A 56,262-nucleotide genomic window follows, 5' to 3' on the forward strand; every position below is an offset into this window, starting at 1 on the left:
CGACCAGGGGGTGGTCGACGACGTGGAGACGCATGTCCACCAGGGTATCCGGGCCCGTCCAGGGCGCCCGTCGCCCGTCGCCACCTGGGTCGAGAACACTTCGCCGATGCCACCGCGCAAACCTCCGCTGGCATCAAACCGCCCGTCGGGGGGAAAGTGGGAGTGACCGACTGGGGGTGTTGCCGATGCCGGACCCGGAGCGACAGAACCGGGAAGACCTGGAGAGCGACGCCCAGCGCCGCAGGCGCAGGGCCCAGTTCCTGCGGGAACTCACGGAGGCTCGCGAGCTGCGCGACAGGGTGCAGCCGCGCCGCGCGAAAACGGCCCGCCTGCGCCACGCCATGCGCATGCGCACGTTCCGCTGGTAGCGCCACCCCGACGCACCCGCGCCCGCGCCCGAAAACCACGGGCCGAGCGCCCCGCCACCGGGCAGCCTCGGCCGGCCACCGGCACGGCCCACCGGGGTGAGCCGGATGCCCCACCGCAGGGCAGCCGCCGGCCAGTAGCCACGCCACTCGGTCGGCGACCGCGGGCCGGAAGCCCAACCGCCGAACGCCGGCCGAGGGGGCTGCTGCCAAGCGCAAGCCCCTAGCCGCTAGCCGCTAGCCGCTAGCCGCAGGCAGATTGCGGAGGTCGCACCACAGGCCGCCCGGGCTGGACGGATGCCCCACTGCCGGGCAGCCGCAAGGTAGGCGGCAGGACGGCTCGCAGCCGTGGTCGCAGGCAGGAATCCGGAGCCGCGCCACACGCAGGGCAGATGGTCCGGTGTCGGGGGAAGCGGGTTCGTCCGCGCGGTGAAGTGCGTCCGGGCAGCCCCGGGGGCCGTCCGTCGGCACGCCCGTAGGGGCATCGTGGTGCGACCCGCCGGGCAGCGGTCGGGCAGGCGCGTACGAAGGCGGGGTCCGGCGGCGTACGATCCCGCTGTCGGTGGGCGCCGGGCGCCCAGGTGAGGCCATGCGGCGGTGTGACGCACGCGCCACGCGACCGGGCGTGGGAACGCGACCGGGACACAGCGAGCCGAAGACCTCTCCTGAACGCTCTGTTTCTGCCACGATTCCGAGTGGGCGGGGCTCGGAGCACGTATCCCCCGCCCACAACCTCCGCCGGGGGGACCCCCAACCGGCACGCCTAGGACCAGTGGGAGAGTCACGGTGTACTTCGCCGCACTGCTCGCGCGCACCGAAGACGGGTGGGAAGCGAGCGACACAGAGCTCGACGATGTGGAGACCCTGTCGGATCTAGCCGACCTGGCCCGCGAAGCCTCGGTCGACGACGACACGGTGCTCGTCTTCATCGAGCAGGAGGACGCGTGGTTCGGAGTCGTCCGCGTGGACGGCGAGGAGGACCCTCGCATCTACGTCTCGGACGGCGCGGCCGCGGCCCGCAGTTCGTACGGCGAGATCCTGCTCACGGACGAACTGCTCGGACGGGAGCCCGGCGACGACGACGTCGCCGACCTGGACTCCCTCGACCTCGACGGCACGGAGGACGGTGAACCCGAGGACGAGACCGACGACGAGGAGGACGACGTCGGCACCACCTCCAAGGGTGAGACCGTGCCGTCCGGACCCATCGGAGACCGCGAGGTCCTCACCGATCTCGGTGTGAGCGAGAAGGAGTTGCTGGCCCTGGACAGCACCGACGCGCTCGGCGAGATCGCCGAGGTCCTCGGGGCGGCAGAGGTCCTGGAGACCGTCCGCTGACTCCGCCGAACACACAGGAGGAACAGGACCCCGCCGAAGGTCCCGTACCCGTTCCCGTTCCCGTACAAGATCCTGTACGTGACCGCTGGCGGCCCGCGATGCGGCTCGCCCTGGAGCAGGCCGAACTCGCGGGCCGCGGCAAGGACGTACCCGTCGGCGCCGTGGTGCTGGCCCCGGACGGCACGACGGTGCTCGCCACCGGGCACAACGAGCGTGAGGCGGCCGGTGACCCGACCGCCCACGCCGAGGTGCTGGCGCTCCGCCGGGCCGCCGCGAGGACCGGGGAGTGGCGGCTCACCGGCTGCACGCTCGTCGTCACCCTCGAACCCTGCACGATGTGCGCCGGCGCGCTCGTCCAGTCCCGTGTGGACCGGGTCGTCTACGGCGCCCGGGACGAGAAGGCGGGCGCGGCCGGCTCCCTCTGGGACGTCGTACGCGACCGCCGGCTCAACCACCGGCCCGAAGTGATCGCCGGGGTGCTCGACGACGAGTGCGCCCGGCTGCTCACCGAGTTCTTCAGGGGCCGCTGAACCGATTTCCGAGCACGGCCCATCGTGGGCTAGGATCTCTCTCGGTAGCGTGTCCGAGCGGCCGAAGGAGCTCGCCTCGAAAGCGAGTGTGGCGCAAGTCACCGAGGGTTCAAATCCCTCCGCTACCGCAGATAGATGAAGGGCCCGGTCCACTGGACCGGGCCCTTCATGCTGCCCCGCCCCGCCTCATTGAAAGATCGTCAGATCAACTGCCCGGGGTTACACTCGCCGCCGACAACAGGGGTCCCCATGGGCACAGCAGTCACAGGGGCACAAGCGGGCACAGAAGCAGGCACACGGGGAGGCCGCGATGGCGGTGAATTCGAAGAAGATCGCCGTCTACGTAGTCGTGGTCTTCGTGCTGTACGTGATCATCACCGACCCCGAAGGAGCGGCGGACTACGTCCAGATAGGCTTCGAGGGCATCTCGAACGCCGCCCAGTCCGTCGGTGACTTCATGACCTGGATCGCCGACGGGGCCAAGGACTAAGGACTGGCGAGCGGCCGCACCATCGCCGTCCCCTCCGTCCCCACCCCGTATCCCCGTATCCCCCGTTTCCCCGTTCGTCCTGGGAGTGCACGTGATCCGCCACCTGGTCCTCTTCAAGCTCAACGAAGGTGTCGAGCGGGACGAGCCCCGTGTCGTCGAGGGCGTCGCCGCCTTCCGTGCGCTCGGCGACTCGATTCCCGAACTGCAGTTCTGGGAGTGCGAGTGGAACATCACCGACCGCCCCATCGCGTACGACTTCGCGATCAACTCGGCGGTCGAGGACACGGACGCGCTCAAGCGGTACATCGAGCACCCCGCCCACCAGGCGGGCGTCGCCCTGTGGCGCGAGTTCGCCACGTGGGTGATCGCCGACTACGAGTTCTGAGCCGCGGCACAGCACACCCCGCGCGGAACACCGGCCCCTCGCCCGAACGGCGGGGGGTTCTTTCATGCGCTTTCACGTCCCGGACCCCGAGCGGACCTCAACACGGAGTGATGAGGTGCTTGCACACAGTGCACATGTCTTGTGATGCTATGACCGCTTTTGACCGATGAGTTGACGCATGTGTCTGACGGACGTCGTTCGGACTTGTGTTTTCACGGGTTGACGGACCCAGAGGTGGAGTTGACCGTGCCGGCCAGTACCGCGCCTCAAGCACCCGCACCTCCCCAGCAGAAGCCGCAGGCCCTCGAACGGCTCGACGAGCCGGGCGATTCCCCGGACCAGAGCCCGCAGCGGCGGCGCGGGGCCGACACCCGGGCCCTCACCCAGGTCCTCTTCGGCGAGCTCAAGAACCTGGAGCCCGGCACCCCCGAGCACGGCCGGGTGCGGGCCGCGCTGATCGAGGCGAACCTCCCGCTCGTGCGGTACGCCGCCGCCCGCTTCCGGTCCCGCAACGAGCCCATGGAGGACGTCGTCCAGGTCGGGACCATCGGGCTGATCAACGCCATCGACCGCTTCGACCCCGACCGGGGCGTGCAGTTCCCGACCTTCGCGATGCCCACCGTCATCGGCGAGATCAAGCGGTACTTCCGCGACAACGTCCGCACGGTCCACGTACCGCGCCGGCTGCACGAGCTGTGGGTGCAGGTGAACAGCGCCACCGAGGACCTCACGACGGCCTTCGGGCGCACGCCCACGACCGCCGAGATCGCCGAACGGCTGCGCATCACCGAGGACGAGGTGCTGGCCTGCATCGAGGCCGGACGCTCGTACCACGCGACCTCCCTGGAGGCCGCCCAGGAGGGCGACGGGCTGCCGGGGCTCCTCGACCGGCTCGGTTTCGAGGACCCCGCGCTGGACGGCGTGGAGCACCGGGACCTCGTACGGCACCTGCTCGTCCAGCTTCCCGAGCGCGAGCAGCGCATCCTTCTGCTGCGTTACTACAGCAATCTGACGCAGTCACAGATCAGCGCTGAGCTGGGCGTCTCGCAGATGCATGTGTCAAGGCTCCTCGCCCGTAGCTTCGCTCGGCTTCGATCCGCAAACAGGATCGAGGCGTAGCTCCGGGGAGCGAATCGCTTCCAAGGGCTTTTCCTGACATCTCTGCGGTGAAAAACCGTCAGACCCCCCTTTTCCAGGGCCTATTCACCCCTGTTGTGTCGACATATCACTACAGCGTGTTGCCGACATGTGACATTCTTCCGGTGACGCGTTTGCCGCAGCCCCGCCTCCGGTATTCAGGTGGAGGCTGCGTTCCTTCGACGGGAGCGTTCCGCCGCGACCGTCCGCGACCCAAAGGGGGTGGCATGTCCGCAGACCAGGGCAGCTCGAAGGTGCTCACGCTCACGAAGAGCGAATCCGCACCAGACGTGCTTCACAGTGTCGTTGTCGAGGTTCCGGCCATCCCGGCCGCGGAAGCCCCGGCCTTCCCCCCGACCCCGGAAGTGATCGACACCCGCACCCTGTCCCGCTCCCTGTTCCTGCGGCTCGCCGCACTCGACGAGAACAGCCCCGAGCGCGGCTACGTGCGGGACACCCTCATCGAGCTCAACCTCCCGCTGGTGCGGTACGCGGCGGCCCGGTTCCGGTCGCGCAACGAACCGATGGAGGACATCGTCCAGGTCGGCACGATCGGCCTGATCAAGGCGATCGACCGCTTCGACTGCGAACGGGGCGTGGAGTTCCCGACGTTCGCGATGCCGACGGTCGTGGGTGAGATCAAGCGCTTCTTCCGGGACACCTCGTGGTCGGTGCGCGTGCCGCGCCGGCTCCAGGAGCTGCGGCTCGCGCTGACCAAGGCCAGCGACGAGCTCTCCCAGAAGCTGGACCGCTCGCCGACCGTCGCCGAACTCGCCGTCGTCCTGGGCGTGTCCGAGGAGGACGTGGTCGACGGCCTGGCGGTGGGCAACGCCTACACGGCGTCGTCCCTCGACTCCCCGGCTCCGGAGGACGACGGCGGCGAGGGCTCGCTCGCGGACCGCCTCGGCTACGAGGACACGGCCCTTGAGGGCGTCGAGTACCGCGAGTCCCTGAAGCCGCTGCTGGCCAAACTCCCGCCCCGCGAGCGGCGGATCATCATGCTCCGCTTCTTCGCCAACATGACGCAGTCGCAGATCGGCGAGGAGGTCGGCATCTCGCAGATGCACGTCTCCCGGCTGCTCACGCGGACGCTGTCCCAGCTGCGGGAAGGTCTCATCTCCGACTGAGCCACCGCCCGGGGCCCCACGAGGGGTTCATAATTGACGGGTCGTCAGCCACACTGGCGCGATGCGTCGACGGGTGGGACAGCGGTCGATACGTGGTCGCCGAGGGGCCCTTGGGGGTGCCTCGGCGGCCGTGGTCTGTCTGGGAGCGGTGACGCTGGTCGCCTGCGGCAGCGGTATGGGCGTCGGTGGCGGCGGAGGCGACGGTGACGGGTACGTCGCCGTCCAGCGCCCCTCGTCGTCGGCCGGGGCGGTCGCGCCCACGGGCGACGTGGAGTTGGTGCCGCTGGAGAGCGGGTCCGCGGCCAAGGGGGCCGCGGGGCGGCCGGGTTCGGGATCGGGCGGCGGCGACCGGGGTCGGTCAAGCGCGGACACGGACGCGGACACGGACGCGAACACGGACGCGGGCGCAGGTGCGGACAGCGGCTCGGGTGGGAGCGGCGCGGGCTCGTCCCCGGCCGGCGGCACGTCCGGCGCGCACGACAGCGGTCGTACGAGCCCGTCCTCGGGCGGCGGGGATGCGCCGGACGATACGGGTGGTACGGGCAACACCGATGGTGGTGAGGGGAGTTCGGGGGCCGGAGGCACTTCGGGTACGGGCACGCCCGCCGGTCCCGCCGTGCTGGTCGTCGGCGAGCCCGAACGGGAGCCGGCCGACAAGCGGTGGTGCGAGAAGGTCACCGTCGGGTTCCACAACACCGGGGGCACCGCGGTGCGTTCGGGCACGGTGACCTTCGGGACGCACGTCATCGGCGCACTCGGGATCGACTGGGCGACCGTCGAGTCGTCCGAACGGCTGCCCGTGCCGATCGCTCCGGGCAGCCGGACGGAGAAGACCTGGACGGTGTGCGTCGACGCCTGGCGCGTACCTCTCGGTATGCATGTCGAGACGCGGGACGTGTCCGTCCGGTGGGAGTAGGGCGCCCGGCGGCGCCCCCGACCGCTTGAGCAACCGCCTGAGCGGCTGCTCGCAGCGGCTACTTGAGTGCGAGCCAGGCGACCACGGCGACGATCGCGACGGCCACGATCACACCGACGATCAGGCCGACCCGGGGACCCCGGGTGGTGGCCGCCTGCTGCTGCTGGCGGCTCTGCGGGTCGTCGACGAACGCTCGGAACATCTGGGTGCTACCCGCGGGGTCGTAGTTGCCCTCGGGGCCCTGGGTGTTTGCCATGCGCGTGACCCTATCGGGTGCGTTCGGTGGCCCCAAGTTTTGGGGCCCTCTTCTCTTGGTGGGCACCGCCCCAGGGGCTCCGCCCCCGGACCCCCGTATCGGCCTTGCGGCCTCGTCCTCAAACGCCGGACAGGCTGAGTGAGGGCGCCCGCCCTCGACATCGAGCGGGCCAGGCAGGGGCGGCCCGCCTCAAGCATCGCGCAGGCCGAGTGGGGACCGCCGCCCCGGAGACGGAACGAGCCAGGCGGGGGCCTACGCCTCAGGCATCGCGCAGGCCAGGCAGGGACCGCTGCCCCAGACACCGAGCAGGCCGAGCCACCGCCCGATACGCGCGGAAAACCGCCTGAACTGCGGGTTTACGTTCGCCAATACTTGCCTTTGCCAAGGTTTTAGGCCCTGGGGTCCCATTTCGTTTGCCTGCAGCAACCAACAGTATTTATGGTTGCCTGAAGCAACAAAAGAACATGAGGGAGGTGCGATGGCCGCTCGACGGCAGTACGAGGAGCTGGCCCAGCAGCTGAGCGCCATCGGTGCCGTGAAGCGGGGGCTGGGGCGGATCCTCCCGCACGAGTGCCCGGCGGGCTCCGCCGCGGTGCTCACGCTGCTCGACCGGCACGGGGAGATGCGCATGAGCCGTCTCGCCGAGCTGATGGCCATCGACATGTCGGTGACCAGCCGGCATGTGGCGCACGTCGCCGAGCACGGCTGGATCGACCGGTCCCCGGACCCCGCCGACAAGCGCTCCCGCATCCTGCGGCTCACCCCCGCCGGACGCGACATGCTCGCCGACCTCTCCGAGCGCTATATGAACGCGCTCGCCCACTACCTGGCGGACTGGTCCGACGACGAGGTCGACCAGCTCAACACCCTGCTCGGCCGACTGCGCGCCAGCTTCGGCGACTGCCGGGCCCTGACGCCCGTACCGGCCCCCTCGGCCGTACCGGCCGGGCCCGACGCGGCGCCCGCCGAGCGGACCACCCGTACACCTGTATGACGCGACACAAGAAAAGGAAGCCCATGGCAACGACCACACCAGCCGGTGTGCGGGGCTCACACGCCAAGCACGGAGGTGCCCCCGACGGCGCTCCGATGACGCACCGGCAGATCATGGAAGCCCTGTCCGGGCTGCTGCTCGGCATGTTCGTCGCGATCCTGTCGTCGACGATCGTCTCCAACGCACTGCCCGAGATCATCGGTGACCTGGGCGGCGGCCAGTCCGCGTACACCTGGGTCGTCACCGCCGCCCTGCTGTCGATGACCGCGACCACGCCCCTGTGGGGCAAGCTCGCGGACCTCTACAGCAAGAAGGCGCTCGTCCAGATAGCCCTCGTCGTCTACGTCCTGGGATCGGCCGCCGCCGGCCTGTCGCAGAACGCGGGCATGCTGATCGCCTGCCGCGTGGTCCAGGGCATCGGCGTGGGCGGTCTGTCCGCCCTCGCGCAGATCGTCATGGCCGCGATGATCTCCCCGCGTGAGCGCGGCCGGTACTCCGGCTACCTCGGCGCCACGTTCGCCGTCGCGACCGTCGGCGGCCCGCTGCTCGGCGGTGTCATCACCGACACCAGCTGGCTCGGCTGGCGCTGGTGCTTCTACGTCGGTGTCCCCTTCGCGATCATCGCGCTGATCGTCCTCCAGAAGACCCTGCACCTGCCCGTCGTGAAGCGGGACGTGAAGGTCGACTGGGCCGGCGCGTTCTTCATCTCCGCCGCGGTCTCGCTGCTGCTCCTGTGGGTCACCTTCGCAGGCGACAAGTACGACTGGGTGTCGTGGCAGACGTACGCGATGGTCGGCGGTTCGATCGCGCTCGGACTGCTCTTCGTGTTCATCGAGTCGAAGGCCAAGGAGCCGATCATCCCGCTGCGGCTCTTCCGCAACCGGACCATCGCGCTCTCCTCCCTCGCCTCGCTCTTCGTCGGTGTCGCGATGTTCTCCGGCACCGTCTTCTTCAGCCAGTACTTCCAGCTGGCCCGGGACGAGTCGCCCACCATGTCCGGTGTGCTGACGATCCCGATGATCGGCGGTCTGTTCGTCTCCTCCACGGTCTCCGGCCAGATCATCACCAAGACCGGCAAGTGGAAGGCGTGGCTGGTCGGCGGCGGCGTGCTCATCACGGCGGGCCTCGGCCTGCTGGGCACCATCCGCTACGACACGGACTACTGGAAGACCGCGATCTTCATGGCGCTGCTGGGTCTCGGCATCGGCATGATGATGCAGAACCTGGTGCTCTCCACGCAGAACCAGGTGGCGCCCCAGGACCTCGGCGCGGCCAGCTCCACGGTGACCTTCTTCCGTTCCCTCGGTGGCGCGATGGGCGTCTCGGCGCTCGGCGCGGTGATGGCCAACCGCATCACCGACTACGTCAAGGACGGCCTCACCGGCATCGACCCCAAGTACGCCGCCGCGGCCAGTCATTCGACCGGCAGCATCCCGGACATGGACTCGCTGCCCGCGCCGCTGCGCACGGTCATGGAGAGCGCGTACGGGCACGGCATCGCGGACGTCTTCCTGATCGCCGCCGCCATGGCCCTGCTCGCCTTCCTCATCACGCTGTTCATCAAGGAGGTCCCGCTGCGTACCTCGGGCGGGCTGGCGCAGGCAGCCGAGGCCCAGGCGGAGGTCACGGCGGTCGCCGAGGCCGCCCCGGCGGCGGACTCCCCCGCGGCGGGCTCCCCGGCGGCCGGCTCGGCCGGCGTCCTCCCGGACGGGACCGACGAGCGCGTACCGAGCTGGGCCGTCGCCGACACCGGCGCCGGTGAGGGCCCTGAGCAGGGGCCCGCGGGCACCCAGCGACTCGCGGCCGTCGCCACCCTGGCGGCCGGTACCGACCCGGCCGCGGGTGCCGGTTCCGGCGGGGTGCCGGTCCACGGGTTCGTACGCGGCGCCGAGAGCGCGCCCGTGCCCCGGGCCGCCGTCACGCTGATCTCCCTCGCGGGCCGTCAGCTGGGCCGCTCGGTCGCCCAGGCCGACGGCGCCTACGCCGTGGACGCGCCCGGCACGGGTTCGTACGTGCTGATCGCCTCCGCGGACGGGTTCCAGCCGCAGGCCTCGACGGTCGTCGTGAACGGTGAGCCGCTCGCGTACGACATCCTGCTGAGCGGCACGAGCGGGCTCGCCGGTGCGGTGAAGGCCGCCGGGACCGGGCAGCCCGTCGTGGGCGCGATGGTCATCGTGACCGATGTGCGCGGTGACGTGCTGGCCACCGGGACCACCGGTGAGCAGGGCGAGTTCACCTTCGCCGAGCTGGTGCCCGGCGCCGTGACCGTCGCGGTGAACGCCGCCGGACACCGGCCCCGCGCCCTGCCCGTCGAGGTCGGCGGCACCGGGGTCACCCGGGTCGAGGTCGAACTGACCGCCGGAGCGCAGCTCCAGGGCGTGGTGCACGCACCCGCCGGCCCCCTGGGCGACGCCCGGGTCACGCTCGTCGACGCGGCGGGCAACGTGGTCGGCACCGCCACCACCGGGGCGGACGGGGCGTACGCCTTCGCCGACCTGGACAGCGGCGAGTACACCGTCATCGCGACCGGCTACCCGCCGGTGGCCACGGCCCTGACCGTGAGCGGCGGCGGCGTGGACGGCCACGACATCCGGCTCGCCCACCCCGGCGAGTAGTCACCGGACCACCTGAGGAAACAGCAGTCGAAGACCCCGGCCCGTGGGGCGCGTTCCGAGCGGAGGCGTGCTCCGCGGGCCGGTTTTCATGAGATGAGGTTGTGCAATGGGACTGACCGCGCGGATCCGTACGCGGGACGGCTGGGCCGTGTCGCACGCGGTCGTCACCGTGACCGACATGACGGGCGCCCAGGTGGTGCGCGCCGAGGCCGACGACGAGGGCGGTGTGCGGGACGCGGTCGAGCTCGTGCCCGGCCCGTACACGGTGATCGTCACGGCCGTCGGGTACGCGCCCGTCGCGTCGAGCGCCATCGTCACGGCGAGCGGCCGGGCCGAGATCGGCACCGTGACCCTCGCCCGGCAGGGCGGCACCGAGCTGCCGCCGCCCGGCCCCTGGACGGTGGACCCGGCCCACTCCTCCGTGGGCGCCGTCGCCCAGCACCTGGGGATCTCCAGCGTGCACGGCCGGTTCACACAGTTCGCCGGGTCGATCGAGATCGCCCCGGACGAGGTCGCCAAGTCCCGGGTGGAGGCGGTGATCCGGGCCGACTCGATCGACACGGGCAACGCCATGCGCGACGGGCACCTGAAGTCGCCGGACTTCCTGGACGTGGAGCGCCACCCGGAGATCACGTTCGTCTCGACGGGCCTGACCCCGGCCACCGGCAGCGACCGCTGGACGGTCCACGGCGACCTGACCCTGCACGGGGTCGTACGCCCGGTCGACCTCGACCTCGCCTACCTGGGCACCGGCGCCGACCCCTGGGGCGGCACCCGCGCGGCCTTCCGCGCCACCACGGAACTGCGCCGCGAGGACTTCGCGATGAACTACAACCAGGTCGTCCAGGCGGGTATCGCGGCGATCGGTACGACGCTGAAGGTGGAGCTGGACATCCAGGCCGTGCAGGGGGAGACGCTCCCGCAGGTGTAGCCAGCGGGTACAGCCCCAGGGACGGACAAAGACCTGTGCGTAGGCACGGCAGGGTCAGCCTGGGTGGGCGGTTGTACATCTAGGCTGCCCCCATGGCACCGAACATCGCTACGAACACCTCCGTATCGTCGGCCGAGCTGCTCGACTTCGTACGTCCCCGTCATCGCGCCATCCTGCTGACCCGCAGGGCCGACGGGAGCCCGCAGGGGTCGCCCCTGACCTGCGGGGTCGACGACTCGGGCCGCATCGTCGTCTCGACCTACCCGGAGCGCGCCAAGACCCGCAACGCCAAGCGCGACGAGCGGGTCAGCCTGATCGTCCTGAGCGACGACTGGAACGGCCCCTGGGTCCAGATCGACGGCACGGCCGAGGTGATCGACTCCCCCGACTCGGTGGAACCCCTGGTCGAGTACTTCCGCAACATCTCGGGCGAGCACCCGGACTGGGCGGAGTACCGGGAGGCCATGCTCAAGCAGGGCAAGTCGATCATCCGCATCACCCCACAGAAATGGGGCCCGGTGGCCACGGGCGGCTTCCCCGCAAGACTGGCCTAACCCGACCATTCCAGGGGCGCGGGGAACGGCGCAATCTTTGGCCTCCACCCCCCAGGGGCGCGGGGAACGGCGCAGTCTTTTGCCTTTAGGGGCGCGGGGAACGGCGCAATCTTTTCGTCTTGAGGGGGTCGCGGGCCACAAACCCGCACCCCTACCCCTCACCCCCGCGGAGCACCACCGTCTCGATCCCCGCGATCACCAGATCCAGCGCGAACCCGAAGTCCCGCTCGTACATCTCCTCCACCGTGCTCCCCCCACGCGCCCGCATGATCTCCGTGCTCTCCTCCAGCACGTCATCGAGCTCGGGCGCCCCCTTCAACGTGCTCAGCGCCTGCTGGAAGTACGCGTCAGGACTCATCCCCGCCTCCGCCGACCGCGCGGTGAAGTGCCCCTCGATCGTGCCGAACCCGTACACGAACTGGGAGACGGCCGAGATGGCCCCCGCCAGCCGGTGCGTGGGCAGCCCGGTCCTGCGCATCACCCGCTGCACGGTCCGCGAGAAGGCGACCGACCTGGGCCCGATGTTGAGGAACGTCCCGGCGAGCGGCGAGGCCCAGGGATGCCGTACGAGCAGCGCCCGGTAGCCGGAGGCGACGGCGCGGAGCTGGTCCCGCCAGTCCTCGTCCGCCGCCGGATCGGGCAGTTCCAGTTCCCCGTAGATCGCGTCGAGCGCGAGCTCAAGAAGGTCGTCCTTCGTGTCCACGTACCAGTAGACGGACATCGCGGTCACATTCAGCTCGGCGGCCAGCCGTCGCATGGAGAACTTGGCCAGCCCGTCCGCGTCGAGCAGCCGTACCGTCGCCCCGGTGATCCGGTCCCGGTCGAGCGAGGCCGGCTGGCCGCCCCGGGCGCCACCACCTCGCGGAGCCTTGCCCTCCAGCCAGACGCTGGTCCGTGCCGGGCGCTCGGCCCGGTCGACTGCCCTCACCATGGCGCACCTTCCTCGACACTTCCGCACCGGGACGCCTCGGACCGTCGAGGTCCGCCCCAGCCCTGATTTCTACCGGGCGGCCCTCACATCGGCACCGCCGCCACCGCGGAGTCTGCCCTCTCGGCCCGCCGAAGCAACGCGGCGGCCAGCAGTCCGCCGAGGAGGACGGCCACCGCGCCGACCAGCTGGCTGGTCTCCAGGCCGGACGCGAACCCGTCCGTGATCCGCGCGCGCTCGTCCGCCGAGTCCGCCGCGGCGAGCGTCGCCGGGAGGGAGGCCGCGGCGAACGGGATCAGCGCGGCGAAGCGGGCGTTGAGGACCGCGCCGAGGACGGCGACGCCGAGGCCGTTGCCGAACTCGGCCAGCGTGCCGTTGATCCCCGCGCCCACGCCCGCCTTCTCCGGCGGGATCGCGCTCATGATGGCGTGCGCCATGGCGGGGTTGGCGATCGCGCAGCCCGCGCCAATGAGCAGCAGGCCGAGCAGGGTGCCGGCGTATCCGCTCGACGCGAGGGTCGCGATCGAGACGAGCCCGCCGGACATCAGCACCATGCCGAGGGCGATGGAGACGGGTGTGCCGAGCTTCGCGGTGAACTTCGCCGACAGGCCGGTGAAGTTGAGGGCGACCACGGTCAGGGCGAGCGGCGCCGTGCGCAGCCCCGCCTCCAGGGGCCCGTATCCGAGGACGAACTGGAGGTGCTGGGTCAGCAGGAAGAGCGCGCCGCCCATGCCGAAGGTGATCAGTACGGCGCCGGCGACGGCCCCCGTGAAGCGCCGGTCCCGGAAGAAGTGCAGGTCCAGCATGGGGTACGGGATCCGGCTCTCCCAGTAGGCGAAGAGGGCCAGGACGAGGAGCGCCAGGGCGGCCGTGGCAAGGACGCGGGCGGAGGTCCAGCCGTGTTCCGGGCCGGAGATGATCGCGTACACGAGGGCGGTCATGCCGATGGTGGAGAGCAGGGCGCCCAGGAGGTCGGGGCGGTCGCCGCGCGGGTTCTTGGACTCCGGTACGAGGCTGATCACGGCGGTGAGGGCCAGGGCCACCACCGGCAGGTTGATGAGGAAGATCGCGCCCCACCAGTAGTGGTCGAGCATGAAACCGCCGAGCAGGGGGCCGGTCGCGAAGCCGAGGGCGTTGACGGCGCTCCAGATGCCGATGGCCTTCGGCTGCTCGTCGGGCGCGAAGATCTGCATCGCGACGGCGAGCGTGGTGGTGAGCAGGAGCGCGCCGCCGACGCCCATGCCCGCGCGGGCGGCGATCAACTGGCCGGTGGTGTCGGCGAGTCCGGCGACCAGGGAGCCGATGCCGAACAGGGCGAGGCCCGCGATCAGCATCTTCTTGCGGCCGTAGCGGTCGGCCGCGCTGCCCGCGCTGAGCAGCAGTCCCGACTGGACGAGCGAGTACGCGTTGATCATCCACTGGATGTCGGAGGTGCCGGCGCCCAGTTCCTCGGTGAGGGTGGGGATCGCGACGTTCAGCACGGTGTTGTCGAGCAGCACGGTGAGCTGGGCGAGGCAGATGACACCGAGGATCAGCCACCGCTGGGGGTGGCCTTGGGTACGGCCCGGCGGACGGCCCTGGGAAGTTGGCATGCCATACACCGTAGAACAAGCCTTATACGGCGTACAACGCAGTTACGGGTCGCACGGCACGCACGCCGAAGGGGCGGTGACCGGGGCACTTCCGCCCCGGCCACCGCCCCGGTCCCCCCTCAAGGGCGAACCGTCAGCTGCTCGCGGCCTGCGTCAGGTCGTAGAAGGTGGACGAACCCACCGTCACCTCCTTGAAGTTCTTCTGCACCCACTCGCTGATCTGGGTCCCGGTGCCGGAGCTGTCGCTGCCGCCACCGCCGCCCATGGAGCCGGACGAGATGAAGTAGTGGATCTTCCCGTCGGCCACGTACTTCTTGAACTGGGCCAGCGTCGGCGAGGGGTCGCTGCCGTTGAAGCCGCCGATCGCCATCACCGGGTCGCCGGTGGAGAGCTGGTAGCTCGCCGCGTTCTGCGAGCCGATCGCCGCCGCCACCCAGGTGTAGTCACCGGAGTTCTTCTCCAGGAGCGCCTTGGCCTCGGAGCTGACGGTCGCGCCGTTGAGCAGACCGCCCATACCGCCACCGCCTCCGCCGCCCATGCCGCCACCGTCACCGGTGCCGCCTGCGGTACCGCCGCCCGGCTGGGTCTGGCCGTTCTGGCCCGTCTGACCGTTGCCGTTCTGCTGGCCCTGCTGGCCGTTGCCGCCCGGCATCCCGCCGGTCGGGGGCTGGCCCATGCCGCCGCCCTGCTGGTTCTGGCCGGTGCCGCCCTGCCGGTTGCCGCCCGGCATACCGCCACCGCCGCCACCGGGACCGCCGCCCATGCCACCGCCGGGGCCGCCGCGACCGCCCGAGACCGAGGGCCCCGCCGTGACGATCGAGCCGCTGTGGCCTTCGTCCAGCGTGGTCAGCGTGTACGCCGTCGGGCCCGCGAGCGCCGCGACGAAGCTGAGCCCGACCACCGCGAGGGACAGCCTGCGCCCCAGCCGCGCGATGAAGATCAGGCCGAGGGCCGCGACCAGTCCACCGACCAGGACCAGCCACTTGAGCCAGGGCAGGTAGTCGGAGGAACGGTTCAGGAGGACGTAACCCCAAACCGCGGTGGCCGTGGCCGCGGCCGCCATGGTGAGCGAGATCCACATCCGGCCGCGCTCTTCCCACAGCACGCTCGCGCCCATGCCGACCACGGCGGCCACGTACGGGGCGAGGGCCACGGTGTAGTACTCGTGGAAGATGCCCTGCATGAAGCTGAAGACCACCATGGTGATCAGCAGCGAGCCGCCCCAGGCGAGGAACGCGGCACGGGCCGTGTCGGTCCGCTTCGCCTTCCAGGTCAGGGCGATGCCCGCGGCGAGCACGATCAGCGCGGCCGGGATCAGCCAGGAGATCTGACCGCCGATGGAGGAGCTGAACATCCGGTCCCAGCCGGTCTCGCCCCAGCCGCCGCCTCCGCCGCCGCCCCCGACGCTGCCGGTCTCCTCGCCGTTGATGCGGCCAAGTCCGTTGTAGCCGAAGGTGAGTTCGAGGAACGAGTTGTTCTGCGAGCCGCCGATGTACGGGCGGGAGGACGCGGGCCACAGTTCGACCAGGGCCACCCACCAGCCGCCCGCAACGATCATCGCCAGGCCGGAGAGCAGCACCTGCCCGATGCGCCTGCGCACGGTCGTGGGCGCGAACACCGCGTAGACGATCGCGAGGGGCGGCAGGATCAGGAACGCCTGGAGGGTCTTCACCAGGAAGGCGAGACCGACGGCGACGCCCGCCCACACCAGCCACTTCGTCTCGGCCTTCTCCATGGCGCGCAGCACGCAGTAGACCGTGACGGCCATCAGGAGGGCGAGGGCCGCGTCCGGGTTGTTGAAGCGGAACATCAGCGCGGCGACGGGCGTGAGCGCGAACACCGCCATGGTGAGGAAGCCGGCCGCGGGGGTGAACCTGCGGCGCACGGCCCCGTACAGCACTCCGGCCGTGGCGACGGCCATGAGGACCTGCGGGAACAGGATCGCGAAGGAGTTCAGGCCGAACAGCCGTACCGACAGGGCCATCGGCCATAGGGAGGCCGGGGGCTTGTCGACGGTGATGGCGTTGGCCGAGTCGAGCGAGCCGAAGAAGAAGGCCTTCCAGGACTGGCTGCCGGCCTGGGCCGCCGCCGAGTAGAAGGAGTTGGCGTACCCGGAGGCCGTGAGGTTCCAGGTGTAGAGCGCGCCGATCAGCAGCAGCGCCCCGAGGAACGCGGGGCGCACCCAGCGGTTGTCCTCGGGCCGCCCGCGCCACAGGCGGCGCGCGAAGGGCTGCTTGGGGCTGCCGTCCTCGGGAACGGTCGGCTCCGCGGCCGGCTCCGCCGGAACGACCGGTTCCTGTACAGCTGTGGACGCGGGTGGCCTCCAACCGGGGTCGGCGGCCCCCGTATCCGGCTGTTCGTGCTGGGTCGTCGTCATCGCGGGTCCCTCGGATCATGATCGTTCGGGCGCACCGGCTGCAGCTGCATCGTCGGGTCCCCCCAGGTCTGGTGGTCGTACGAGGAATCGGTCGTGCCGTAGGAAGAGTCGGTCGTGCCGTACGGGGCCCGCGGAGCCGTCGCGTAGACCGGCGAGGCGGGTCCGGTCGGGACGGTCGGCGGCACGTTCGGCACGGCGGGTGTGTGCGAGGCGACGACCGTCGACGGTGACGTGTCGTGCCGGTCCGGGAACACCCAGGCCCGGAAGAGCAGGAACCGCAGCACGGTCGCCGCGAGGTTGGCGACGATCAGCACCGCGAGTTCGGTGGCGTGCGCCGGCTCGTCCGTCGCCGCGTTCAGGGCGGCGAGCGAGCCGCTGGTGAGGGCGAGTCCGATACCGAAGACGACCAGGCCCTGCGCCTGGTGGCGGACCGCGCCGCCCTTGCCGCGTACGCCGAAGGTCAGACGGCGGTTGGCGGCGGTGTTGGCGACCGCCGAGACGAGCAGGGCGAGCGCGTTGGCGATCTGCGAACCCGAGAACGTCCGGAAGCCGCTGTAGAGCACCAGGTAGAACAGCGTGGACAGGGCGCCCACGACACAGAATCCGACGAGCTGGCGGGCCAGGCCCTTCGGTACACCGCTGATCTCGCGGTCGCGCGGGTCGTCCCCGAACGGCCGGGCGAGCCGGTCCAGCGCCAGCGAGCCGGTGGCGAGGGCGCGTCCCACGCGCCACACGCCCTTGAGGTCGTCGGTCGCGGTCTTCACGATGTGCACGGTCGAGTCCGGGTCGTCGACCCAGTCGACCGGCACCTCGTGGATGCGCAGCCCCGCCCGTTCGGCGAGGACCAGCATCTCGGTGTCGAAGAACCAGCCGGTGTCCTCGACGAGCGGCAGCAGCACCTGCGCGACATCGCGCCGGATGGCCTTGAAGCCGCACTGCGCGTCGGAGAACCGGGCCTGCAGCGACCCCCGCAGGATGAGGTTGTACGTACGGGAGATGAACTCCCGCTTGGCGCCCCGCACCACCCGCGAGCTACGGGCGAGCCGCGAGCCGATCGCCAGGTCGGAGTGACCGGAGATCAGCGGCGCGACCAGTGGGAGCAGCGCGTTCAGGTCGGTGGAGAGGTCGACGTCCATGTAGGCGAGGACCGGGGCGTCCGAGGCGGACCAGACGGTCCGCAGCGCCCGGCCGCGGCCCTTCTGCTCCAGCCGGAACGATCTGACCTCGGGGAGCTCCGCCGCCAGCCGCGCCGCCACCAGGGGAGTGGTGTCCGTGGACGCGTTGTCCGCGACGGTGATGCGGAAGGCGTACGGGAAGGTGCGGGAGAGGTGCTCGTGGAGTCTGAGCACACACGGCTGGAGGTCCTTCTCCTCGTTGTAGACGGGGATCACTACGTCCAGGACAGGCGTACCGGCATTTCCGGCCGGGAGGTGCTCCCGCGCCGGCAGGTTGCCGGGAGAAGGTTCGGTTCGCATGACAACGACTGTCGTCAAGCGCCCTGTTGCACCCATGTGGTCGCACTGTGCTGTGCCTGTGAGTACGGTTTTGAATGTGTTTCCGAAATGAACGCCTCATGAGAATGGGGCGCCTGAGGGGCCAGCGCGGGCAGGTGCACCGTGAAGACGGTGTGTCCGGGGACGCTGTCGACGGTCACCGCACCGCCGTGCGCGGCCGCGACGGCCTGCACGATGGCGAGCCCGAGCCCGGTCGAACCGGAGGAGCGCGAGCGCGACGAGTCGCCGCGCGCGAACCGTTCGAAGACGTGCGGCAGGAGGTCCGGCGGGATGCCCTGGCCGTTGTCCTGGACGTCCACGCACACCCAGGCTCCCTGACGGCGCACGCGCGCGGTCACCGTCGTACCGGGAGGCGTGTGGGTGCGCGCGTTCGCGAACAGGTTCACCATGACCTGCTGGACACGAGCGGCGTCGGCCAGCACCAGCGCGGGTTCGTCGGGCAGCTCCAGCCGCCAGTTGTGCTCGCGGCCGGCCGCGCGGGCGTCGCTCACGGCGTCCACGACCAGCGGGGAGAGGTCGGTGTGCTCGTAACTGAGCGGCCGTCCCGCGTCCAGGCGCGCGAGCAGCAGCAGGTCCTCGACGAGGCCCGTCATCCGCCCGGCCTCGGACTCGATCCGGCCCAGCGCGTGCCGCGTGTCGGGCCCGGTCTCCTCTCTGCCGCGTCTGGTCAGCTCGGCGTATCCGCGGATGGACGCGAGGGGGGTACGCAGCTCATGGCTGGCGTCCGCCACGAACTGCCGTACGCGGGTCTCGCTCTCCTGGCGCGCGTGCAGGGCGCCGTGGACGTGATCGAGCATGCGGTTGAGCGCGGCCCCGACCTGCCCGACCTCGGTGTGCGGATCGGTCTCGGACTCGGCGACCCGTTCGTTGAGGGTCACCTCGCCGGTGTGGAGCGGCAGTTCGGAGACCCGGGTGGCGGTGGAGGCGACCTTGCGCAGGGGGCGCAGGGCCACGGTGACGATGGTCGCGCCGGCGATACCGGCGGCGATCAGACCGGCCGCCGTCACGCTCACCTCGACGAGGATGAGGGTGTTGATGGTGCTGGTGACGGACTCGGTGGGCAGGGCGATGTAGAAACTGCCCTTGCCGCCGCTGACGTACATGACGCGGTACTCGCCCATGCCCGGGATGTCGACGGTGTGTTTGCCCGTCTTGGACACGGACCCGAGCGCGGCCTTCGCCGCGTCGCTGAGGTTCTTGGAGCCCATCTGGTCGAAGGCGCCGTCCGAGGACTTCTCCACGGCCACGACAGCCCTGGTGATTCCGCCGTCGCTGCCGACCTCGGCCGCGATGGTGTCCTTCTGCGTCGGCCCCTTGGTGACGAAATCCGCGAGCCTGTCGTCCGTCGAGGAGCCGCCGGAGTATCCCGGGGACGAGCCGCCGCCGTCGGGGTTCCTGGGCAGCTCGCCCGGCGGTGGGCCCCCGGCACGTTCGGCGGCGTCGGTGACCTGGCTGTCCAGCTGCTTGTACAGGTGCTGCTGCAACGCGATGGTCGTCACCGTACCGATCACGGCGCAGACCACCGCGATCAGCGCGACCGCCGAGACGACGAGCCGCGTCCGCAGGGTCCGAGGCTGCCGGCGCCGCAGCGTGCGCGGGGCCCCGGACGGTCGGCGCCGCTGCGTACGCGGCCGTCGTCGCCCGCTCACGACGTCGCGGGCTTGATCAGGTAACCGGCGCCGCGCCGGGTGTGGATCATCGGCTCACGGCCGGCGTCGATCTTGCGGCGCAGATACGAGATGTAGAGCTCGACGACGTTGGCCTGGCCGCCGAAGTCGTACGACCACACGCGGTCGAGTATCTGGGCCTTGCTGAGCACCCGGCGCGGATTGCGCATCAGGAACCGCAGCAGCTCGAACTCGGTCGCGGTGAGGTGGATGCCGTCACCGGCGCGCGACACCTCGTGGCTGTCCTCGTCCAGGGTGAGGTCACCGACGACGAGCACCGAGTCGGAGCGGCGGTCGGCGGCGCCGGAACGGCGGATGAGCCCGCGCAGCCGCGCCACGACCTCCTCCAGACTGAAGGGCTTGGTGACGTAGTCGTCGCCGCCGGCCGTCAGCCCCGCGATCCGGTCCTCGACCGCGTCCTTCGCGGTCAGGAAGAGAACGGGCACGTCGGGCAGCTCCCGGCGCAGCCGGCCGAGGACGGCGAGACCGTCCATGTCGGGCAGCATCATGTCGAGAACGACGGCGTCGGGCCGGAACTCACGGGCGGTCTGCACCGCACCGGTCCCGTCCGCCGCGCTGCGGATCTGCCACCCTTCGTAGCGAAGGGCCATGGACAGCAGCTCGGTGATCGACAGCTCGTCGTCCACGACAAGCACGCGGACGGGGCTCCCGTCCGGCCTCAGCAGTTCGGTGCGCCCCTGGGGCGAGGTCGTGGTCATAGCCAACACATTGGTGGGCGGCCCTGAGAGCACCCTTTCGGGAACCTGTGAATTCCCTGAGAAACACACAGCCGCCTCTCAGGGAACACTGGGGAACCGCTCGCGGCTCGCGGCCCCCTCGCCCTCACAGGCCGAACAGTCGCGCCCCGTTGTCATGGCAGACCGCCCGCAGCCAGTCCTCCCCGAGCCCGAGCCGCTCCAGCGCCCGCAGTTGATGCTCGTACGGGTACGGGATGTTGGGAAAGTCGGTCCCGAGCAGAATCCGGTCACCGAGACCGGCGAGGCGGGGAGGATCGGCGAGACGGGGGGACGGGTCCGGACGGGGACGCCCGGCGAGACGGGTGGACAGGTCCGGACGGGGACGCCCGGCGAGGCGGGGGAGCGCGCGTCGAGGGAACGGCGCGAACTCCTCGCTGAAGTCCGTGAACGCCATCGTCGTGTCCAGCCGCACCTCCCCGAACCGCTCGGCGAGGTCGAGGAAGTCCTCGTACTCCGGCATCCCCGTGTGCGCGATCACCAGCCGCAGCCGCGGATGCCGCGCGAGCACCCGCCCGACCGGCTCGGGCCCGGTGTGCTTTCCGGGCGAGGGACCCGATCCGCAGTGGATCACGACAGGGGTCCCCGCCTCGGCGAGCACCCCCCAGGCCGGATCGAGCAGGGCGTCGGCGGGGTCGTACGCCCCCACCTGGACGTGCGCCTTGAAGACCCGCGCCCCGTCGTCCAGCGCCCTGCGCACGTACTCCGCGACGCCCGGCTCCGGGAACAGCGTCGCCGTGTGGAGGCAGTCGGGGGTCCGGCGGGCGAAGTCGACGGCCCATTGGTTCAGCCACTCGGCCATGCCCGGCTTGTGCGGGTAGAGCATGGCGGTGAAGGCACGCACGCCGAACTCCCGCAGCATCCCGAGCCGTTCGTCCTCCTCGGCCCGGTAGGTGATGGGCCACTCGACACCGCCGGTGAGCGGCCCGAGCCCGTCGAAGTACGCCCAGACCTTCTTCAGCACGGACTCGGGCATGAAGTGGGTGTGGACGTCGACGAGCCCGGGAAGACCGAGCTGTTCCCAGAACCGCCGTACGCCGACGGCCTCGCCCTCCTCCGCGGTCTCGCCCTCCTCAGCATCCATCCTCTCCGCGCCGCTCCTTTCCGTGCCGATCCTCTGCGTGCCGTCAGCCATGCCCGTGCTCGAAACGGTGGTTCCGCTCGAAACTGTGGCTGCGCTCGACCTTGGCGACGTGCAACGTGTAGCGCTGGTACCACTCGGCGCGCCCGCGCTTCTGGGCCGCCAGGTGCTCGGCATTGCTGCGCCACTCCTCGACGGCGTCCGCGTCGCGGAAGTACCCGACGGTGACGGAGAGCCCGCCCGGCGACCCCGCGTGGTCCATCCCGAGGTACCCCGGTATCTCCCTGACCAGCTCCTCCATCCGCTCATTGGTCGCGCCGTACTCCCCGAACTCGCCGTCCTGCGTCTTCACCGAGGTGAAGACGACGGCGTAGTAGGGAGGGTCGTAGGCACCGACGGGCACAGGGGAGAGGGAGGAGGAGGGGGAAGAGGCGGAGGCATCCTGATGGCTCATGTGGCCCACCCTCGATCCGGCCGCCGCACCAAGTCCAGACGGTTTACCAAAGGGGATCTCCAAGGGATCGATCTCTTGACCGTCCGGTCAGACCGGCATGCCCGAACTCTCCCCGGGCCCTGCCCAGCCCCGCAGCCCTTCAGAACAGCCCGTCCTGAACACCTCCGAACTCCCGCACGGGCACGGTGATCTCCCCGCGCTCCCCCGACCCGGTCTCTCCGCCCGCTCCGGTCAGTTCCCACCCGGTCATGAGCCGCGTATCGAGCACGACGACCCCCCGCCCGGTCAGCAGATGCAGATCGGGCCCGGCGGCGGCGACCAGTTCTCCCCGCACGACGCCTCCCGGGACCAGCTCGCCGACGACGGCCACGACCGGCGGCAGCCCGTCGAGCCCGAACGCCTCCGTGTGGTCGACGGCCTCGAACGGCATCTGCTCCAATGCGTCCGGCCACCCGTCCAGCCCCACGGCCAAGGCGTGCAGTCCCCGCACCTCCGCCGCCCGCACCCCCGCCCCGGGCAACGCACTCCGCACGGCCCGCTTGGCGTCGTAGGCGATCCGGTCCGGCACGCCCAACGCCGTACGCAGCAACTCCTCACTGCGCCGGGCGGCCATCAGCGGCCCCCGCCCCAGCCAGGTGAAGACGACGGCGCCCTGCTCCAGCAAGCGAGCCGACCCGCGCTCGACGGCCGTGATCCCCGCCTTGACCATCCCGGGTCCGAACCAGGCCAGATAGACGGAGTAGGGCCGGGGGTCGTCGGCGATGGTGTCCGCCGCGACGGAATGGGCCCGGTCGAGCCGCGCGCACTCCTCGCACCGGGCCCCGACACTGCGCCCGGACACCGCGGCCCCCGCGAAACAGCTGTGCCCGCGCGCCCCCACACACCGCCGCTCACCCCCGCCCACGACGGCGAACGCGACCTGCTTCCCCCACGGCAACACACTGCGACGCCCCCCGTCCCAGACCAGCACAGGCTCCGCCCCGCCCCACCGAAGCCCGCTGCATTTCCACACTTGTGCCATCACGGACGAGCGTAGAGGCCGCCACTGACAGTGGGCCGCCACAACGAAAGAAGCCCCGGACACCTGGTCCGGGGCTTCTCACCTGTGTGCACTCGGCAGGATTCGAACCTGCAACCTTCTGATCCGTAGTCAGATGCTCTATCCGTTAAGCTACGAGTGCTTGTGTGTTCTGTTGTGTTTGCTCTTCCTTCCGGACTTTTCTGCCCGGTTGGCGTTGCGGGAACAACATTACATGACTGGCGGCGTGAGGCGAAATCCGTTTGCCAGACCATGCCTGACCTGCGGAAACGACCTCCTGACGGCCCCCGGACGGCTTCCGGCGCGGCCCCGTGGAGCGTCGGGAACGATCAAGGAACGACGAAGCCCCGGTCGTGGACGACCGGGGCTTCGTGATCTTCTGCGGAGGCGGAGGGATTTGAACCCTCGATGGGATTGAAGTCCCAAACCGCATTAGCAGTGCGGCGCCATAGACCGGACTAGGCGACGCCTCCAGCACAACCATCCTCGCCTGCGCGAAATGGTGCGTGCAGATGATGACACAGTCGAGCGGGCTGTCACCAATCGCCTCCTACGGTACTAGGCACGAAGCCCCGAGGGCAAAGCCCTTCTCCCCCGCGCAACGTCACGGCGCGGACGGCGTTAGAGCAGGCGTCAGAGCTGTCGCCAGGGCAGTCGAACAGAACCGTCGTCAGGGGAGCCACCATGCTGCGCCGCATCGCCCTCACCGTCGCCACCTCAGCCGCCGCCTCCTTCGCCGCGCTGTCCGGGGCGCCGGCGGTCGCGTACGCCGATTCGTTTCCCCTCGTGCCGCCGCCGGTGAGCGGGGCGGACAGGAGCGACCACCTCACCGTGACGGTGAGCGGGGCGGGCGAGGGCCGTGACGGGACGTTCGAGCTCGACTGTCATCCGGTGGGCGGCAGCCATCCCCGGGCACAGGCCGCCTGCGACCAGCTGGACCGGAACACCTCGTGGGGCAAGAGCCCGTTCGCGCCCGCGCAGGAGCGCGGGATGTGCACGATGCAGTACGGGGGTCCGGCCACCGCCCACGTCACGGGCACCTGGGCCGGCCGCCCCGTCGACGCGAGGTACCAGCGCGGTGACGGGTGCGAGATCGCGCGCTGGGACGCCCTCGTACCCGTCCTCCCCGATCTCGGCGCGTAGACGGGGGGAGGGGTAGAGGGAGCGGGAGAGGGGTGGAGGGGCTGGCGTATGGGGCCGGGCGTGTGGATGCGTTCCGGCCAATGCGTGGGAGCGGGTGGTGGCCGGGGCGGGGAAACGCACGGTCACAGGTTCTCCAGGCCTTCTGCGTGCGTTCTGCGTCCCCTCTACGTGCGACCTCCCTCTCATCCGGCGTCGCGAGCGCAACCACTGCCCGTAGACTCCCTCGCGTGACACGTCGCGGCCCCGTTGGCAAGATGGCTACCGCGGTCGGCAAGGTGCGGTAACAGGGAGGAAGCGTCTCGTGAGCAGCAGGCCATCCCGAGGCGCTGCTCGCCTCGCAGCCATACTCGACGCACTTCCCGACGCGTTGGTGCTGGTCAACGCCAACGGAACGGTCGTCAACGCCAACACCATCGCCCTGGAGGCCTTCGAGGCCCCGGGCACCGCGCTCGTGGGGCGCGGACTGCTCGATCTGCTGCCGCAGTTCGACTCCCGGCTCATCCCGGGCACGATGCGGCGGGCCGACACCGCCGACGAGAACGGGCGCACCCGGCCCACCCGGATGATCGCCCGCCGCACCGACGGCAGCGAGTTCCCCGTCGAGGTCACCAGCGCGAACCTGGAGAACGGGCAGCAGGCGTACGACGGTTACGGCTACACCGGCGACGAGCTGCTGATGATCGTCGTACGGGACCTCTCCGGCACCGTCGACACCGAGGCGGAGCTCGCACGCTCGCAGCGGCAGACGGAGATGATCCTGCGTGCCGCCGCCGAGGGCGTGGTGGGCACGGACACCGAGGGACGGGTCGTCCTCGTCAATCCGGCCGCCGCCCAGATCCTCGGCTTCCGGGCCAGCGACCTCGGCGGGCAGGAACTGCACCCGCTGATGCTGCACTCGCGCGCGGACGGCGAGCCCTTCCCGTACGAGGAGTCGCCGCTCGCCGACACCCTGCGCTCCGGGCGCAAGCACCGGGTGCGCGGGCAGGTGCTGTGGTCCAAGAACGGCGACCGGGTGCCGGTCGACCTGACCACCGCGCCGGTACGGGACGGCGACCAGCTCGTCGGGGCCGTGATGACCTTCACGGACCGGCGGCCGTACGACGCGCTCGCCGAGGAGAAGGACGCCGAGGCCGAGCGGCATCGGCAGGAGCTCGCACAGGCCGCCGAGGCGCATGCCGAGGAGCTGGCCGCCCTCCGGGAGGAGCACACCGGGGCGCTGGCCGCGCTGCGCGAGCAGCACACGGAGGAACTGGCCGCGGGGGACGACCGGTACGCGGCCCTCGCCGAGCGCGAGAAGGACCGTTACGAGGCACTGTCCGCGCGGCACGAACAGTTGCTGGCCGTTCTGGGGCGCTCCCTGCGCGGGCCCCTCGACCAGCTGCGCGGCGAACTCGCCACCCTCGCCGCGGACGACGCCGGACAGTTGTGGCCCGAGGCCAACCAGGTGCTGCACCACCTCTCGGCCGGCTACTCCCGCATCACCACGCTCGTCGACAACGTGCTCGCGTACCAGCGTCTCGACTCCGGGACCGAGAGCGTCAGCCGTACGAAAGTGATGCTGGACGCGGTCGTCGCCGCCGGGGTCGACGGGGCCGTCGAGCTGATCGGGCCGGGGCGCGTGCAGTTCGCCGTGCACGCGCCGCCCATCGAGGCCGAGGTCGACCCGCAGCGGCTCGCCACCGCGCTCGCGCACCTCATCGCGGATGTCGCGGGCGTCGACTCCACGGGCAACTCACCGGCCTCGGCCGGCGGCTACATGGACAACACGGTCGTCGTGGCGGCCGCGCAGCGCGGTGAGGGCGTACGGATCGAGGTGCGCGGACCGTACGCCGGGGGAGACCCGGTGCACGAGCCCATCGTGCGCGGCATCGTGCGCGCGCACGGGGGAGTGCTGCAGACGCACGAGGTCCCCGGGATGAGCGGCAGCGCGTTCGTCCTCGAAGTGCCCATCGGCGGCGGGGCCGGTTCGGTCCCGGCCGCCGTTCCGGGTGCGGGTGCCCTTCCCGAGGCGGCTCCGGCCCCGGACGGCTCTCCGGCCGCGGAAGCGGGCGTGGGAGCGGGTTCCGGCGCGGCCGGTTCGGCCCTCGCGCTGCCCGAGCAGGCCTCCCCGCAGGGAGGCGGGCGGCGGCGGGCCCGGCGCGCGTCCGTCGACGCCTTCCTGGAGAGCGAGGTGGCACCCTCGACGGAGAAGGCCGTACCCACCGGGCGACGCAGGCGCGCCGCGGAGGCAGCGGGTCAGCCCGCGCTGCCGGCCCAAGCCGCCGGGGACGAGAGTCCTTCCGGCGCTTCCGGCGCTTCCGGCGCTTCCGGTACTTCCGGTGCTTCCGAGGGCAACGGCGCGACCGGACGGCGGCGTGGACGGCCGAGCCCCGTGGAGGGCGGCGTCTCCGAGGGCGGGGTCTCCGAGGGCGCGGTGGTGACCGCCGCCGAGCACGCGGCCGGTACCGCGGCCACCGGGCTGGGGGCGACCGTGCCTCCGCAGGGCGTGCCCGCGCCCGCCGACGGACGCCGCGCCCTTCAGGACGGCGGCCGGCAGGCCCTGCCGGCCGCACTGCCCGCGGCCGCGCCCGCCCAGCCGGGTACGGATGCGGGTGGCGCCGCGGGTGAGAACGCCGATGGCGGCAACGCTCAGCCGACCGGGCGGCGTCGGCGTGCGCTGGCCGCCGCGGCGGAGCGTGCGGCGGCCCAGGAGTCGGGGCCCCGCGCGGTGTTCGCGCTACCGCCTGCCGAGGCGGACCGCTCTCCCGAGTACGCGGCGCAGTCCGCCGAAGGCCATGGCCACGGTCAGGCGGCGGCCGGCGGCGGACGCCATGACGTCGCCCTGCGCGACCCCGCCGACGACCACACTCCGCCCCAGCCGCATCCGGTGCAGGCGCCCAGCGGACGCCGACGGGCCCGGCAGGCCGCGGGCGAGGCGGCAGGCGTGAGCGTGGGCGAGGTGACACCGGATACGGCGACCGGGGCTCCCGGGGCTCCCGGACAGCAGCCGATGCCGGGTCATCTGCCCCCCGCGCAAGCCGTTCCCGCCCCGCAAGCCGTTCCCGCCCCGGAGGGCATGCCGGCGCCTCTATCCGCACCCGGTCAGGTACAGCCGGGACACGGCGTCCCTCCGGCCGTTCCTGCCATGGGTCAGGCCGTGCCCCCGCAGGGTCTCCCCCAGCCTGCCGTCCCCGGCCAGGCCCTCCCGCCGCAGGCGGCGCCTCTCCCGGAGCAGGCCCTGCCGCCGCAGGCCGCTCCCGGACAGGTCGCCCCGGCCGGTCCCGCCGGACCTGTGGCACCCGCGACGGCCGAGGGCGCACCGGGTCACCCAGGAGTCCCGGCACCCGGCACACCTGCCCAGGGCGCCCCCGCGGCGAATCCCGGCCTGCCGCAACCACAGCAGCAACCGCAGACGCCCGCGGCCGGGATTCCGAACGCGGACCCGACCGCCTCCCCTCAGCCCTGGCCCGGCGCGGCCGACACCTCCGGTGCCGGAGTACCCGTACAGCCGGAAGCCGCCGCCGCGCCGCAGCCGTGGCCGGGCACGGCCGATACGTCGACCGCTCCTGAGCCCGCAGCGGCCCCGGAACAGCCGCGCGCCGCGCAGCCCCTCCCCGCGGAGGCGGCGGCGCCTCCCGTCGACCCGAACTCGACGCAGGGCCGGGCGATCAGCGTCCGTACGCTCGGGCAGGGTGTGCCGTTCGGCCGCCGCATGATCGACGCGCAGCAGCCCAAGCCCGGCCGGACGGCGTCCCCCGCCCCCCAGGCCCACGCACCGGCGCAGGCACAGCCCGTCGCGCAGGGAGGAGCCGCGCCGCAGCCCCAGGCGCCCACGCCTCCCCCGCACGCGACCAACGGCTCCGGGCGGCGCCGCAAGCTCGGCACGCGGCCCGATCCCGCGGCCGAGCAGACGGACACGGCGGCGCGCTCGCACCCGGGCGGCGGCCAGCAGTCCCGGCTCGCGCACACCACCGAGGGCACCGGCCGTTCGTACGCCATAGGAGCACCGGACCAGAACGCCGACGAAGGCCCCGAGCCGCTCGACGGCCCCGGTGGCGCGGTGGAGGTCGCGAACCAGCCCCACCCCCAGCCGATGGACGACGAACTGCCCCCGGAGCCGCTGGACAACCCGCGTCGGCTGCTGGTCTGGCCCGCGCCGGACATCACCACGCAGCAGGCGCTGAGCGACCGCGGCTACCGCCCCGTCATCGTGCACTCACGCGAAGAGGTCGACGCCCAGATCGCCGCCTTCCCGGCTGCCCTGTTCGTCGACCCGCTCACCGGCCCGATCACGCGCACGGCCCTCCAGTCGCTGCGCCAGGCCGCCGTCGCCGCCGAGGTGCCGGTCCTGGTGACCGCCGGTCTCGGTCAGGCGACACGCGAGGCGGCGTACGGCGCCGACCCCGCCGTACTCCTCAAGGCGTTGTCGCCGCGTGACAGCGAGCAGCACCCGCCGCGTGTTCTCCTGATCGAGGAGCACGCGGAGATCGCGCTCGCGCTGACCTCGACGCTGGAGCGGCGCGGAATGCAGGTCGCACGGGCCTCGTCCGACGAGGACGCCGTCACGCTGGCCGGGCAGATGCGGCCGAACCTGGTGGTGATGGACCTGATGCAGGTACGCCGCCGACAGGCCGGGATCGTCGACTGGCTGCGCGCGAACGGCCAGCTCAACCGCACCCCGCTGGTCGTCTACACCGCGGCCGTCGACCAGACCGAGCTGCCGCGGCTGGCCGCGGGGGAGACGGTGCTGTTCCTGGCCGAGCGATCGACGAGCGCCGAGGTCCAGGACCGGATCGTGGATCTGCTGGCTCGTATCGGAACGAACTGAGCGTCGGCTCAACCAGGCGTGCACACAGTCACCTCAACCAGCCATGCGCACAAACGGGTTGGGGCGTTGTTTCACGTGAAACAACGCCCCAACCCGCCCATATCGCCTGCTGTGGCTGTCAGAGCTGGGTGACGTCCAGCTCGCCCGCCGCGTACTGCCTGCGCAGCACCTTCTTGTCGAACTTGCCGACGCTCGTCTTCGGCACCGACTCGATGATCGTCCAGCGCTCGGGGAGCTGCCACTTGGCGATCTTGCCCTCGTCGGCGAGGAAGGAGCGCAGGGTGTCGAAGTCGGCGGCGGCGCCTTCCTTCAGTACGACGGTGGCGAGCGGGCGTTCGCCCCACTTGTCGTCCGGGACGGCGACGACCGCCGCCTCGGCGACATCGGGGTGGGCCATGAGGGCGTTCTCCAGGTCGACCGAGGAGATCCACTCGCCGCCGGACTTGATGACGTCCTTGGCGCGGTCGGTGAGGGTCAGGAAGCCGTCGGGGCTGATCGTGCCGACGTCACCGGTCTTGAGCCAGCCGTCCTCGCTGAACTTGTCGTCGGGGCGCAGGGCTTCGGCGCCCTGACCGCCGTAGTACGCGCCCGCGATCCAGGGGCCGCGCACTTCCAGCTCGCCCGCGGACTCGCCGTCCCAGGGCAGTCGCTCGCCGCCCGGGCCGGTCAGCCGCGGCTCGACACCGGCGGGGAAACGGCCCTGGGTGAGCCGGTACGCGAACTCCTCGTCCGACCCCGCCTCGACATGGGCCGGCGGCCGCGCGATGGTGCCGAGCGGCGAGGTCTCCGTCATGCCCCAGGCGTGGCAGACGCGCATGCCCAGCTCGTCGAACGCCTTCATGAGGGCGGGCGGACACGCGGAGCCGCCGATGGTGACCTGGGTCAGCGAACTCACGTCACGCGGCTTGCCCTTGAGCTCCGCGAGCAGGCCCTGCCAGATGGTGGGGACGGCTGCGGCGTGCGTGGGCCGCTCTTTCTCGATCATCTCGGCGAGCGGTGCGGGCTGCAGGAAACGGTCCGGCATCAGCACGTTCACACCGGTCATGAACATCGCGTGCGGCAGGCCCCAGGCGTTCACATGGAACTGCGGAACCACGACGAGGGAGGTGTCCCCGTCGGTGAGCCCCATGGACTGCGTCATGTTGACCTGCATCGAGTGCAGGTAGATGGAGCGGTGCGAGTAGATGACGCCCTTGGGGTCGCCGGTCGTGCCGGAGGTGTAGCACATGGCCGCGGCCTGGCGTTCGTCCAGCGCGGGCCAGTCGTAGCTGTCCGGCTTGTCCGCGATCAGCTCCTCGTACTCGTGCACCTGGACGGCCGCCCCGTCGAGCAGCGAGCGGTCACCGGGGCCGGAGACGACCACGTGCTCGACCGACTTGAAGTGCGGGAGCAGCGGGGCGAGCAGCGGGAGCAGCGAACCGTTGGCCACGATGACCCGGTCCGCGGCGTGGTTGACGATCCAGACGAGCTGCTCGGGAGGCAGCCGGAGGTTCAGCGTGTGGAGGATCGCGCCCATGGCCGGGATCGCGTAGTACGCCTCGACGTGCTCGGCGTTGTTCCACATCAGTGTCGCGACCCGGTCGTCGTCCCGGACTCCGAGGTCGTCGCGCAGGGCGTGCGCCAGCCGTGCCGTCCGTGCCCCGATCTCGGCGAACGAACGCCGGTGCGGCTCGGCCTCTCCGGTCCAGGTGATCACCTGAGACGACCCGTGGATCGTCGACCCGTGGGTCAGGATCCTAGAGATCAGCAGCGGTACGTCCTGCATCGTGCTCAGCACGGCGTCCTCCCGGGGGCGACATTGCCTACGCGGTAGTAAGGGTTGGGCTGATTCTGCTCACATACCGCGCGGTATGTCACTACTCCTGGGTGATCGATCACATCACGGCAAGCATTGCTTGCCCAGTACTGCGCTCTGTGTTCCGCTCTGTTCCTGCCCGCGCCGGTCAGCGCACGGGGCCCAGTTCAGGGTCCTCGCGGAGCTTGCCCAGCGCACGCGACACGGCCGACTTGACCGTACCGATCGACACGTCCAGCACCTCCGCCGTCTGCGCCTCGCTCAGGTCCTCGTAGTACCGCAGGACGACCATCGCCCGCTGCCGCGCGGGCAGCTTCATGATCGCGCGCCACATCGCGTCGTGCAGCGCCTGCTGCTCCGCCGGGTCCCCGGCCGGCGGAACCTGCGGTTCCGGCATCTCGTCGCACGCGAACTCGTCGACCTTCCGCTTGCGCCACTGCGACGTCCGCGTGTTCAGCAGCGCCCGCCGTACGTATCCGTCGAGCGCCCGGTGGTCCTCGATCCGCTCCCAGGCGACATACGTCTTGGTGAGGGCGGTCTGCAGCAGGTCCTCCGCGTCGCACGGGTTCGCGGTCAGCGAGCGCGCGGTACGCAGCAGCACAGGTTGGCGAGCACTTACATACGAGGAGAACGACGGGTACGCATGGGTCCGCGTCGCCACGTTCGAAGCGCTGGTGCAGACGGGTGTGGTCATGGCTCCACGCTAGGATCGCCCCCTGCTCCAGCGGATCGGCCGCAGGTCCCGAAGCCTTGTCCGCCTCAGGTTGTAGGAGGGGGGCAGGCCCCACCTCCTGAAGGTGGACGCGAGGCTCAGGACCCCTGAGGGTTCACCCCTGAGAGACGGGCTCCCGCGCACGCCCACCGCAGTAGACCGGCCTCCGGCATGGTGCCGGAGTAGTACGACCTGGAACCAATGCCGCTCCGCACGGCGCTTGTGGCGGCTCAGCCGATGCGTGCGACCGGCGCGTGCATCAGATTGCGGTCGATCAGCAGCGTCCGGCCGCCGTGCCGTTCCCGTACGTTCCCCGCGTACTGGTGGATGCGCCGCGCGGGCGTCCACGCGCCCTTCCGCAGCACGGGCTCACGGTGCAGCCCGTTCTTCACGCCCCACCGCGCGAACCACACCACCGACGGCAGGTCCCGCACCCCGGCCCGCCGCGAGCGCTCCATATGGGCGACGCCCGACGCGGCGCTGCTGTAGAACCCCGGCAGATACCCCCGGCGCGACACCTCCCGGTTCCACCCCCGCACGAACAGGAGGGTGGAGCGTGCGCACTTCTTGTTCCGGTACGCGTACGCCTCCATGTCCAGGAACAGCGGGCTCCCGGCACCCATACCGAGCGCCGACGCCCGCTTCACCGCGTCGCGGCCCTCCGTGGTCCCCTGCTTCCAGGGATGCCGCCCGATCCGTACGTTCTTCTTGTGCCGCGCGAACACACAGGTCGACTGCGAGCCCACGTACAGCGGCAGCACCCGCCAGCCCTGGTCCCGTACCGTGCGCATCCAGCGGTGACTCAGATGGGGCTGCGAACGGCAGGCTCGCCCGCGACCGCCGAAGTAGACACCCACCGCCCGGTACGGGGACGCCCGCCACCGCCGCATCGTGTCCGCGGACGGCGCCCGGCAGGTGTCGAACGCACGGCCCTTGAACGTGACCGCCTTGGGTCTCGCGCCGGACTCCCCGACAGGGGAATCCACCGGAGCGGCAGCACCCGGCGACCAGGAACCCGCCTGTGCCGGTGGTGCCGCCGTGAGCCCCAGCAGGAGCAGCACGAACCCGAATCCGACGATCATCTTGTGACATCGCAGCCAACGCATAGGCCGAGTCAACGGCCCCGCCCGCGCCGACGGGCCCGGACACGCGCCACGTTCATCCGTCCGCCCCGCAATCAGCCCCGATCGTCCGAACCGGGACCGGGCGGACCCCTGGATCAGCCCCGGTCGTCCGAACCCAGGATCAGTCCCGAGGTCGGAACGCCCGTCCCCGCCGTCACCAGCACCCGGCGGGCTCCGGGTATCTGGTTCACGGACGAACCACGCAGTTGCCGTACCCCCTCCGCCACTCCGTTCATCCCGTGCAGATACGCCTCCCCGAGCTGTCCCCCGTGGGTGTTCAAGGGCAGCCGCTCCTCCGCCACGAAGTCCGCGGCCTCACCCGGCTTGCAGAACCCGAACTCCTCCAGCTGCGTGAGCACGAAGGGCGTGAAGTGGTCGTACAGGATCCCGACGTCGATCCCGGCCGGCGTCAGCCCCGACGTACGCCACAGCTGCCGCGCCACCACACTCATCTCCGGCAGCCCCGTCAGATCGTCGCGGTAGAAGCTGGTCATCTGCTCCTGGGCCCGCCCCGCGCCCTGGGCGGCCGCGACGATCACGGCCGGCGGACGCGGAAGGTCGCGCGCCCGCTCCACCGAGGTCACGACCAGGGCCTGCCCTCCGTCGGTCTCCTGACAGCAGTCGAGCAGCCGCAACGGCTCTACGATCCAGCGGGACGCCGCATGATCCGCGAGCGTGATCGGCCTGCCGTGGAAGTACGCCGCAGGATTGGTCGCCGCGTACTTCCGGTCGACGACCGCGACCTGCCCGAACGCCTCGGAGGTCAGCCCGTACGTGTGCAGATAGCGCTGGGCCGCCATCGCCACCCAGGACGCGGGCGTGAGCAGTCCGAAGGGCAGCGCCCAACCGAGCGCCGCACCCTCGGCGAACGGCACCCTGCGCTGGACGCCGGAGCCGAATCTCCGCCCCGACCGCTCGTTGAACGCCCGGTAGCAGACCACCACCTCGGCCACGCCCGAGGCCACCGCCAGCGCCGCCTGCTGGACGGTCGCGCAGGCCGCCCCGCCGCCGTAGTGGATCCGGGAGAAGAACGACAGCTCGCCGATGCCGGCCGCCTGGGCGACGGTGATCTCGGGGCTGGTGTCCATCGTGAACGTCACCAGGCCGTCCACATCGCCCGGGGTGAGCCCCGCGTCGTCCAGCGCGGCCCGCACCGCCTCCACCGCGAGCCGCAGCTCGCTGCGCCCCGAGTCCTTGGAGAACTCGGTGGCCCCTATCCCGACGACGGCCGCCCGTCCACCGAGGCTGTCCCGCGTCCGCACACTCATGGCCGGGCCTCCGGGGTTGTCGCGGGCGCTTCCGGGGTGGCGCCCGTCGCTGTCCGCGGCACCGTGACCGTCACCGTCCCCGTGACGTGGTTGCCGAGGCTGTTGGCGCCGACGACCCTCACCGTCGCCGTGTCGCCGCGGACGTCCTCCACCACCCCGGTCAGCACCATGGTGTCGCCCGGATGGTTGGGAGCGCCCAGTCTGATCGCCACTCTGCGCAGCACGGCCCGGGACCCGAAGTGGTCGGTGATGTACCGCCCGACCAGCCCGTTGGTCGTCAGGATGTTCATGAAGATGTCCGGCGAACCCTTCTGCCGCGCCGCCTCGGCGTCGTGGTGCACGTCCTGGTAGTCGCGCGACGCGATCGCCCCGGCGACGACGAGTGTGCGGGTGATCTCGATCTCCAGCGGTGCCAGCACGTCGCCGACCCACGTCGGCCCGGCCTCGGTGGTCATGCGTCCCCCTCGCCCTCTCCCTCGCCGTGCACGATCGACTCCCCCAGCTCCTGGAGCAGTTCGCTCCCGCACCCCAGATACGCGTCCAGCTGCCGTCCCCACAGGAAGTGCCGGTGCACCGGATGCTCCAGATCGGCGCCCATACCGCCGTGCAGATGCTGCCCCGCGTGGACGACCCGCTGCCCCGCCTCCGACGCCCACCAGGCGGCGGTCAGCGCGTGCGCGGCGTAGTCCAGCCCCTCGTCCCTCCGCCAGGCCGCCTCGTACGCCGTGACCCGTATCGCCTCGGTGTCCATGTGGGCGTCCGCCGCGCGGAGTTGGACCCCTTGCTTGGCCGCGAGCGGCTGCCCGAACTGCTCACGGGTGTTGGTGTACGCGACGGCCCGGGCGACCGAGCCCGCGCACACTCCCGCCTGGAGCCCCGCGAAGGCCGTGCGGGCGGTGGCCAGCACGTCGTCGTACGCGCCGGCCCCACCGAGCTGTTCGGCCGGTACGGCGTCCAGGATCAGGCGTCCGGCCGACCACGGAGCCGTCAACTCGACGGGCTCGCACCGGGCGTCGGCGGTCCGTACGAGCCACAACTTCTGTTCCTCGTCGGCGATCAGCACATGCGTGGCGTCGCGGAGCCACGGCACCACGGGGGCCACGCCGCTCAACTCGCCCGGCGCGCCTGCCCGTACAGCGGTGTCGGGCAGGGCTCCGGTCATCACGACCGACCCGTCCGCGATCCCCGGCAGTAGCCGCTCCCGCTGTTCCGCCGAGCCGTGCGCCGACACCGCCAGCAGCCCGTAGACACAGCTCGCGGCGAACGGCACCTGGGCCGTCGTCCGCCCCTGCTCCTCCAGGAGGAGGACCAGCCCGAGGAGCCCGATGTCCTCGACGGCCGCCAGCAGCCCCACCTCGCACAGCGCCTTCCACAACTCCCCGTCGCTGCCCGTCCCCACGGCGGTCAGCCGCTCGTGCGTGGACAGGTCGCCGAAGATCCGCGCGGCCAGCTCGCGGGCGGCCGTCTGCTCCTCCGTCGGCGTGAAGTCCATCAGCCCCCGCTCCCCTCGACGGCGCGGAAGACGGGCAGCTCCAGCTCCTCGTCCACCCGCTCGAACTCCAGCCGCACCGGCATCCCGATCCGCACACGGTCGTGCGGCACCCCCACCACATTGCTGATCATCCGGACGCCCTCGGAGAGTTCGACCAGCCCCACCGCGTACGGAGGGTCGAAGGCCGGGAAGGGCGGGTGATGCATCACCACGTACGAGTAGACGGTCCCCTCACCGGCCGCCTCTACCGTGTCCCACTCCAGGCAACCGCAGGAATTGCACCCCGGCAGCCAGGGGAAACGCAGGGTCCGGCATTTCTCGCAGCGCTGGATGAGCAGCCGGTGCCGGGAGACGCCGTCCCAGAAGCCGGCGTTGTCACGATTGACGACGGGGCGGGGCCGCTTGGCGCGGGAAGCCGCCACGGTCTCTCCGGCGGGCGCCACGGCTGCTCTGGTGGTCGCCACGGCTGCTCCGGTGGGTGCCGGAGCTTTCCCGGCGTCCGCCGCGGTCTCCCCGGCGTCTGCCGCGGTCTCCCTGGCGTCCGCCGTGGTCTCCCCGGCTGCCGTCGCCACCCCGGCCGTCGCGCCGTCCTTCCTGCGCCGCCCCGCAGGTACGTACTTGAGGATCCGGAACCGATGGGTCCCCGCTGGCTCGCCCTCCGCCCGTACATCCGTCCGTGTCGTGACGAAGTACCCCGTGCCCAGCTTGGTCGTCTTGCGCTCGGAGACCGACTCGATCACCGAGTCGAAGGTGATCCGGTCCCCCGGCCGAAGCGGCCGCAGATACTCCTGCTCGCAGTCGGTGGCGACCACCGAGACGTACCCGGCGGAGTCGAGCAGCCCGAGCATCTCGACGTACGCCTCCGAGCGTCCCCCGTGCCCGGAGAGCCCTCCCATCGTCCAGGCCTGGAGCATGGTGGCCGGCGCGACGGCGTCCGCTCCCGCGTACGCCGGATTCGTGTCTCCCATCGCCTCGCACCAGTGCCGGATCATCGGTTCGTTGACCAGGTCCTTGCCCACGCCTCCGACGGCCGTCAGCCCCTCGTACGTCTTCAACCGCGCGTGGATGTCCTCGTATCCCCCCTCGGTCGCGTCCACGGACACCGCGCCCTCCCCGGACGTGCCCCGCCCGCCCGGCACCGCACGCTCGCTCACCGCCGCCCCCTCGTCATCCCGAGCCGCATCGTCGCCACGATCTCCCGCTGCACCTCGCTCACCCCGCCCCCGAACGTGTTGATCTGCGCCGCCCTGTTCATCCGCTCCAGCTCGCCGTCCTCGAACACCCCCGGCGAACCGGACCGGACCAGCGCGTCCGATCCGACGATTTCCTGACACATGCGATACACCGCGACGGCCGATTCGGTTCCCACGACTTTCACGCCGCTGGCGTCGCCGGGGGCCAGCCGGCTGGCCCCCACATCACCCACCAGACGCCAGTTGAGCAGGCGCGTCGCCGCCAGCCGGGCATGTACCTCGGCCAGCCTCGAACGCACCCACGGCTCGTCAGCCCTGCGCCGCCCTGTCACCCGATCGGGGACGCGGGCGGCGGCCAGCGCGGCCAGATAGAAGTCCTCCGCCTGCATACCGAGGGCGGCGAGCGCGACCCGTTCATGGTTCAGCTGGTTGGTGATGAGCCCCCAGCCACCGTTCTCCTCGCCGACCAGGCGGGAGGCCGGGACCCGGATCCCGTCGTAGTACGTGGCCGTCGTGGTCAGCCCGCCCACCGTTTCGATCGGTGTCCACGAGAACCCGGGCGCGTCCGTGGGGACCAGCAGGATCGAGATCCCTTTGTGTTTCGGCGCGTCGGGGTCGGTACGGCAGGCGAGCCAGATCCAGTCGGCGCGCTGGGCGTTGGAGGTGAACACCTTCTGCCCGTCGACGATCCACCCGCCGCCGGGCCCCTCGTCGAGCCCCGAACGCCCCTCCTGCCCCGCCCGCCCCTCCTGCCTCTCAGCCCCCTCAGGCCTCTCTCGTCCCTCTTGTCCCTCTTGCCCTGCGCCCCCCTCAGGGCCGCCGACCCGCACGGCCCGGGTCCGCAGCGAGGCCAGATCCGTACCGGCCGACGGCTCGCTGTACCCGATCGCGAACACGAGCTCTCCGCGCAGGATCCGCGGCAGGAAGTAGTCCTTCTGCTCCTCGGTCCCGTACTTCATCAGCGTCGGCCCGACCGTGTTCAGCGTGACCATGGAGATCGGGGCGCCCGCCCGGCAGGCCTCGTCGAAGAAGACGAACTGCTCGTCGGCGCCCCGCCCTTGGCCCCCATAGGCCTCCGGCCAGCCGATACCGAGCCACCCGTCGGCACCGATCCGCCGCAACAGCGCCCGCTGCTCCGCGGCACCGGCACCCGCACTGGCACTGGCACTGGCACTGGCACTGGCACTGGCAAGAGCCGGCCCCTCCGGCATCACTTCCCGGAAGTAGGAACGGAGTTCGGCACGTAGTCGTCGCTGGCGTTCGGTGGGGGCGAGATGCACGACGACGGCCCTCCCGGACCTCGTACGAACAAGGGTTTCTGACTGTCCGTCAGATACATCCCTCTGTCAAGGTTCGAGGCCGCTCGACGGCCCGGCCCCGAGAGTGCGGGCGCGAAGGGCGGACGTAAGCGCAAAAACGTCTGCGCGGCGATGCCGAAGCACCGCCGCGCAGACGTGTTACCACCCCACAAAGCACCCCACCAAGGAGGCATACGGCCGTCGGGGGTCTCCAGTCCCCGGCGGCCGCCGGCTCACCAGAGGTGGGTGAAGTTGACGGCGACGTTGTCGTTCGACTGGTCGATGGCCGTGAACGCGGAACCGTTCACCTGCGCCGTGTTGCTCTGGTTCGAGGCGCCCGAACCGACGGCCTGCTGCTGCGTCGTGGACGAGGTGCCGTAGTTGTCACCCCCGACCCCGCTGCCACCTACGGTCGCCACCGCGGCGTTCGATCCGTTGTCCGCGAAGGAGCCGTTGTCGGCCACTGCCACTCCCGAGAAGAGGGCGGCGGCGAGCGGCAGGGCTGCCGCGGCGGCGAGAACGCGGGCGGTACGGATGCTTGCCATGTGTGTTCCTCCAGAAGCGAGAAGTACGTACCGGTCGGGACCGGTTACCGGTCAGGACCGGCTGAGTACGGCTGGTTCCGGGGCAGTTGGCCGACCGCCTCGGTGTTCGTTCACGACGTCGCGAGATCAGAATTGCCCACCGAATCCCCGGCGAACCACCCCGGAAGCCGCTATTCGCTCGCAAGCGTGAGTACATGTCGATAAACCCCCTTCACGCCCCCAAAACCGCAGTTCAGGATGGTGCGGACACCTCAACCCCATACACCGCAAGGGATGAAGCGTTTCGTCACCTTTTCAGTCAATCCCGCTGGGCGGGTTTATCCACCCTCACCGGGGCGCTCGACGCCTCCACCTCTTCCCTTTTTCGAACACTCGTACGAACATAGATGCATGGCCACCATCGACCGGCAGGCCACGACGCTGGCCCTCGCACACGCCCTGTCAGCCGCCGAACGCGGACTGGCCGTCATCCCGCTCTCCCGGACCAAGCTCCCCGCGCTGCGCTCACCCCACCGCGACGACCCGGCGGCACCGCCCTGCCACGGCGAGTGCGACCGCTTCGGACACGGGGTGTACGACGCCTCGACCGACCCCCGCCGCATACGCGCGCTCTTCGCCGCCGCCCCCTGGGCCACCGGCTACGGCATCGCCTGCGGCCTGGAACCCCACCACCTGATCGGCATCGACCTGGACACCAAGTCGGGTACGGACTCGTCCGCGGCCCTTCGCGAACTGGCGCTGCGCCACCTGTTCACGATCCCCGAGACGGTCGTCGTGCTGACTCCCAGCGGCGGCCGCCACCTCTGGCTGAGCGGTCCGCCCGACGTCGTCGTCCCCAACTCCGCGAGCCGGCTGGCCCCGGGCATCGACATCCGCGGCGCCGGCGGCTACCTCGTCGGCCCCGGCTCCCGTACCGAACACGGCGTCTACAGCACGGCTCCGGGCACCGCTCAGCTGCCGCCCGCCCCCTGCCCGACGTCGCTGCTACGCCTCCTGACGCCACCGCCCCGCCCCCACAACACCTCGACGACGGCCACACCGGGCCAGCAGGGCCAGGGCCTCGTCCAGTTCGTCCTGGCCGCGCACGAGGGCCAGCGCAACACCCGCCTGTTCTGGGCGGCCTGCCGCGCCTACGAGAACGGCTTCGGCCCGCAACTGACCGAGGCCCTGGTCGACGCCGCCGTCCGCACGGGCCTCACGGAACGCGAGGCTCGCTCGACCATCACATCGGCATCCCGCATGACGAGCCACCGCTCCTAGAGCGTCGCCCGCCGGACCTGGTAGTTCCAGCGTGTGAGCGACCGGACGACGGTCTCGGCGCCGATGGGGTTGGCGCTGTGCACGTAGACCGTGCCGATTCGGAAAGGCCGCCCGTTGAAAGCCGCCTCTTCCAGGAGGGTCACCACGGGCATGATGCTGTCGTCGCCGCCGAGGTCGTGATCGAGCCAGAGTTCATCGATCAAGCTGTCACGGTGCTCTTGCAGAAGCTCGACACCTTCGCCGCTGCTGCGCGCGATCCGCGTGGTCCAAGGCAGCGGCCGGAGATCGTCTATGCCCAGGACGACCGGCGACGGTACGGGCGACTCTTCCTTCATTCGACCATCATCACCGCGACGAACACGGCGGCGAAGCGAGCCGTACGGCAGCGCGGTACCGCGCTGCCGGAGGCTTCTCATCTCTCAAGCTCGCTACGCGGGTCCCGTTTCCACCGGGCGCTTCGGGCACTGCGGGCCGCACTCGTACACCTCGACGGACAGATCATGCGCACCGCAGTGCCCCTCAGCCCGGCCGGCGGACCTGGCGTCCCTCTCCAGGAGTCCGGCGCACCAGCAGCAGCGCCAGCCGAGGTACTGCCAGCCGGTGAGGTCGGCGGCCGGGGGCGGCTGTGGCCGCCAGGCTCCGGTCATGGCCGCTCGGAGTACGGGATCAGGTCGTACTTCTCGCGGCAGGGGAGGCAGGCGGACTGCACACCGCCCGGTCCGGAGCCCTGCTCGTCCACGTTGATCACGCGGATGTCGGCGCTGTAGCCGCAGTGCCAGGTGCAGTAGCCGTAGACGACGGGCTCCCCGGAGGAGGCCGTGTCCAGGCTGTCCGAGGCGGGCTGATGCTGCGCACCCTCGTTCACGTCGACTCCATCCAGTCGTCCACGCTCCCGGGCCGGTCGCACGGCCACGGGAGCGGATCGCGGACGGCGACTACCCGCCGGGTAGCCAGTTGCCGGGCGTTCTCGCGATTCAGGGTGAGTTCGGCATTGCTCAGATGACCGCCCGACGTGTCCTGACTGAACTTCGCGACGCAGGGCTGGCGCAGATGCAGCCAGGCATCGGAACTTTCGTCACCGAGCTGCCCAACTCGTAGGGGCACAGCGCACACAGGAACGGCCCCCGACCGATGTCCCCGGTCAGGGGCCGTTCTCCTGCGGTGGGTGTGGGATTTGAACCCACGGTCACATCGCTGCGACGACGGTTTTCAAGATCTTTCGGTGATCAGGCGGGACGATCGCTCCGCCGCAGGTCAGCCGGGTACTAGCACCCCGTCGGTACCTTCGTCATCGTCGCCGTGCCCGCTACGTGCCCCAGGCGCACCATCGTGCCCGCTCATCCACCCGTCACAGCCGGAACGATCACTGCGGCGACGGCCGACAGCAGGCCCCCCACAGCGAGGGCACCGTTGAACTTCTCCTTGGCGGTTGGGAACAGAGAGCGACTTACGTTCCCGACCTTGCTGCGCAGGACGATCATCTTGATCTTCTGCCACCTGTGCTGACGTTTCGAACACCCCATCAGCACGCCATAGGCGTTGTTGCGGCAGTAGGTCTGGCCGTCTCGGTTAGCCGCACCGCACCAGACCGGCACTTGGAAGGCAGCGTAGGCCGAGACTCCCAGCGACAGAGCCACGACAACCGGCAAGGCCCATTGCTGGCTCCAAGCGACGACCAAAGCCGCAGCCACCATGTATCCCCAGTACAGACGCACCACTTTCCCCATGAACACGCAGAGTATCCATGCATATGCGTAGCGCATAGACGTGAATCAGACACATGACCATGCACTACAAGCATCTCGGGTAAATGGGCATGACAGAGCTACGCCCCTGACCGTCCTTCTGGCCAGGGGCGTACGCAGGTGCAGGCGTCCTAGAGCTGCTCAGGCACTTCAGATGAGTTGTTCTCGCCTTGTCCTTCCAGCCATGCGTCAGCCGCCTCCGCCACTTGATCGTCACGACCGGCGACCGGCCGGGCGTAGTGCCGAGTCGTCACGCTCGCGTTCGAGTGGCCGAGGCGGTGGGCGGCGGTCATCACGCCGTACCGGTCAGCTACCCAAGTCCCGTGCGAGGCCCGGAGATCGTGCGGAGTCACATCGGTCAGCCCGGCCGCCGACACCGCCGGATCGAAGTACGCCTTGCGCCACTGGTTGTAGCGCAGCGGCTTTCCCGCGGGCGTGGTGAACAAGAGCGCGTCATCCCCGCCGGGCAGCTCCTTCAGGTACTTTCCGAGCCTCTTCGCCAGGGCCGGGCCGACGCGGAGAACCCTCTTCTGGTGTGACTTGGGGGTGTCGAAGACCAAGGTGCCGTTGGCTTCGGCAAGGTTCTCGTCCACCAGGACCAAACCGCCGGCCACGTCGATGTCCACGCGGCGAAGGGCGAACGCCTCACCCACCCGCAGGCCCGCGTACGCGAGGAACGCGATCAGCAGGTCATGCGGCTTGGCAGCGCTTTGCACGATCCGGGAGGCTTCTAGCGGGGTGAGGATGTGCGGCTCCGTCTGCGGCATCCGAGGCAGCTTCACGCCCCGGCAAGGCGTCTGCGGGATCATGTCGTTGTCGACGGCCGACCGCATGATCTGCGACAGAACCCGGTACGCCTGCCTGATCCGTGACGCGCTGAGTCCCTTGGTTTTCATGCCGCCGACCCACTCGGCGACCGTGATCGGGCGGAGGCTGGACAGTTCCTGATCACCGAGTGCTGGAACGATCAGCGAGTTGATCAGGGACCGGTACGTCGCCTGCGTCTTGTGCTTGAGCTGCGGCGAGACAGCAGCGAGCCAACGGGCAGACCAGTCACGCACGGTTGTCTGTCCCTCGACCGGATCCAGCCAGCGCCCTTCCTCGATCTCGATGCGCTTTCGGCTGAGCCAGCGGTCAGCGTCCGTAGTGGTGGCGAACGTCCGATCCGCAGGCCGAAGGACGCCGTCAGGGCCGGGGTAACGCGCCTGGAAGCGGCCGGACGGCAGTTTGCGAACCCGTCCGAAGTTCCTGCGAGACTTGCGCTTGCCAGCCATCAGGCGGCCCTCCCGAGCGCCATGGGTCGCAGGGCGACGGGTTCAACAGTCTTGGCGCTCACGAACGCTTCTACGGCGCTCTCAGGGATGCGAACGTGCCGACCGATCTTCACGAAGGTGATGCGGCGCTCCTCGATGAGCCGACGAGGGAAGCGCACACCCGTACTCAGCCGGTCCGCGACTTCCTGCACGCTGAGCAGTCGATCCATGGTCACCAGTCCTCGCCTTCTGAGCGCAGGTCAACGAGTGCCTCGCGTGCGGCTTCGCGGCTTGTGTGCAGATCCCGGCGGATGGTGGCGGCGAGCCAGGACTCGCCAGGGGTGTGGCCATGCCCGGCATAAGTCCAGTGGGCGAGTACGCGGGTGGTGATCTCCGGATGCTCGTCGAGGTCGGGAAAGCCGAGGGAGGCACGTTGCTGGGCTGCGCGGTAGTCGGCGCGGACCTGGCGGAGGGCGCCGAGGGTGGTGGAGTAGCGGCGGGACTTCGTCGAGAAGTGGCCGCGGAAGCCGAGCATGTGGGCCCAGTCGCGGAGTTTCCGTTCCGGGTAGAACGCGTGCAGGTCGAGGCAGGCCGCGATGAGCCTGGCGGGATGGTCAGGGACGCCGAGCAGGGCCAGGGCCTCTTTGTTGCCGATGCGCCGATCGACGGTGCCCGTGGTCTCGGCGGCCTTGGTGGCGTATTTGGCGACGTAGGAGGCGACGGCCTGCTCGGTGATGTCTTCGCCGTTACCGAAGGCGCCGATGGGCTGTACGTCGAGCTGGGTGCCCCAGAGCAGGGTTCGGGCTGGCTACTCACCGGCGGGCGGGACGTCGACCGCGACACGGGCAGCGGCGGCGTGGATGGCGTCGGTGAGTAGGTCGAGGGTGGCCCAGGCCGGGGGCGGGGAGTCGGGACCCTCGGGTCCGTCGAAGCGGATCACAGCGTGGAAGTGCACGGCCCCGCGCCGTTGGTACTCGGCGACCTTGCCGAAGGAGACGCGCGATTGTTCGTGGGCCGCCTTCTGTGTCAGGCCAGCGCGGCGGGCAACCTCCCGACGGAGGTAGATCGTGAAGTACCGCCACAGGTCGGATGCGTAGTTGTTCCACAGCACCGCGCCCGCGTAGTCGTACGTGGCCGGGTCCAGGGCCGTGCCGAGTTCGGCGGCGTCCTCCTGGTGGTGGATGCCGCAGGCGCACGGCCGGTTGCCGGGCCGGTTGTGGACCCGGCCGAACGAGGGCGCGGTGAGGGTGGCGAAGACGCGCGGGTGCTCGCGGATGGTGTGGGGGGTGCCCTTGGCCGGGTCTCCGATCAGTCCGGCGCGGATCAGGTGGTAGGTGTCGCCCGCGTAGGTCCAGGCGCAGGACGGGCAGCGGGAGGCGCGGCGGTTGCCGCAGGCGAGGCGGAGTCGGCCGCCGGGTTCGGCGTCGGTGGAGTAGGAGTGCAGCACCTGCCCGGTGGCCCGGTCGCGGGTGACGGTGGAGCCTTGCAGGTGGATGGGGTCGGAGCAGCCGCCGGTGCGGCGGATCTGGTCCTGGATGCGGTCGAAGCCTTCTGACCCGGCCAGCCTCAGCACGTCGGCGAGGGTGGCCGGGTCCAGGCCCGCCATGGTGGCGGTGTCAGTCATCGGGTCACCGGCCCCAGCGGCGCTTTTGCGGGGTGCTGGCGTTGTTGCTCGAAGGTCCCGACGGTCCCGTACGGCCGGTGCGAGAGGGCTGTCCGTCGCGGCCGTTGTCGTGCAGCTCGTGCGCCTTGGCGGTCTTCTTGAGGCGGTCGTACTCGCCGTCGAGCGCGGCTGGTGAAGGAAGGCGACCAGCCGACACACACTCTGACCAGTTACTACCGGCCGGAACACGTCGAGGGCACCCGGCTGGTGGACCCGACGCCAAGACCGGCCGGCAAGGGCGGCGGCTTCCGGGTGCTGTACGACGCCGGATACGAGATCGACCACATGAAGGAGCGGCTCTTCGCCCGCACTCCCACGTCCGACGAGGTGAAGTTCCTGCAGCTACCGCCGGGTGAACCTGTCGTCGAGTTGCATCGGACGACCTACACGGCCTCTGGCACAGTGGTCGAGTTCGCCATCGGTGTTCACGCGGCTTCGCGCTTCGCCTGGGAATACGACTTCCAGGTGCCGGACTCGGCAAAGGACGAGAAAGGGCAGTAATGATCTCCACACAGGCCTGGGCCGATGCGCGACGCCTGTGGGATTACCACCAGATGGGCCACGCCCTCCGGCCGTGCTCAGTCGCGGTCGGCCTGGGCAGCCATGACTTGGGCGTGGCCGATACGGCGGTGGACCTCTACGAGCGCGGCATGGCTCCGCTGCTTGTGTTCACGGGAGCCACCAGCCGCACGACGCGGGATCGCATGCCGCGGGGCGAAGCGGTCCACTACCGCGAACGGGCTCTCGAACGCGGCGTGCCCGCCTCAGCGGTGCTCGTAGAGCCTCACGCCCGCAACACCGGCGAGAACATCCGCTTCTCCAAGGCCGTGCTTGAGGAGGCGGGAGTCGACGTGTCCTCCGTGCTTCTGATCAGCAAGCCGTACGAGGAGCGGAGGGCGTACGCCACCGCGCGCAAGCTGTGGCCCGGAGTGGAGATCGTCAGCGCTTCTACTCCGATGACGTTCGACGAGTACGTCGATTCCATCGGGGATGCGCGACTGGTCATCGACATGCTTGTCGGTGCACTCCAGCGCCTACTGATCTACCCGGAACAGGGATTCATGATCAGCCAATCCGTACCGGGTCACGTGCTCCAGGCGTATGAGCGGCTCTGCCGCGAAGGCTTCACCAGTCGGCTCCTCCACACCGACACGGCCTCCACCTGACCAACTCAGCCCACACCGCGAGGAATCCGCCCATCGGACCGGCCGGAGCGAGTTGTTACAGGTTTCTCTACCTCATCAAGTCCGGCTGCGCTCCGCTCCGCCGGGCGCGCTTCCCGGCTCTGGCTGCGCCCGCGCTCCTGCCTTCGGCCCGCTCGGCGCTGCCGCCGCCGACGCGCGCCCACGCGTGGACGGGCCGGGAGATGGGTTGCTCACCATGCAGCACGGCCACCGGTCAGGACGTGCCTCCGGCGGGGGATCGGCCGGCACCGGGGCGGAGTGGCGCCATTCCCGGCTGCGGCGTCGTAGTGGCGTGTGCGGGGAACTTCCATCCCGACCACCATCGACCCAGGCAGAGCCGAGCAGTCGCGGCCCAGGGCGTCAAGGTCGTTCGTACAGTGGCGCGCTCCACCTTGACGCCCTGAACCACGCCTGCTCCACGGTGTGTGGGTCGACGGCGGACGGGATGGAAGCTGGGGTGGGTTGTGGGCAGGAGCTGCCCGAATCGCGGCCACCGTAAGGGGCCATGATCACTCGCCCCAAAGCCGCTCCACCGAACGGTGATCGGCTGAAAGTTCACGCCTTGGACATGATCGAAGCCCCGGACCACAACGGCCCAGGGCTTCAACCTTCAGAGTTACTTGATCTTCTTGCCGACGGCGAGAGCCTTCACCACATCAGGCACGTCACCACTGTCGCACCTACGCAGGGCGACTAGACCGATGGTGAGACGCACCAGGGGCGGGACAACGAATCCCAGAAGGATCGCGATTTCGAACAGCATGGACTACACCCTTTGACGTAACGGGATGTAGTCGAGCTGAGAAAAAAGAGGGCTTCGCAGGGCCCAGCGCACCAGCTCAACCTACACAGGACATACTCTGAAGTAGGCGAGCGAGAACTATCTCGCACTTAGAGCTGCGCGTCAAGCAAAATCACTCACACGCTCATGCCCGCCGCAAGCCCGATCGAGCAGCGACTGACGGGGAACAGCGGGCTACGACGGTAACCACTCGAAGAACCCGCAGCTCAACGTCTCGCCAGGTCAACCAGGACCCACATACGCGATCTTCCAAGCTAGCTACACGGGTCCCGCTTCTGTCGGGCGCTTCGGGCAGTGCGGGCCGCACTCGTACACCTCGACAGACAGATCGTGTGCACCGGAATGCCCTTCCGCACGGCCGGCGGACCTGGCCCCTTTTCCCAGAAGTCCACCGCACCAGCAGCAGCGCCAGCCGAGGTATTGCCAGCCGGTGAGGTCAGCGGCGGGTGGCGGTTGCGGCCGCCAAGCTCCGGTCATGGCCGGTCGGAGAACGGGACCAGGTCGTACTTCTCGCGGCAGGGGAGACAGGCGGACTGCACACCTCCTGGTCCGGAGCCCTGCTCATCCACGTTGATCACGCGGATGTCGGCGCTGTAGCCGCAGTGCCATGTGCAGTAGCCATAGATGACGGGCTCCTCGGAGGCCGTGTTCGGCCTGTTCGAGGCGGACTGATTCTGCGTACCCTCGTTCACGTCGACTCCATCCAGTCGTCCACGCTCCCGGGTCGGTCGCACGACCGCGGGAGCGATGTGTGTTTCCGCAGCGTAGACCTAGGTAGCTAGGGTAGCTAGGCGAGTCAGGCAATCTCATCTCGCCGATCCGACCTATGCCACCTAGCTTCGGATCATGGATTGGAAGCCGGACATTCCGAGGTGGAAGCAGGTGTACGCGATCTTTGAGCAGCGGATCGCGGACGGCGACTACCCGCCGGGTAGCCAGCTGCCGGGCGTTCTCGCGATTCAGGGTGAGTTCGGTATCGCACAGATGACAGCCCGCCGCGTCCTCACCGAACTTCGGGATGCAGGGCTGGCACAGATGCAGCCAGGCATCGGAACTTTCGTCACCGAGCTGCCCAACTCGTAGAGGGGCAGAAGCTGCCCGTGCCCCTGCCGTGCCCGATCGACCGGTAACTGACGGGGAATCACGGTGATCGGCGGACAGCACGCAAAGGAACGGCCCCTGACCGAGTTACCTGGTCAGGGGCCGTTCTCCTGCGGTGGGTGTGGGATTTGAACCCACGGTCACATCGCTGCGACGACGGTTTTCAAGACCGTTCCCTTAGGCCGCTCGGGCAACCCACCCCGCGCCGCTGAGAGATCGGCGCGGGGACAAGACTAACCGGTCAGCTGTCGCCCTCGCGCTGGCCCAGGGTTACTTCGGCTGTGCGCTGCTTGCCGTCGCGGGTGTAGGTGAGCTTGACGGTGTCGCCGGGCTGGTGGGTCCAGATCTCGCCGATGAGGGTCGGGCCGCTGTCGATCACCCGGTCGTCGAGCTTGGTGATGACGTCGCCGGGCTTGAGACCGGCCTTCGCGGCGGGGCCGTTCGGCGTGACCGCGTCGGAGTTGCCGGCGCCCTGTTCGGTGATCTTCGCGCCCGTGCCCTCCTCCAGGGAGACGGAGGCTCCGATGACCGGGTAGACGGGCTTGCCGGTCTTGATGAGCTGCTGGGCGACGTTCTTCGCCTGGTTGATCGGGATCGCGAAACCCAGCCCGATGGAACCGGACTGGCTCGTGCCGCCCAGGCCGCCGCCGGTGGACTGGATCGCGGAGTTGATGCCGATCACCGCGCCCTTGGCGTCCAGGAGCGGGCCTCCGGAGTTGCCCGGGTTGATCGAGGCGTCGGTCTGCAGGGCGCTCATGTACGAGGCCTTGCTGCTGGAGCTGCCGTCGCTGGAGGCGACCGGGCGGTTCTTCGCGCTGATGATGCCCGTGGTCACCGTGTTCGACAGCCCGAACGGAGCGCCGATCGCGATGGTCGAGTCGCCGACCGCGATCTTGTCCGAGTTGCCGAGCGGCAGCGGCTTGAGGTTGTCCGGCGCGTTCTTGAGCTTGATGACCGCGACGTCGTAGCCCTGGGCGTGGCCGACCACCTCGGCGTCGTACTTCTTGCCGTTCGAGAAGGTGGCCGACAGCTTGCCGCTCTCGACCGCCTCGGCGACCACGTGGTTGTTGGTGAGGATGTGGCCCTGCTTGTCGAAGACGAAGCCGGTGCCCGTGCCGCCCTCGCCGTTGCTGCCCTCGGCCTCGATGGTGACCGTGCTCGGCAGCGCCGTGGCGGCCACGTTGGCGACCGTGCCCGCGTCGCGCTTGAGGTCGCCGCCGCTCTCGGAGGAGGAGACGGTCGTCGAGCCCGAGGAGTCGTCGTTGCTGTCGGCCGCCCAGTAGCCGATGCCGCCGCCCACGCCGCCCGCGATCAGCGCGGCCACCAGGACCGCGGCGACCAGACCGCCCCGCCCGCCGGACTTCGGCTTGGGGGCGGGCTGCTGGTACGAGGAACCCCAGACGTCCCCGGAGCTGCTCTCGCCGCCGCCTCCGTAGGGACCGGAACCGCCCTCGCCACCCCCTCCGTAGGGGCCCGAACCGCCCGCGCCCCCGCCTCCGTACGGGCCGGAGCCGCCCGCGCTCCCGCCCGCGTACGGGTCGGAACCCGCCTCGTTCGTGTAAGCGGGCGTGGCCGGCGGAGGAGGCGGCCAGGCGCCTCCCTCCGGGGCCGGAACGGCGCCCTGGGGAGCCCCGGGAGGCGTGGGGGGCAATGTGGCCGTCGGCGCGTCTCCCTGGAAGGAGCCCGGCCCCTGGGGCCGGTTCATGCCCTCGTGGGGGCCCGCGGGACCCGCTCCCGGCGATACCGCCTGCTCCGGGGGCGCGGAAGCAGCGGGAGTATCCACCGGCACGGGAGGTGCAGACGGGGCCGGGGGTACTGCAGTGCCCTCGTTCTCGGTGCTCACAGCTCTTCCTCTCGATCCACGGCTGTTCAGTAAGTTCGCATCCGGTCACGTTCGGTCGCGTGTGTTCAGGACTCCACTACGCGTGTTCGGGAACCGGCACGATTCAGCTGTGCATGTGCTTTTGTATGCCGTCAGCTTTTCCCACAGGACGTCAGGGCGCCATAAGCGGCACCTGTGACTCCGAGATCTTCATTTATATAGGACAGGTCTGACAAAAACACCGCACGGCCCGCGGCACCGATCCCACCGCCGATCCGACCATCGATCCCGCCACCGGTCCCACGGGTACCCATTCGCGATGGCACCATGACGCGGTGACCCACGCACGACAGCACCCGACCCAGGTCGTCGCTCACCGCGGGGCCTCCGAAGAGGCCCCCGAGCACACTCTGGCCGCGTACGAGAAAGCCATCGAGGACGGGGCCGACGCCCTGGAATGCGATGTACGGCTGACCGCGGACGGGCATCTCGTCTGCGTCCACGACCGCCGCGTCAACCGCACCTCCAACGGCCGCGGCGCCGTCTCCGCCCTGGAGCTCGCGGATCTCGCCGCCCTGGACTTCGGCTCCTGGAAGAACCGCGACGAGGCGCCCGACTGGGAACAGCAGCGGCCCCCTTCCTGGGAGCAGCAGTCCGTCCTCACGCTGGAGCGCCTGCTCGAACTCGTGGCGGACGCCGGCCGTCCCGTACGGCTCGCCATCGAGACGAAGCACCCCACACGCTGGGCCGGCCAGGTCGAGGAGCGCCTGCTCATCCTTCTGAAGCGCTTCGGTCTGGACGCGCCGTCCTCGCCCGCCGAGTCTCCGGTGCGCGTCATGAGCTTCTCGGCGCGCTCCCTGCAGCGCGTCCGCGCCGCGTCCCCGACGATGCCGACGGTCTATCTGCTGCAGTTCGTCTCACCCCGGCTGCGCGACGGACGGCTGCCTCCGGGGGTCCGGATCGCCGGTCCCTCGATGCGGATCGTACGCAGCCATCCGGCGTACATCGAGCGCCTGAAGAGGGCCGGCCACCAGGTTCACGTGTGGACGGTGAACGACTCCGAGGACGTCGACCTGTGCCTCGGACTCGGTGTCGACGCCATCATCACCAACCGCCCGCGCGCGGTGCTGCGCCAGCTGGGCCGCTGAAACCACTCGCCTCCCGGTCCCCACACGTCCCGCACGTTCCACCCACGGGCCGTCACATTCTCGGCCATATGGTCGATTTCAGGCCACTCGATTACAGGGAGTGCACCGGCGCATTCGTTCCGTGTTCGATCGTTACGAGTGCGTCACTGCACGTGCATTGGCCGGTTTCCGGTCCATCCCAGAAGGGCATCCACACCGTGGCGTGGGGCAAAGGAGGTCTCGGGGGTGGCGTTGATGGTGGCACAAGAGGTGCCCACGTCGTCGAGCATGGCCGTACCCCATGGCCCTGCGGGCGTGGGAGAAGCAAGACACCGGATGCGGGATCAACTGCGCACCGGGGGTGTGGCGGAAACGGTCATCGACGACGCCGTACTGATCCTTTCGGAACTACTGAGCAACGCCTGCCGTCACGGCAGGCCACTGGGTGAGGCCTTCGCCGGGGACGGCGACGTCCGGGCCGCATGGCGTGTCGAACCGACCGGCAGACTCACCGTCGAGGTGACGGACGGCGGCGGTCCGACCCGGCCGGTTCCGGCCACCCCCTCGGTCACCGCACACGGCGGCCGTGGACTCAACATCATCACGGCGCTGGCCGACGACTGGGGCGTCCGGGACGACGCCCGCGGTGAGGTCACGGTGTGGGTGGTCGTACACAAAGACGCCTGTGCCGTGCGTCGGCGCAACGACTTCGCCGCGCGCGTCACGGCACCGGCGGTGCCCGTGACGTCCACGGTGTCCGCGATGTCCGACCTGGACTTCGGGGACACCTTCGACGGTCTGGACTGACCGCGCGCACTGCCTGCGCCTGACTGGACCTACTGCGCCTGCTGGACCGGCCGAGCAGGTCGGGCAGCCGAGCAGTCGGGCAGCGAGCAGCCGAGCCGAGTGGACCGCCTGGGTCGGCAGAACCGAAGCAGACGGAAGTGCTGGTTCCGGGACGAACCGAAGCGCCGCCCCGGGTACGACCCGGCACGTTGTCCACAGGGTCCCGTCGGTCCCCGTACGAACGGCTAGGCTCGCGCCCGTACGAGTCGAGCCGTAACCGGGAGACATCCACGATGGCCAAGAAGCGACCCCAGACGAAGGCCAAGCAGCCGCAGCGGCAGGATGGGGCCCGCGCCGCCGGAGCGGACGGACCCGTCCCGGTCGTCGGAGCACGCGAGCCCTGCCCCTGTGGCAGCGGCCGCCGCTACAAGGCGTGTCACGGACGCGCCGCCGCGCACGCCGTGACCGAGCTGGTCCACCGGCCGTTCGAGGGCCTGCCGAGCGAGGGCGACTGGATCGCGCTGCGCGAGCTGGTGCCCGCGGCGACCGTAGAGCTGCACCTGAAGGACGCCCTTCCGGAGGGCGTGCCGTCGGTCACCCTCGCGACGGTGCTGCCGATGGCGTGGCCGGCCCTGCGCCGCGAGGACGGCTCGGTCCTCATCGGCCTGCAGAACGACACGGCGTCCGGCGACATCAGCCGCGACCTTGCGGACACGCTCCAGCGCGCGCTCACCGCGGAACCGGGCACTCCGGTGCAGGGCCGCCGCGCCCCGGGCGACGGCGTGCGTCTGCAGGATCTCCTCGACCCCGAAGGCGCGTTCGAGCCAGTTGTGCACGAGGGCTTCGAATTCTGGGTTCCGGACGCGCAGAACGCCGCCACGGAGGTCACCGCCTCCCTGGAGCGCGCCAACGCCGCCGCCATCCCGACGGTGAAGCTCGCCGGCGTCGACGCCGCGTACTGGTGCGAGACCCCCGACAAGAACCACCTGCGCTGGGTCATGCCGCACCCCGAGGAGCAGCTTCTGGACGCGCTCGCGCGGCTGCACGCGGAGGGCCGGTCGAGCCTCGGCGAAGGCACCCGACTGGTCGGTTCCTTCCGTGCCCACGGGCTCACCGTCCCGGTCTGGGACCTGCCGACGGGCGTCTCGGCCGAGGACATCGAGAAGCCCGCGTCCGAGTTCGCCGAGCGGCTCGCCGCCGCGCTGGCCACGGACGCACCGCTCACCGCGGACGAGCGCCGGGCACGGGGCGGTCTCACCAATCGCCAGGTCACCCTCAGCTGACGCACGGCGTGCACCCGGCCCCGGCTGACCGACCGGTCAGCCGGGCGACAGGTGCGCAAACCGGGTGACTCCTGTCACAACTCCCGGTCGTGACAAGCGAATCCGTGTCTGAATAGCCGAGATCGAATTTGCGAACCGCCGATCTCTTGTTACCGTTCCAATAGCCCGGTTGCTGGTGCATCCCCCGTCGCCAGCAACCGGGTCTTTTCATGTCCGGACCCGGGACCGTCCTCGGCGAAGTCCTCAACGCGCTTTCTGCACAGGCGAGTTGCTCCCCGAGCGCAGAAGTAGCGGCCCCTCGGCACCCTCCGCGGACCCGGCGAACTCAGCGATCGCCGAGTACTCCGAGGCGTCGCCCACCGTCCGCTCCCGCGGCGTCTCGCACACCCCCGGCTCGTCGTCCGCGCCCACGGCGCAGTACATCCGCACGGTGCGGCCTCCGGGCGCCAGAAGAGTCAGTACGGACGTGAGGGCGTCACCGGTCGCGTTGCGGTAGTAGGTACGCGCCCAGGTCTCCCGCCCCTGCGTCAGTACGCACGTCTGCGCCTCGATGCCGTCGGGGGAGGCGAGTTCGGGTCCGCAGCGGGCGGCGGTGGCGAGCCCCACACCGAGCGTCAGGGAGCGCCCGGAAGCCGAGGGGTGCCGCTCGGGCGTCCCGCCGTCGGCGCGATCGGAGCCGGGCGCCCCGTCGGAACCGGGACGACCGAAACCGGAACCGGCCGAACGAGAACCGCCGGAATCGGAACCGCCGGAATCAGAAGCGCCTGCATCACGGCCGCCGGCGTTACGACTGTCGCCGTCACGGCCGCCGGCGTCCCGGCCATCGCCGTCCGACGACTGTGCGGACGCACGTGCGGACGGCAGTGAGGATGCGGAGGAGAGCAAGGAGGAGGACGCGGGAGCATCGCGACCCACCGGCCCCGCGGAGGCCACCGCCAGCGGCAGCGCGACCGTGAGAACGACGATGACCGCCAGCATCGCGAGGCGGACTTTTCGGGGATCCGGTCGGTCGGGGTCCGGAGAATGCGGGGAGTGCGGTGAGTACAGGGAGTCCAGGGGTCGTCCCCCGGAGTGACGCAGCATAAAGGGGACGATAACGAGCGAGGGCGGGCGCGCGGTTCGCCGCGCGCCCGAGTCCCCTACAACTCGGGGGCGCTCACACCCGTACGAGTGAGAGCCTCCACCACCGCGTCCACCACGGCCTCGACATCGGGCACCCAGGGGGCGGCCGAGCCCGGCAGCGGAGCCCGCTCCCAGCGGATCCCGCCCTGTCCGGTCTCGGACGGCGGCAGGGCCACGTAACCGCCCTCGCCGTGGAAACGCAGCGAGCCGGGCACGAAGTCCTTGGCGTAGAGCAGCTCACCCAGCTGCTCCAGGGAGTACGGCTTCACGAGCAGCGCCCAGCGCGTCGGGGACGCGATCACGGGGCCGAGGCGCATTTCCTTGAGGTCGAGGGCGGCCAGCGCCCGGGCCGCGGCCGGAGCCGGCAGGCTCACCGCGCACGGGGCCTTTCCTCCGGTGGCGAGGATGATCGGGGCCGTCGGCCGGTTCGTCCACCACCAGCGCGCCATGCGCTCGTCGGTGGTGGCCGCGAGCAGGCCGGGGTCGAAGGGGTGGGCACCTGGCACCGTGCACTCCGGGTCCGGGCACCCGCATCGGGCCCGCCCCTGCGGGTCCGGGGCCACACCCGGGAGTACGGGCCACTGCCATTGGGTCGCGAAGGTCAGGGCCGCGCTGAGCATCTCAGGCCTCCCGTCGTTCCGCCTGGACAGGAGCCTGCGTCGCCTTCCGAGGATCTCGCGCATGTGCGCTCGTTCCTTTCCGTTGAACGCCGAGGAACCACATCACACCATGTGTCGATCACTTCACTGTGCGTACCTACTGGCGCATCACACCCTCGTCGGAGACAAGGGGAACCCCTATGGGCCGAGCGTTGGTTGCGTCCGCGTCCATACTGCGTCTGGCTAAAGCACGGGCATGGCGTGGGGTGGCGGCGCCTGGCGTTTGCTGTCCCGCGTATATCTCGCCGCCTCCGCCACGGGAGGATGGGGCACGGTCGTCGGTGGTTAAGACGCCCGGGTCCGTCGCCAGGTTCCGGGAGGGTTCCGTGAGGAACCCCACCACACCTGGCCTTCACCGAGTACGTACCCATCACGACCGTTGTGACGCTCTGTGGAGCTAGGCCAGTCGACCGCAATACACCGTGACTAGAGTCTATTTTAAGCCAACTTTACCTTTCCGTAGCAGTCCCACGGACACCAGGAATCCCAGCAGGACAATGCTGGACATCCCCTTACGAGTGCGTGTACATGTGGAGACACTGCCAGCGGCGCAGAATGACATGGGGGTTTGCGATGCTATTGAGCAATACGCACCGGTCGGAAAGCCGGACACCATGAACGCCCCTCACCTCCCGAAAGTGGCCGGAATCGATTCAACGGTTCCCTCACCCACACACACTGTCGCGCCGAACCGTGCCGCCACGGGTTCCCCACCGGCCACTTCCCCACACGCCCCGGGAGCCGTCCTCCAGGACAGACTCGCAGGCTGGGTGTCCGATCTCACCACCCTGCACGAGCTGACCGAGCGACTGGCACGGACCGCCTCACTGGCGGACGCCCTCCAGGAACTGCTGCGCGCCGGATCCGCCCTCGTGGGCGCCCGGCGCGGTCTCGTGGTGCTGGAACCGGGCGACGGCCTCGGCCCGGACACCACGATCGGCCTGGGCCTCGCCCGGGCGGATCTCGGGCACATCGAGACCGTCCCGCGCAGCTCCACGTCGTACGGGAAGATCCTCGACGGGCTTCCCGGGGGCGAGGGCGAGATCGCCCAGCCCGACCTCCTCTCCGACGACGGGCTCGACCCGCGGCACCGTGAAGTGGCCGCCCGGCTCGGTTACGCCGCGAGCTACGCGCTGCCGCTGTCCACGGACGCGGCGGGCCGGCTGGGCGCCGCCGTGTGGCTCTACGACGAGCCGGCCGAGCCCGTCGAGCGACAGCGCCACCTGATCGGCCTCTACACGGCGCACGCGGCCGAGCACCTGGCCCGCCTGGTGGAACTGGAGCGCACGCGCGCGTGCATCGCGACCATCTCGGAGGAGCTGCTCCCCTCCCGGCTGCCCCGGGTCTCCGGGGTCCAGCTCGCCGCCCGGCACCGCACGGGACCGCGCGGCGGCGGCGACTGGTACGACGCGCTGCCGCTACCCGACGCCGCGCTCGGCCTCGCGGTCGGGTCCGTCACCGGGTCCGGCCCCAGCGCCGTCGCCGCGATGGGCCGGCTGCGGGCCTCCCTGCGGGCGTACGCGGTGATGGAGGGCGAGGACCCGGTCGCCGTCCTGTCCGACCTCGAACTGCTGCTGCGGCTCACCGAACCGGCCCGCTCCGCCACCGCCCTGTTCGCGTACTGCGAGCCGGCACTGCGCAAGATCACACTGGCCGGGGCCGGACACAGCCCGCCGCTGGTGATCGGCGAGCGGCGCACCGAGTACGTGGAGACGTCGCTCTCGGCGCCCCTGGGGATGCTCGCCTGCTGGGAGGCGCCCAGTGTGGAGTTCCGGGCGGAGCCTGGAGAGACGGTTCTGCTCTACACGGACGGGCTGCTGCACCGGACCGGCGATCCCATGGACCGGGCCTTCTCGCGGCTGCACGCGGCCGCCGCGAGCGTGCCCAGGGCCCTGCGGGCGGACCCGGGCGCCGTCGCCGACCACGTCCTGCGGACGATGCTGCCGGACGGCCTCGACGACGCCGACAGCGACGAGGACGTGGTGCTGCTCGCGGCCCTCTTCGAGTGAGCCGCACGCCCCGCTGCGGACGAG

53 protein-coding genes, 4 tRNA genes and 2 pseudogenes (1 of these 59 cut by a window edge) are annotated in these 56,262 nt (G+C 70.5%); 24 read left to right on the forward strand and 35 right to left on the reverse strand.

Annotation, left to right across the window (positions count from 1 at the left end):
- Positions 1–34 carry the start of a uracil phosphoribosyltransferase gene (gene upp / locus J8N05_RS05515; RefSeq protein WP_210881337.1) on the reverse strand. It extends 602 nt beyond the left edge of the window, so the window shows 34 of its 636 coding nt (coding positions 1–34); its start codon is at positions 32–34; the stop codon falls past the left edge of the window.
- A gap of 151 nt (positions 35–185) precedes the next feature.
- On the opposite strand from upp, the gene J8N05_RS05520 reads away from it, so the two are divergent.
- The 9 genes from J8N05_RS05520 to J8N05_RS05560 all read left to right on the forward strand — a co-directional run bounded on the left by J8N05_RS05520 (position 186) and on the right by J8N05_RS05560 (position 6,288).
- Positions 186–368 (forward strand): hypothetical protein, encoded by a 183-nt coding sequence (locus J8N05_RS05520; RefSeq protein ID WP_107020608.1) that lies wholly within the window; start codon positions 186–188, stop codon positions 366–368.
- Between the two features lie 783 nt (positions 369–1,151).
- Positions 1,152–1,703 carry a tRNA adenosine deaminase-associated protein gene (locus J8N05_RS05525; protein ID WP_210881338.1) on the forward strand — a complete coding sequence of 184 codons (552 nt, stop codon included), beginning with the start codon at positions 1,152–1,154 and terminating at the stop codon, positions 1,701–1,703.
- Positions 1,704–1,801: 98 nt separating this feature from the next.
- Positions 1,802–2,233, forward strand: coding sequence for a tRNA adenosine(34) deaminase TadA (gene tadA / locus J8N05_RS05530; RefSeq protein ID WP_210881339.1), 432 nt, complete (start codon positions 1,802–1,804; stop codon positions 2,231–2,233).
- Between the two features lie 43 nt (positions 2,234–2,276).
- A tRNA-Ser gene (locus J8N05_RS05535) sits at positions 2,277–2,361 on the forward strand.
- Between the two features lie 182 nt (positions 2,362–2,543).
- Entirely contained in the window at positions 2,544–2,723 is a 180-nt protein-coding gene (locus J8N05_RS05540) for a hypothetical protein (RefSeq protein ID WP_210881340.1), read from the forward strand.
- A gap of 91 nt (positions 2,724–2,814) precedes the next feature.
- Positions 2,815–3,108: a Dabb family protein gene (locus J8N05_RS05545; RefSeq protein WP_210881341.1), complete on the forward strand. Its 294-nt coding sequence runs from the start codon at positions 2,815–2,817 to the stop codon at positions 3,106–3,108.
- A 246-nt stretch (positions 3,109–3,354) separates the two neighbouring features.
- Positions 3,355–4,227 carry an RNA polymerase sigma factor SigF gene (locus tag J8N05_RS05550; RefSeq protein ID WP_210881342.1) on the forward strand — a complete coding sequence of 291 codons (873 nt, stop codon included), beginning with the start codon at positions 3,355–3,357 and terminating at the stop codon, positions 4,225–4,227.
- 245 nt (positions 4,228–4,472) lie between these two features.
- Positions 4,473–5,372 (forward strand): RNA polymerase sigma factor SigF, encoded by a 900-nt coding sequence (locus tag J8N05_RS05555; protein ID WP_210881343.1) that lies wholly within the window; start codon positions 4,473–4,475, stop codon positions 5,370–5,372.
- A gap of 130 nt (positions 5,373–5,502) precedes the next feature.
- Entirely contained in the window at positions 5,503–6,288 is a 786-nt protein-coding gene (locus tag J8N05_RS05560; RefSeq protein ID WP_247706161.1) for a hypothetical protein, read from the forward strand.
- Positions 6,289–6,346: 58 nt separating this feature from the next.
- On the opposite strand, the gene J8N05_RS05565 is transcribed toward J8N05_RS05560, so the two are convergent.
- Complete coding sequence (locus J8N05_RS05565; protein ID WP_189776335.1) at positions 6,347–6,544, reverse strand: hypothetical protein; 198 nt, start codon at positions 6,542–6,544, stop codon at positions 6,347–6,349.
- 478 nt (positions 6,545–7,022) lie between these two features.
- Here J8N05_RS05565 and J8N05_RS05570 point away from each other — a divergent pair, with 478 nt between their 5' ends.
- From J8N05_RS05570 to J8N05_RS05585, 4 genes are all read left to right on the forward strand, one after another.
- Positions 7,023–7,538 carry a MarR family winged helix-turn-helix transcriptional regulator gene (locus J8N05_RS05570; RefSeq protein WP_210881345.1) on the forward strand — a complete coding sequence of 172 codons (516 nt, stop codon included), beginning with the start codon at positions 7,023–7,025 and terminating at the stop codon, positions 7,536–7,538.
- A gap of 23 nt (positions 7,539–7,561) precedes the next feature.
- Entirely contained in the window at positions 7,562–10,153 is a 2,592-nt protein-coding gene (locus J8N05_RS05575) for an MFS transporter (RefSeq protein WP_210881346.1), read from the forward strand.
- Positions 10,154–10,259: 106 nt separating this feature from the next.
- Positions 10,260–11,084, forward strand: a complete 825-nt coding sequence (locus tag J8N05_RS05580) for a YceI family protein (RefSeq protein ID WP_210881347.1) — start codon at positions 10,260–10,262, stop codon at positions 11,082–11,084.
- A gap of 92 nt (positions 11,085–11,176) precedes the next feature.
- Complete coding sequence (locus tag J8N05_RS05585; RefSeq protein ID WP_210881348.1) at positions 11,177–11,638, forward strand: PPOX class F420-dependent oxidoreductase; 462 nt, start codon at positions 11,177–11,179, stop codon at positions 11,636–11,638.
- Between the two features lie 151 nt (positions 11,639–11,789).
- Here the strand turns inward: J8N05_RS05585 and J8N05_RS05590 are convergent, their stop codons facing one another.
- The 11 genes from J8N05_RS05590 to J8N05_RS05640 form a co-directional block, all read right to left on the reverse strand.
- Complete coding sequence (locus J8N05_RS05590; protein ID WP_210881349.1) at positions 11,790–12,569, reverse strand: TetR/AcrR family transcriptional regulator; 780 nt, start codon at positions 12,567–12,569, stop codon at positions 11,790–11,792.
- 83 nt (positions 12,570–12,652) lie between these two features.
- Positions 12,653–14,158, reverse strand: coding sequence for an MFS transporter (locus tag J8N05_RS05595; protein ID WP_210881350.1), 1,506 nt, complete (start codon positions 14,156–14,158; stop codon positions 12,653–12,655).
- A gap of 133 nt (positions 14,159–14,291) precedes the next feature.
- Positions 14,292–16,535: an ArnT family glycosyltransferase gene (locus J8N05_RS05600; protein ID WP_210881351.1), complete on the reverse strand. Its 2,244-nt coding sequence runs from the start codon at positions 16,533–16,535 to the stop codon at positions 14,292–14,294.
- A complete protein-coding gene (locus tag J8N05_RS05605; RefSeq protein ID WP_210881352.1) occupies positions 16,532–18,010 on the reverse strand; it encodes a bifunctional glycosyltransferase family 2/GtrA family protein in 1,479 nt (492 codons plus the stop codon). Before J8N05_RS05605 ends, J8N05_RS05600 begins: the two co-directional genes overlap by 4 nt.
- Positions 18,011–18,024: 14 nt before the next feature.
- On the reverse strand, positions 18,025–19,698 hold the full coding sequence (locus tag J8N05_RS05610; RefSeq protein ID WP_210881353.1) for a sensor histidine kinase: 1,674 nt from the start codon (positions 19,696–19,698) through the stop codon (positions 18,025–18,027).
- Entirely contained in the window at positions 19,695–20,435 is a 741-nt protein-coding gene (locus J8N05_RS05615) for a response regulator transcription factor (RefSeq protein WP_210881354.1), read from the reverse strand. Before J8N05_RS05615 ends, J8N05_RS05610 begins: the two co-directional genes overlap by 4 nt.
- 124 nt (positions 20,436–20,559) lie before the next feature.
- Complete coding sequence (locus tag J8N05_RS05620; RefSeq protein WP_210881355.1) at positions 20,560–21,555, reverse strand: amidohydrolase family protein; 996 nt, start codon at positions 21,553–21,555, stop codon at positions 20,560–20,562.
- Between the two features lie 43 nt (positions 21,556–21,598).
- Complete coding sequence (locus J8N05_RS05625; protein WP_210881356.1) at positions 21,599–22,006, reverse strand: antibiotic biosynthesis monooxygenase family protein; 408 nt, start codon at positions 22,004–22,006, stop codon at positions 21,599–21,601.
- A gap of 139 nt (positions 22,007–22,145) precedes the next feature.
- Positions 22,146–23,027 (reverse strand): DUF2797 domain-containing protein, encoded by an 882-nt coding sequence (locus tag J8N05_RS05630; protein WP_210881357.1) that lies wholly within the window; start codon positions 23,025–23,027, stop codon positions 22,146–22,148.
- 87 nt (positions 23,028–23,114) lie between these two features.
- Positions 23,115–23,187: transfer RNA gene (locus J8N05_RS05635), tRNA-Arg, on the reverse strand.
- A 240-nt stretch (positions 23,188–23,427) separates the two neighbouring features.
- A tRNA-Ser gene (locus J8N05_RS05640) sits at positions 23,428–23,518 on the reverse strand.
- A 211-nt stretch (positions 23,519–23,729) separates the two neighbouring features.
- Between J8N05_RS05640 and J8N05_RS05645 the strand changes: the two genes are divergently transcribed.
- Together J8N05_RS05645 and J8N05_RS05650 are read left to right on the forward strand one after the other, a co-directional pair.
- Positions 23,730–24,188 (forward strand): SSI family serine proteinase inhibitor, encoded by a 459-nt coding sequence (locus J8N05_RS05645; protein WP_210881358.1) that lies wholly within the window; start codon positions 23,730–23,732, stop codon positions 24,186–24,188.
- 301 nt (positions 24,189–24,489) lie between these two features.
- Positions 24,490–28,995 (forward strand): PAS domain-containing protein, encoded by a 4,506-nt coding sequence (locus J8N05_RS05650; RefSeq protein WP_210881359.1) that lies wholly within the window; start codon positions 24,490–24,492, stop codon positions 28,993–28,995.
- Between the two features lie 118 nt (positions 28,996–29,113).
- On the opposite strand, the gene J8N05_RS05655 is transcribed toward J8N05_RS05650, so the two are convergent.
- The 9 genes from J8N05_RS05655 to J8N05_RS05695 all read right to left on the reverse strand — a co-directional run bounded on the left by J8N05_RS05655 (position 29,114) and on the right by J8N05_RS05695 (position 38,422).
- Positions 29,114–30,760, reverse strand: a complete 1,647-nt coding sequence (locus tag J8N05_RS05655) for a long-chain fatty acid--CoA ligase (RefSeq protein WP_210890032.1) — start codon at positions 30,758–30,760, stop codon at positions 29,114–29,116.
- 178 nt (positions 30,761–30,938) lie between these two features.
- Positions 30,939–31,484, reverse strand: a complete 546-nt coding sequence (locus J8N05_RS05660; RefSeq protein WP_210881360.1) for a SigE family RNA polymerase sigma factor — start codon at positions 31,482–31,484, stop codon at positions 30,939–30,941.
- A 248-nt stretch (positions 31,485–31,732) separates the two neighbouring features.
- Positions 31,733–32,584, reverse strand: a complete 852-nt coding sequence (locus J8N05_RS05665; protein ID WP_210881361.1) for a DUF1906 domain-containing protein — start codon at positions 32,582–32,584, stop codon at positions 31,733–31,735.
- Between the two features lie 137 nt (positions 32,585–32,721).
- Complete coding sequence (locus tag J8N05_RS05670) at positions 32,722–33,894, reverse strand: lipid-transfer protein (RefSeq protein ID WP_210881362.1); 1,173 nt, start codon at positions 33,892–33,894, stop codon at positions 32,722–32,724.
- Positions 33,891–34,349 (reverse strand): MaoC/PaaZ C-terminal domain-containing protein, encoded by a 459-nt coding sequence (locus J8N05_RS05675; protein ID WP_210881363.1) that lies wholly within the window; start codon positions 34,347–34,349, stop codon positions 33,891–33,893. Before J8N05_RS05675 ends, J8N05_RS05670 begins: the two co-directional genes overlap by 4 nt.
- Positions 34,346–35,386 carry an acyl-CoA dehydrogenase family protein gene (locus J8N05_RS05680; RefSeq protein ID WP_210881364.1) on the reverse strand — a complete coding sequence of 347 codons (1,041 nt, stop codon included), beginning with the start codon at positions 35,384–35,386 and terminating at the stop codon, positions 34,346–34,348. The genes J8N05_RS05675 and J8N05_RS05680 overlap by 4 nt, the downstream gene beginning before the upstream one ends.
- Positions 35,386–36,489, reverse strand: a complete 1,104-nt coding sequence (locus J8N05_RS05685; protein WP_247706670.1) for a bifunctional MaoC family dehydratase N-terminal/OB-fold nucleic acid binding domain-containing protein — start codon at positions 36,487–36,489, stop codon at positions 35,386–35,388. The genes J8N05_RS05680 and J8N05_RS05685 overlap by 1 nt, the downstream gene beginning before the upstream one ends.
- Positions 36,490–36,536: 47 nt before the next feature.
- The gene (locus J8N05_RS05690; protein ID WP_210881365.1) at positions 36,537–37,859 is read right to left on the reverse strand and encodes an acyl-CoA dehydrogenase family protein; all 1,323 of its coding nucleotides are present in this window, start codon (positions 37,857–37,859) and stop codon (positions 36,537–36,539) included.
- A gap of 251 nt (positions 37,860–38,110) precedes the next feature.
- On the reverse strand, positions 38,111–38,422 hold the full coding sequence (locus tag J8N05_RS05695; RefSeq protein WP_107020491.1) for a hypothetical protein: 312 nt from the start codon (positions 38,420–38,422) through the stop codon (positions 38,111–38,113).
- Positions 38,423–38,812: 390 nt separating this feature from the next.
- Between J8N05_RS05695 and J8N05_RS05700 the strand changes: the two genes are divergently transcribed.
- On the forward strand, positions 38,813–39,682 hold the full coding sequence (locus J8N05_RS05700) for a bifunctional DNA primase/polymerase (protein ID WP_210881366.1): 870 nt from the start codon (positions 38,813–38,815) through the stop codon (positions 39,680–39,682).
- Here J8N05_RS05700 and J8N05_RS05705 read toward each other — a convergent pair.
- The 3 genes from J8N05_RS05705 to J8N05_RS05715 form a co-directional block, all read right to left on the reverse strand.
- Entirely contained in the window at positions 39,679–40,017 is a 339-nt protein-coding gene (locus J8N05_RS05705; protein ID WP_210881367.1) for a cyclic-phosphate processing receiver domain-containing protein, read from the reverse strand. The genes J8N05_RS05700 and J8N05_RS05705 overlap by 4 nt on opposite strands.
- A gap of 93 nt (positions 40,018–40,110) precedes the next feature.
- Positions 40,111–40,329: a hypothetical protein gene (locus J8N05_RS05710; protein ID WP_210881368.1), complete on the reverse strand. Its 219-nt coding sequence runs from the start codon at positions 40,327–40,329 to the stop codon at positions 40,111–40,113.
- The gene (locus J8N05_RS05715) at positions 40,326–40,547 is read right to left on the reverse strand and encodes a hypothetical protein (RefSeq protein ID WP_247706162.1); all 222 of its coding nucleotides are present in this window, start codon (positions 40,545–40,547) and stop codon (positions 40,326–40,328) included. Before J8N05_RS05715 ends, J8N05_RS05710 begins: the two co-directional genes overlap by 4 nt.
- A gap of 89 nt (positions 40,548–40,636) precedes the next feature.
- Between J8N05_RS05715 and J8N05_RS05720 the strand changes: the two genes are divergently transcribed.
- The gene (locus tag J8N05_RS05720; RefSeq protein WP_247706163.1) at positions 40,637–40,780 is read left to right on the forward strand and encodes a GntR family transcriptional regulator; all 144 of its coding nucleotides are present in this window, start codon (positions 40,637–40,639) and stop codon (positions 40,778–40,780) included.
- Between the two features lie 239 nt (positions 40,781–41,019).
- Here J8N05_RS05720 and J8N05_RS05725 read toward each other — a convergent pair whose 3' ends face one another.
- From J8N05_RS05725 to repSA, 4 genes and pseudogenes are all read right to left on the reverse strand, one after another.
- Entirely contained in the window at positions 41,020–41,409 is a 390-nt protein-coding gene (locus J8N05_RS05725) for a hypothetical protein (RefSeq protein WP_210881369.1), read from the reverse strand.
- Between the two features lie 149 nt (positions 41,410–41,558).
- Positions 41,559–42,701, reverse strand: a complete 1,143-nt coding sequence (locus J8N05_RS05730) for a tyrosine-type recombinase/integrase (RefSeq protein WP_210881370.1) — start codon at positions 42,699–42,701, stop codon at positions 41,559–41,561.
- A complete protein-coding gene (locus J8N05_RS05735) occupies positions 42,701–42,910 on the reverse strand; it encodes an excisionase family DNA-binding protein (RefSeq protein WP_210881371.1) in 210 nt (69 codons plus the stop codon). The genes J8N05_RS05730 and J8N05_RS05735 overlap by 1 nt, the downstream gene beginning before the upstream one ends.
- Positions 42,911–42,912: 2 nt before the next feature.
- Positions 42,913–44,304 (reverse strand): annotated as a pseudogene (gene repSA, locus J8N05_RS05740) (replication initiator protein RepSA).
- 156 nt (positions 44,305–44,460) lie between these two features.
- Here repSA and J8N05_RS05745 point away from each other — a divergent pair.
- Both J8N05_RS05745 and J8N05_RS05750 read left to right on the forward strand, forming a co-directional pair.
- Positions 44,461–44,844: pseudogene (locus J8N05_RS05745) on the forward strand (UTRA domain-containing protein); the annotation flags it as partial.
- On the forward strand, positions 44,844–45,509 hold the full coding sequence (locus J8N05_RS05750; protein ID WP_210881372.1) for a YdcF family protein: 666 nt from the start codon (positions 44,844–44,846) through the stop codon (positions 45,507–45,509). The pseudogene J8N05_RS05745 and the gene J8N05_RS05750, both read left to right, overlap by 1 nt.
- A gap of 634 nt (positions 45,510–46,143) precedes the next feature.
- Here J8N05_RS05750 and J8N05_RS05755 read toward each other — a convergent pair.
- Entirely contained in the window at positions 46,144–46,290 is a 147-nt protein-coding gene (locus J8N05_RS05755) for a hypothetical protein (protein ID WP_210881373.1), read from the reverse strand.
- 512 nt (positions 46,291–46,802) lie between these two features.
- The gene (locus J8N05_RS05760; protein ID WP_210890601.1) at positions 46,803–47,021 is read right to left on the reverse strand and encodes a hypothetical protein; all 219 of its coding nucleotides are present in this window, start codon (positions 47,019–47,021) and stop codon (positions 46,803–46,805) included.
- 154 nt (positions 47,022–47,175) lie between these two features.
- On the opposite strand from J8N05_RS05760, the gene J8N05_RS05765 reads away from it, so the two are divergent.
- A complete protein-coding gene (locus J8N05_RS05765) occupies positions 47,176–47,412 on the forward strand; it encodes a GntR family transcriptional regulator (protein WP_210881374.1) in 237 nt (78 codons plus the stop codon).
- 131 nt (positions 47,413–47,543) lie between these two features.
- On the opposite strand, the gene J8N05_RS05770 is transcribed toward J8N05_RS05765, so the two are convergent.
- Positions 47,544–47,630 (reverse strand) — tRNA-Ser (locus J8N05_RS05770).
- 41 nt (positions 47,631–47,671) lie between these two features.
- Complete coding sequence (locus J8N05_RS05775; protein WP_210881375.1) at positions 47,672–49,273, reverse strand: S1C family serine protease; 1,602 nt, start codon at positions 49,271–49,273, stop codon at positions 47,672–47,674.
- A gap of 314 nt (positions 49,274–49,587) precedes the next feature.
- On the opposite strand from J8N05_RS05775, the gene J8N05_RS05780 reads away from it, so the two are divergent.
- The 3 genes from J8N05_RS05780 (at position 49,588) to J8N05_RS05790 (ending at position 52,448) form a co-directional block, all read left to right on the forward strand.
- Positions 49,588–50,400, forward strand: coding sequence for a glycerophosphodiester phosphodiesterase (locus J8N05_RS05780; RefSeq protein WP_210881376.1), 813 nt, complete (start codon positions 49,588–49,590; stop codon positions 50,398–50,400).
- A 138-nt stretch (positions 50,401–50,538) separates the two neighbouring features.
- On the forward strand, positions 50,539–51,186 hold the full coding sequence (locus J8N05_RS05785) for an ATP-binding protein (protein WP_210881377.1): 648 nt from the start codon (positions 50,539–50,541) through the stop codon (positions 51,184–51,186).
- A gap of 272 nt (positions 51,187–51,458) precedes the next feature.
- Positions 51,459–52,448 carry a DUF5926 family protein gene (locus J8N05_RS05790; RefSeq protein WP_210881378.1) on the forward strand — a complete coding sequence of 330 codons (990 nt, stop codon included), beginning with the start codon at positions 51,459–51,461 and terminating at the stop codon, positions 52,446–52,448.
- A gap of 243 nt (positions 52,449–52,691) precedes the next feature.
- On the opposite strand, the gene J8N05_RS05795 is transcribed toward J8N05_RS05790, so the two are convergent.
- Positions 52,692–53,426 carry a hypothetical protein gene (locus J8N05_RS05795; RefSeq protein ID WP_210881379.1) on the reverse strand — a complete coding sequence of 245 codons (735 nt, stop codon included), beginning with the start codon at positions 53,424–53,426 and terminating at the stop codon, positions 52,692–52,694.
- A gap of 161 nt (positions 53,427–53,587) precedes the next feature.
- On the reverse strand, positions 53,588–54,253 hold the full coding sequence (locus J8N05_RS05800) for a bifunctional DNA primase/polymerase (RefSeq protein ID WP_210881380.1): 666 nt from the start codon (positions 54,251–54,253) through the stop codon (positions 53,588–53,590).
- Between the two features lie 473 nt (positions 54,254–54,726).
- On the opposite strand from J8N05_RS05800, the gene J8N05_RS05805 reads away from it, so the two are divergent.
- Complete coding sequence (locus J8N05_RS05805; RefSeq protein WP_210881381.1) at positions 54,727–56,238, forward strand: PP2C family protein-serine/threonine phosphatase; 1,512 nt, start codon at positions 54,727–54,729, stop codon at positions 56,236–56,238.
- The last annotated feature ends 24 nt before the right edge of the window (positions 56,239–56,262 follow it).

It is taken from the genome of Streptomyces liliiviolaceus (genome assembly GCF_018070025.1).
GTDB classification, from domain to species: domain Bacteria; phylum Actinomycetota; class Actinomycetes; order Streptomycetales; family Streptomycetaceae; genus Streptomyces; species Streptomyces liliiviolaceus.

Coding starts and splice junctions, on each gene's coding strand:
- J8N05_RS05570 (WP_210881345.1), top strand. CDS start 7,023: ATGGCCGCTCGACGGCAGTACGAGGAGCTGGCCCAGCAGCTGAGCGCC.
- J8N05_RS05765 (WP_210881374.1), top strand. CDS start 47,176: ATGGATTGGAAGCCGGACATTCCGAGGTGGAAGCAGGTGTACGCGATC.
- J8N05_RS05555 (WP_210881343.1), top strand. CDS start 4,473: ATGTCCGCAGACCAGGGCAGCTCGAAGGTGCTCACGCTCACGAAGAGC.
- tadA (WP_210881339.1), top strand. CDS start 1,802: ATGCGGCTCGCCCTGGAGCAGGCCGAACTCGCGGGCCGCGGCAAGGAC.
- J8N05_RS05585 (WP_210881348.1), top strand. CDS start 11,177: ATGGCACCGAACATCGCTACGAACACCTCCGTATCGTCGGCCGAGCTG.
- J8N05_RS05670 (WP_210881362.1), bottom strand. CDS start 33,894: ATGAGTGTGCGGACGCGGGACAGCCTCGGTGGACGGGCGGCCGTCGTC.
- J8N05_RS05600 (WP_210881351.1), bottom strand. CDS start 16,535: ATGACGACGACCCAGCACGAACAGCCGGATACGGGGGCCGCCGACCCC.
- J8N05_RS05615 (WP_210881354.1), bottom strand. CDS start 20,435: ATGACCACGACCTCGCCCCAGGGGCGCACCGAACTGCTGAGGCCGGAC.
- J8N05_RS05805 (WP_210881381.1), top strand. CDS start 54,727: ATGCTGGACATCCCCTTACGAGTGCGTGTACATGTGGAGACACTGCCA.
- J8N05_RS05630 (WP_210881357.1), bottom strand. CDS start 23,027: ATGGCACAAGTGTGGAAATGCAGCGGGCTTCGGTGGGGCGGGGCGGAG.
- J8N05_RS05725 (WP_210881369.1), bottom strand. CDS start 41,409: ATGGGGAAAGTGGTGCGTCTGTACTGGGGATACATGGTGGCTGCGGCT.
- J8N05_RS05695 (WP_107020491.1), bottom strand. CDS start 38,422: ATGGCAAGCATCCGTACCGCCCGCGTTCTCGCCGCCGCGGCAGCCCTG.
- J8N05_RS05665 (WP_210881361.1), bottom strand. CDS start 32,584: ATGATCGTCGGATTCGGGTTCGTGCTGCTCCTGCTGGGGCTCACGGCG.
- J8N05_RS05645 (WP_210881358.1), top strand. CDS start 23,730: ATGCTGCGCCGCATCGCCCTCACCGTCGCCACCTCAGCCGCCGCCTCC.
- J8N05_RS05520 (WP_107020608.1), top strand. CDS start 186: ATGCCGGACCCGGAGCGACAGAACCGGGAAGACCTGGAGAGCGACGCC.
- J8N05_RS05795 (WP_210881379.1), bottom strand. CDS start 53,426: ATGCTGGCGGTCATCGTCGTTCTCACGGTCGCGCTGCCGCTGGCGGTG.
- J8N05_RS05700 (WP_210881366.1), top strand. CDS start 38,813: ATGGCCACCATCGACCGGCAGGCCACGACGCTGGCCCTCGCACACGCC.
- J8N05_RS05595 (WP_210881350.1), bottom strand. CDS start 14,158: ATGCCAACTTCCCAGGGCCGTCCGCCGGGCCGTACCCAAGGCCACCCC.
- J8N05_RS05680 (WP_210881364.1), bottom strand. CDS start 35,386: ATGGACTTCACGCCGACGGAGGAGCAGACGGCCGCCCGCGAGCTGGCC.
- J8N05_RS05590 (WP_210881349.1), bottom strand. CDS start 12,569: ATGGTGAGGGCAGTCGACCGGGCCGAGCGCCCGGCACGGACCAGCGTC.
- J8N05_RS05800 (WP_210881380.1), bottom strand. CDS start 54,253: ATGCGCGAGATCCTCGGAAGGCGACGCAGGCTCCTGTCCAGGCGGAAC.
- J8N05_RS05540 (WP_210881340.1), top strand. CDS start 2,544: ATGGCGGTGAATTCGAAGAAGATCGCCGTCTACGTAGTCGTGGTCTTC.
- J8N05_RS05605 (WP_210881352.1), bottom strand. CDS start 18,010: ATGCGAACCGAACCTTCTCCCGGCAACCTGCCGGCGCGGGAGCACCTC.
- J8N05_RS05710 (WP_210881368.1), bottom strand. CDS start 40,329: ATGACCGGAGCCTGGCGGCCACAGCCGCCCCCGGCCGCCGACCTCACC.
- J8N05_RS05565 (WP_189776335.1), bottom strand. CDS start 6,544: ATGGCAAACACCCAGGGCCCCGAGGGCAACTACGACCCCGCGGGTAGC.
- J8N05_RS05660 (WP_210881360.1), bottom strand. CDS start 31,484: ATGACCACACCCGTCTGCACCAGCGCTTCGAACGTGGCGACGCGGACC.
- J8N05_RS05750 (WP_210881372.1), top strand. CDS start 44,844: ATGATCTCCACACAGGCCTGGGCCGATGCGCGACGCCTGTGGGATTAC.
- J8N05_RS05655 (WP_210890032.1), bottom strand. CDS start 30,760: ATGCAGGACGTACCGCTGCTGATCTCTAGGATCCTGACCCACGGGTCG.
- J8N05_RS05580 (WP_210881347.1), top strand. CDS start 10,260: ATGGGACTGACCGCGCGGATCCGTACGCGGGACGGCTGGGCCGTGTCG.
- J8N05_RS05755 (WP_210881373.1), bottom strand. CDS start 46,290: ATGCTGTTCGAAATCGCGATCCTTCTGGGATTCGTTGTCCCGCCCCTG.
- J8N05_RS05575 (WP_210881346.1), top strand. CDS start 7,562: ATGGCAACGACCACACCAGCCGGTGTGCGGGGCTCACACGCCAAGCAC.
- J8N05_RS05790 (WP_210881378.1), top strand. CDS start 51,459: ATGGCCAAGAAGCGACCCCAGACGAAGGCCAAGCAGCCGCAGCGGCAG.
- J8N05_RS05625 (WP_210881356.1), bottom strand. CDS start 22,006: ATGAGCCATCAGGATGCCTCCGCCTCTTCCCCCTCCTCCTCCCTCTCC.
- J8N05_RS05675 (WP_210881363.1), bottom strand. CDS start 34,349: ATGACCACCGAGGCCGGGCCGACGTGGGTCGGCGACGTGCTGGCACCG.
- J8N05_RS05705 (WP_210881367.1), bottom strand. CDS start 40,017: ATGAAGGAAGAGTCGCCCGTACCGTCGCCGGTCGTCCTGGGCATAGAC.
- J8N05_RS05730 (WP_210881370.1), bottom strand. CDS start 42,701: ATGGCTGGCAAGCGCAAGTCTCGCAGGAACTTCGGACGGGTTCGCAAA.
- J8N05_RS05735 (WP_210881371.1), bottom strand. CDS start 42,910: ATGGATCGACTGCTCAGCGTGCAGGAAGTCGCGGACCGGCTGAGTACG.
- J8N05_RS05620 (WP_210881355.1), bottom strand. CDS start 21,555: ATGGATGCTGAGGAGGGCGAGACCGCGGAGGAGGGCGAGGCCGTCGGC.